The 55,984-nt window shown below is 57.8% G+C and carries 56 protein-coding genes and 3 tRNA genes (1 of these 59 cut by a window edge); 44 read left to right on the top strand and 15 right to left on the bottom strand.

The window, feature by feature from the left end; translation table 11 throughout:
• Positions 1–13: 13 nt before the first annotated feature.
• The 9 genes from ACAM27_RS12655 (at position 14) to murB (ending at position 8,878) form a co-directional block, all read left to right on the top strand.
• A complete protein-coding gene (locus ACAM27_RS12655; RefSeq protein WP_369612076.1) occupies positions 14–2,434 on the top strand; it encodes a DNA internalization-related competence protein ComEC/Rec2 in 2,421 nt (806 codons plus the stop codon).
• A gap of 72 nt (positions 2,435–2,506) precedes the next feature.
• Positions 2,507–3,133 carry a MotA/TolQ/ExbB proton channel family protein gene (locus ACAM27_RS12650; RefSeq protein WP_014421239.1) on the top strand — a complete coding sequence of 209 codons (627 nt, stop codon included), beginning with the start codon at positions 2,507–2,509 and terminating at the stop codon, positions 3,131–3,133.
• A 5-nt stretch (positions 3,134–3,138) separates the two neighbouring features.
• On the top strand, positions 3,139–3,564 hold the full coding sequence (locus ACAM27_RS12645; RefSeq protein ID WP_014421240.1) for a biopolymer transporter ExbD: 426 nt from the start codon (positions 3,139–3,141) through the stop codon (positions 3,562–3,564).
• Positions 3,564–5,333, top strand: coding sequence for a lipid A export permease/ATP-binding protein MsbA (msbA, locus tag ACAM27_RS12640; RefSeq protein ID WP_121206735.1), 1,770 nt, complete (start codon positions 3,564–3,566; stop codon positions 5,331–5,333). The genes ACAM27_RS12645 and msbA overlap by 1 nt, the downstream gene beginning before the upstream one ends.
• Positions 5,330–6,391, top strand: a complete 1,062-nt coding sequence (lpxK, locus tag ACAM27_RS12635; protein WP_369612075.1) for a tetraacyldisaccharide 4'-kinase — start codon at positions 5,330–5,332, stop codon at positions 6,389–6,391. Before msbA ends, lpxK begins: the two co-directional genes overlap by 4 nt.
• The gene (locus ACAM27_RS12630) at positions 6,384–6,572 is read left to right on the top strand and encodes a Trm112 family protein (protein WP_011785222.1); all 189 of its coding nucleotides are present in this window, start codon (positions 6,384–6,386) and stop codon (positions 6,570–6,572) included. Before lpxK ends, ACAM27_RS12630 begins: the two co-directional genes overlap by 8 nt.
• A gap of 20 nt (positions 6,573–6,592) precedes the next feature.
• On the top strand, positions 6,593–7,378 hold the full coding sequence (kdsB, locus tag ACAM27_RS12625) for a 3-deoxy-manno-octulosonate cytidylyltransferase (RefSeq protein ID WP_023010438.1): 786 nt from the start codon (positions 6,593–6,595) through the stop codon (positions 7,376–7,378).
• On the top strand, positions 7,371–7,850 hold the full coding sequence (locus tag ACAM27_RS12620) for a low molecular weight protein-tyrosine-phosphatase (protein WP_031210507.1): 480 nt from the start codon (positions 7,371–7,373) through the stop codon (positions 7,848–7,850). Before kdsB ends, ACAM27_RS12620 begins: the two co-directional genes overlap by 8 nt.
• Positions 7,847–8,878: a UDP-N-acetylmuramate dehydrogenase gene (gene murB / locus ACAM27_RS12615; RefSeq protein ID WP_014421246.1), complete on the top strand. Its 1,032-nt coding sequence runs from the start codon at positions 7,847–7,849 to the stop codon at positions 8,876–8,878. Before ACAM27_RS12620 ends, murB begins: the two co-directional genes overlap by 4 nt.
• Before the next feature lie 65 nt (positions 8,879–8,943).
• Here the strand turns inward: murB and ACAM27_RS12610 are convergent, their stop codons facing one another.
• Positions 8,944–10,677, bottom strand: a complete 1,734-nt coding sequence (locus ACAM27_RS12610; RefSeq protein WP_369612074.1) for a proline--tRNA ligase — start codon at positions 10,675–10,677, stop codon at positions 8,944–8,946.
• A gap of 126 nt (positions 10,678–10,803) precedes the next feature.
• Between ACAM27_RS12610 and ACAM27_RS12605 the strand changes: the two genes are divergently transcribed.
• A complete protein-coding gene (locus ACAM27_RS12605) occupies positions 10,804–11,427 on the top strand; it encodes a TetR/AcrR family transcriptional regulator (protein WP_023010009.1) in 624 nt (207 codons plus the stop codon).
• Here ACAM27_RS12605 and ACAM27_RS12600 read toward each other — a convergent pair.
• Positions 11,415–11,912: an Lrp/AsnC family transcriptional regulator gene (locus ACAM27_RS12600; RefSeq protein WP_011785216.1), complete on the bottom strand. Its 498-nt coding sequence runs from the start codon at positions 11,910–11,912 to the stop codon at positions 11,415–11,417. The genes ACAM27_RS12605 and ACAM27_RS12600 overlap by 13 nt on opposite strands.
• 142 nt (positions 11,913–12,054) lie before the next feature.
• Here ACAM27_RS12600 and leuA point away from each other — a divergent pair, with 142 nt between their 5' ends.
• On the top strand, positions 12,055–13,749 hold the full coding sequence (gene leuA, locus ACAM27_RS12595; protein ID WP_153740023.1) for a 2-isopropylmalate synthase: 1,695 nt from the start codon (positions 12,055–12,057) through the stop codon (positions 13,747–13,749).
• A 100-nt stretch (positions 13,750–13,849) separates the two neighbouring features.
• Here leuA and ACAM27_RS12590 read toward each other — a convergent pair whose 3' ends face one another.
• From ACAM27_RS12590 to xseA, 3 genes are all read right to left on the bottom strand, one after another.
• Entirely contained in the window at positions 13,850–14,059 is a 210-nt protein-coding gene (locus tag ACAM27_RS12590) for a cold-shock protein (RefSeq protein ID WP_011785214.1), read from the bottom strand.
• A 313-nt stretch (positions 14,060–14,372) separates the two neighbouring features.
• A complete protein-coding gene (locus ACAM27_RS12585; protein ID WP_369612073.1) occupies positions 14,373–16,298 on the bottom strand; it encodes a propionyl-CoA synthetase in 1,926 nt (641 codons plus the stop codon).
• Between the two features lie 62 nt (positions 16,299–16,360).
• Positions 16,361–17,740: an exodeoxyribonuclease VII large subunit gene (gene xseA / locus ACAM27_RS12580; protein ID WP_369612072.1), complete on the bottom strand. Its 1,380-nt coding sequence runs from the start codon at positions 17,738–17,740 to the stop codon at positions 16,361–16,363.
• A gap of 190 nt (positions 17,741–17,930) precedes the next feature.
• Between xseA and guaB the strand changes: the two genes are divergently transcribed.
• The 6 genes from guaB (at position 17,931) to ACAM27_RS12550 (ending at position 24,366) form a co-directional block, all read left to right on the top strand.
• Positions 17,931–19,394, top strand: coding sequence for an IMP dehydrogenase (gene guaB, locus ACAM27_RS12575; RefSeq protein WP_022991076.1), 1,464 nt, complete (start codon positions 17,931–17,933; stop codon positions 19,392–19,394).
• Positions 19,395–19,459: 65 nt separating this feature from the next.
• Positions 19,460–21,037, top strand: coding sequence for a glutamine-hydrolyzing GMP synthase (gene guaA, locus ACAM27_RS12570; RefSeq protein ID WP_014421253.1), 1,578 nt, complete (start codon positions 19,460–19,462; stop codon positions 21,035–21,037).
• 21 nt (positions 21,038–21,058) lie between these two features.
• The gene (tadA, locus tag ACAM27_RS12565) at positions 21,059–21,571 is read left to right on the top strand and encodes a tRNA adenosine(34) deaminase TadA (protein WP_113880232.1); all 513 of its coding nucleotides are present in this window, start codon (positions 21,059–21,061) and stop codon (positions 21,569–21,571) included.
• Positions 21,568–22,557 carry a UDP-glucose 4-epimerase GalE gene (gene galE / locus ACAM27_RS12560; RefSeq protein ID WP_369612071.1) on the top strand — a complete coding sequence of 330 codons (990 nt, stop codon included), beginning with the start codon at positions 21,568–21,570 and terminating at the stop codon, positions 22,555–22,557. Before tadA ends, galE begins: the two co-directional genes overlap by 4 nt.
• 33 nt (positions 22,558–22,590) lie before the next feature.
• Complete coding sequence (locus tag ACAM27_RS12555; RefSeq protein ID WP_023010014.1) at positions 22,591–23,937, top strand: UDP-glucose/GDP-mannose dehydrogenase family protein; 1,347 nt, start codon at positions 22,591–22,593, stop codon at positions 23,935–23,937.
• Positions 23,938–23,955: 18 nt separating this feature from the next.
• Complete coding sequence (locus ACAM27_RS12550) at positions 23,956–24,366, top strand: HIT domain-containing protein (protein ID WP_222197449.1); 411 nt, start codon at positions 23,956–23,958, stop codon at positions 24,364–24,366.
• 11 nt (positions 24,367–24,377) lie between these two features.
• On the opposite strand, the gene fabR is transcribed toward ACAM27_RS12550, so the two are convergent.
• Complete coding sequence (gene fabR, locus ACAM27_RS12545; RefSeq protein WP_014421258.1) at positions 24,378–25,004, bottom strand: HTH-type transcriptional repressor FabR; 627 nt, start codon at positions 25,002–25,004, stop codon at positions 24,378–24,380.
• Between the two features lie 204 nt (positions 25,005–25,208).
• On the opposite strand from fabR, the gene aspS reads away from it, so the two are divergent.
• The 14 genes from aspS (at position 25,209) to nadA (ending at position 36,465) form a co-directional block, all read left to right on the top strand.
• On the top strand, positions 25,209–27,008 hold the full coding sequence (gene aspS / locus ACAM27_RS12540; RefSeq protein ID WP_222197450.1) for an aspartate--tRNA ligase: 1,800 nt from the start codon (positions 25,209–25,211) through the stop codon (positions 27,006–27,008).
• A 69-nt stretch (positions 27,009–27,077) separates the two neighbouring features.
• On the top strand, positions 27,078–27,605 hold the full coding sequence (gene ruvC / locus ACAM27_RS12535; protein ID WP_011785189.1) for a crossover junction endodeoxyribonuclease RuvC: 528 nt from the start codon (positions 27,078–27,080) through the stop codon (positions 27,603–27,605).
• Positions 27,606–27,635: 30 nt separating this feature from the next.
• Positions 27,636–28,265 (top strand): Holliday junction branch migration protein RuvA, encoded by a 630-nt coding sequence (gene ruvA / locus ACAM27_RS12530; RefSeq protein WP_031210510.1) that lies wholly within the window; start codon positions 27,636–27,638, stop codon positions 28,263–28,265.
• 160 nt (positions 28,266–28,425) lie between these two features.
• Positions 28,426–29,457, top strand: coding sequence for a Holliday junction branch migration DNA helicase RuvB (gene ruvB / locus ACAM27_RS12525; RefSeq protein WP_011785187.1), 1,032 nt, complete (start codon positions 28,426–28,428; stop codon positions 29,455–29,457).
• Complete coding sequence (gene ybgC, locus ACAM27_RS12520) at positions 29,450–29,869, top strand: tol-pal system-associated acyl-CoA thioesterase (protein ID WP_011785186.1); 420 nt, start codon at positions 29,450–29,452, stop codon at positions 29,867–29,869. Before ruvB ends, ybgC begins: the two co-directional genes overlap by 8 nt.
• Before the next feature lie 38 nt (positions 29,870–29,907).
• On the top strand, positions 29,908–30,597 hold the full coding sequence (gene tolQ / locus ACAM27_RS12515) for a protein TolQ (RefSeq protein WP_011785185.1): 690 nt from the start codon (positions 29,908–29,910) through the stop codon (positions 30,595–30,597).
• Between the two features lie 33 nt (positions 30,598–30,630).
• On the top strand, positions 30,631–31,077 hold the full coding sequence (gene tolR, locus ACAM27_RS12510; protein WP_011785184.1) for a protein TolR: 447 nt from the start codon (positions 30,631–30,633) through the stop codon (positions 31,075–31,077).
• A gap of 18 nt (positions 31,078–31,095) precedes the next feature.
• The gene (gene tolA / locus ACAM27_RS12505; RefSeq protein ID WP_369612070.1) at positions 31,096–32,124 is read left to right on the top strand and encodes a cell envelope integrity protein TolA; all 1,029 of its coding nucleotides are present in this window, start codon (positions 31,096–31,098) and stop codon (positions 32,122–32,124) included.
• A gap of 14 nt (positions 32,125–32,138) precedes the next feature.
• Positions 32,139–33,461, top strand: coding sequence for a Tol-Pal system beta propeller repeat protein TolB (gene tolB, locus ACAM27_RS12500; protein WP_369612069.1), 1,323 nt, complete (start codon positions 32,139–32,141; stop codon positions 33,459–33,461).
• A gap of 54 nt (positions 33,462–33,515) precedes the next feature.
• A complete protein-coding gene (pal, locus tag ACAM27_RS12495; RefSeq protein WP_222447985.1) occupies positions 33,516–34,085 on the top strand; it encodes a peptidoglycan-associated lipoprotein Pal in 570 nt (189 codons plus the stop codon).
• Between the two features lie 23 nt (positions 34,086–34,108).
• Complete coding sequence (gene ybgF, locus ACAM27_RS12490; protein ID WP_369612068.1) at positions 34,109–34,885, top strand: tol-pal system protein YbgF; 777 nt, start codon at positions 34,109–34,111, stop codon at positions 34,883–34,885.
• Between the two features lie 113 nt (positions 34,886–34,998).
• Positions 34,999–35,074: transfer RNA gene (locus ACAM27_RS12485), tRNA-Lys, on the top strand.
• Between the two features lie 62 nt (positions 35,075–35,136).
• Positions 35,137–35,212 (top strand) — tRNA-Lys (locus tag ACAM27_RS12480).
• Between the two features lie 191 nt (positions 35,213–35,403).
• Complete coding sequence (gene nadA, locus ACAM27_RS12475) at positions 35,404–36,465, top strand: quinolinate synthase NadA (RefSeq protein ID WP_369612067.1); 1,062 nt, start codon at positions 35,404–35,406, stop codon at positions 36,463–36,465.
• 17 nt (positions 36,466–36,482) lie between these two features.
• Here the strand turns inward: nadA and ACAM27_RS12470 are convergent, their stop codons facing one another.
• Positions 36,483–37,955, bottom strand: coding sequence for a M48 family metalloprotease (locus ACAM27_RS12470; RefSeq protein WP_369612066.1), 1,473 nt, complete (start codon positions 37,953–37,955; stop codon positions 36,483–36,485).
• A 156-nt stretch (positions 37,956–38,111) separates the two neighbouring features.
• On the opposite strand from ACAM27_RS12470, the gene ACAM27_RS12465 reads away from it, so the two are divergent.
• Together ACAM27_RS12465 and ACAM27_RS12460 are read left to right on the top strand one after the other, a co-directional pair.
• Positions 38,112–38,339, top strand: a complete 228-nt coding sequence (locus tag ACAM27_RS12465; RefSeq protein ID WP_011785177.1) for a sulfurtransferase TusA family protein — start codon at positions 38,112–38,114, stop codon at positions 38,337–38,339.
• A 15-nt stretch (positions 38,340–38,354) separates the two neighbouring features.
• The gene (locus ACAM27_RS12460; RefSeq protein WP_011785176.1) at positions 38,355–39,431 is read left to right on the top strand and encodes an AI-2E family transporter; all 1,077 of its coding nucleotides are present in this window, start codon (positions 38,355–38,357) and stop codon (positions 39,429–39,431) included.
• Positions 39,432–39,435: 4 nt separating this feature from the next.
• Here ACAM27_RS12460 and ACAM27_RS12455 read toward each other — a convergent pair whose 3' ends face one another.
• Positions 39,436–39,903 (bottom strand): peroxiredoxin, encoded by a 468-nt coding sequence (locus ACAM27_RS12455; protein ID WP_011785175.1) that lies wholly within the window; start codon positions 39,901–39,903, stop codon positions 39,436–39,438.
• 74 nt (positions 39,904–39,977) lie between these two features.
• Here ACAM27_RS12455 and dapA point away from each other — a divergent pair, with 74 nt between their 5' ends.
• Genes dapA through ACAM27_RS12430 form a run of 5 tightly spaced genes read left to right on the top strand, consistent with a single transcriptional unit; the run spans position 39,978 to position 44,571 of the window.
• Complete coding sequence (dapA, locus tag ACAM27_RS12450) at positions 39,978–40,856, top strand: 4-hydroxy-tetrahydrodipicolinate synthase (protein WP_011785174.1); 879 nt, start codon at positions 39,978–39,980, stop codon at positions 40,854–40,856.
• Between the two features lie 31 nt (positions 40,857–40,887).
• Positions 40,888–41,982, top strand: coding sequence for an outer membrane protein assembly factor BamC (gene bamC / locus ACAM27_RS12445; RefSeq protein ID WP_369612065.1), 1,095 nt, complete (start codon positions 40,888–40,890; stop codon positions 41,980–41,982).
• A gap of 41 nt (positions 41,983–42,023) precedes the next feature.
• The gene (gene purC / locus ACAM27_RS12440) at positions 42,024–42,737 is read left to right on the top strand and encodes a phosphoribosylaminoimidazolesuccinocarboxamide synthase (protein ID WP_011785172.1); all 714 of its coding nucleotides are present in this window, start codon (positions 42,024–42,026) and stop codon (positions 42,735–42,737) included.
• Positions 42,738–42,770: 33 nt separating this feature from the next.
• The gene (locus tag ACAM27_RS12435; RefSeq protein ID WP_369612064.1) at positions 42,771–43,511 is read left to right on the top strand and encodes a TIGR04219 family outer membrane beta-barrel protein; all 741 of its coding nucleotides are present in this window, start codon (positions 42,771–42,773) and stop codon (positions 43,509–43,511) included.
• Positions 43,512–43,563: 52 nt separating this feature from the next.
• A complete protein-coding gene (locus ACAM27_RS12430; protein WP_011785170.1) occupies positions 43,564–44,571 on the top strand; it encodes an NAD-dependent epimerase in 1,008 nt (335 codons plus the stop codon).
• 52 nt (positions 44,572–44,623) lie between these two features.
• On the opposite strand, the gene ACAM27_RS12425 is transcribed toward ACAM27_RS12430, so the two are convergent.
• Positions 44,624–45,427 carry an RluA family pseudouridine synthase gene (locus ACAM27_RS12425; protein WP_014421275.1) on the bottom strand — a complete coding sequence of 268 codons (804 nt, stop codon included), beginning with the start codon at positions 45,425–45,427 and terminating at the stop codon, positions 44,624–44,626.
• Positions 45,428–45,584: 157 nt separating this feature from the next.
• On the opposite strand from ACAM27_RS12425, the gene ACAM27_RS12420 reads away from it, so the two are divergent.
• A complete protein-coding gene (locus ACAM27_RS12420; protein ID WP_011785168.1) occupies positions 45,585–45,758 on the top strand; it encodes a DUF2897 family protein in 174 nt (57 codons plus the stop codon).
• A 271-nt stretch (positions 45,759–46,029) separates the two neighbouring features.
• Complete coding sequence (locus ACAM27_RS12415) at positions 46,030–46,983, top strand: hypothetical protein (RefSeq protein ID WP_369612063.1); 954 nt, start codon at positions 46,030–46,032, stop codon at positions 46,981–46,983.
• Between the two features lie 108 nt (positions 46,984–47,091).
• On the opposite strand, the gene ACAM27_RS12410 is transcribed toward ACAM27_RS12415, so the two are convergent.
• The 6 genes from ACAM27_RS12410 to ACAM27_RS12385 form a co-directional block, all read right to left on the bottom strand.
• Positions 47,092–47,168: transfer RNA gene (locus ACAM27_RS12410), tRNA-Val, on the bottom strand.
• Positions 47,169–47,211: 43 nt separating this feature from the next.
• Complete coding sequence (locus ACAM27_RS12405; RefSeq protein WP_369612062.1) at positions 47,212–48,171, bottom strand: DMT family transporter; 960 nt, start codon at positions 48,169–48,171, stop codon at positions 47,212–47,214.
• A 116-nt stretch (positions 48,172–48,287) separates the two neighbouring features.
• A complete protein-coding gene (locus ACAM27_RS12400; RefSeq protein ID WP_369612061.1) occupies positions 48,288–49,376 on the bottom strand; it encodes a hypothetical protein in 1,089 nt (362 codons plus the stop codon).
• A gap of 40 nt (positions 49,377–49,416) precedes the next feature.
• Positions 49,417–50,481, bottom strand: coding sequence for a hypothetical protein (locus ACAM27_RS12395; protein ID WP_222447988.1), 1,065 nt, complete (start codon positions 50,479–50,481; stop codon positions 49,417–49,419).
• A gap of 129 nt (positions 50,482–50,610) precedes the next feature.
• Positions 50,611–51,213 (bottom strand): YceI family protein, encoded by a 603-nt coding sequence (locus ACAM27_RS12390; RefSeq protein WP_023010028.1) that lies wholly within the window; start codon positions 51,211–51,213, stop codon positions 50,611–50,613.
• The gene (locus ACAM27_RS12385) at positions 51,194–51,949 is read right to left on the bottom strand and encodes a CDP-alcohol phosphatidyltransferase family protein (protein WP_369612060.1); all 756 of its coding nucleotides are present in this window, start codon (positions 51,947–51,949) and stop codon (positions 51,194–51,196) included. Before ACAM27_RS12385 ends, ACAM27_RS12390 begins: the two co-directional genes overlap by 20 nt.
• 111 nt (positions 51,950–52,060) lie before the next feature.
• Here ACAM27_RS12385 and ACAM27_RS12380 point away from each other — a divergent pair, with 111 nt between their 5' ends.
• The 4 genes in view from ACAM27_RS12380 to ACAM27_RS12365 are tightly spaced (at most 13 nt apart) and all read left to right on the top strand, a layout consistent with a single transcriptional unit that may run on beyond the window.
• Positions 52,061–53,041, top strand: coding sequence for a zinc-binding alcohol dehydrogenase (locus tag ACAM27_RS12380; RefSeq protein WP_369612059.1), 981 nt, complete (start codon positions 52,061–52,063; stop codon positions 53,039–53,041).
• Positions 53,042–53,054: 13 nt separating this feature from the next.
• Positions 53,055–53,453, top strand: coding sequence for a 6-carboxytetrahydropterin synthase (locus ACAM27_RS12375; protein ID WP_023010031.1), 399 nt, complete (start codon positions 53,055–53,057; stop codon positions 53,451–53,453).
• Positions 53,440–55,359, top strand: coding sequence for a glycosyltransferase family 4 protein (locus ACAM27_RS12370; protein ID WP_369612058.1), 1,920 nt, complete (start codon positions 53,440–53,442; stop codon positions 55,357–55,359). Before ACAM27_RS12375 ends, ACAM27_RS12370 begins: the two co-directional genes overlap by 14 nt.
• Positions 55,341–55,984, top strand: the 5' portion of a protein-coding gene (locus tag ACAM27_RS12365) for a lysylphosphatidylglycerol synthase transmembrane domain-containing protein (protein ID WP_023010033.1). Its footprint extends 328 nt past the window's final position; 644 of the gene's 972 nt are visible here — the first part of the coding sequence; its start codon is at positions 55,341–55,343; the stop codon falls past the right edge of the window. Before ACAM27_RS12370 ends, ACAM27_RS12365 begins: the two co-directional genes overlap by 19 nt.

The following is a 55,984-nucleotide window of genomic DNA, read 5'->3' as shown; positions in this document are numbered from 1 at the left end:
CGGAGGACAAGGATTGTCCGAAAACCCAGTTTCCAACCGGGTCAGCAGGCTCGGTGTTGGACTCGCCAGCATTCTCGCCTTCTCTTGCGGCGTTATCTTACTGTATCGGCTCGCAACCTTGCCACCATATCCATGGCTGTTTGTGCTGGTTGGGTTAATGTTGATGGCTATGGCCTGTCGATGCCAGCGCATACAGAGGTTCGGGCCCGCGGTGGTTGCTGCGACGCTGGGGCTGGTCTGGGGCGGCTGGAATGCCGATATGAGACTGGCCGAACGCCTGCCTTCGGAGTGGGAAACCAAGCGCATTGTGGTTTCCGGCTACCTCTGTGATTTGCCGACACCGGGAAGCTTTGACAGTCTGAGATTTGGATTCTGTGTCCTGCACTGGCAGGTACCTGGCGTGTCGGTAGATAATAACTTGCCCCGCGTCCTGCGCCTATCCTGGTATGGCAGGGAGGGGCGCAGGCTACCCGACCATCGCCTGACACTGGAGGTTTCTCTCAAGCGTCCTCACGGCAACCTGAATCCAGTGGGGTTTCGCTACGAAGACTGGTTGTTCCGTCACGGCTATCGGGCGACCGGTTCCGTCAAACAGGTCTCTGCGGCACCGGAGCTGGCATGCGCACTGCAATGTCAGTACCACGCCTGGCACTGGCGAGCGTCAAAGAAGTTGCAGCATTGGTTTGGTGAAGCGGAATACTACCCCCTGATTGCGTCTCTGCTAATGGGTAACCGGGGTTCTCTGGAAGATCATCACTGGCAGGTACTCAAGTCGACCGGCACCATTCATCTGGTGGCTATTTCCGGTTTGCATCTCGGTCTGGTGGCGGTCGGAGTTGGTCTGTTGGCGCGCTGGGGCTTGCTGTTGCTGCCAGTTGGTGGTCTGAGTGAGCAGGGCCGGCGTTCTCTGGTTTTTCTGGTGGTTGTGCTCAGCTGCCTTGTCTATTCGTTATTGGCCGGTTTTACCGTACCAACCCGGCGGGCCCTGGTGATGGTGGTTGCCGGCGGCTGGTATTTGCTCAAGGCAAGACAACAGAGCGGCTGGCGACCCTTTGTGCTGGCTCTGGCAGTGGTGCTTCTGATGGATCCGTTTGCGCCTCTGGACCAGGGTTTCTGGTTGTCTTTTGGCGCTGTAGGGGTGCTGCTGGCGGTATTTTCAGGGCGTCTGGGTTCGTCGGGTTGGTTATCGGCTTTGTTGATAGCCCAGTTGGCGGTCTTTGTCGGGTTGTGGCCAATGTTGATGCTGGTGCATCAGGGCCAGCCCCTTGCAGGCTTCGCGGCCAACCTGTTGGCGGTGCCCTGGGTGTCGTTTGCCGTCATGCCGGTACTGTTCCTGGGGTCCATCATCGCCCTTCTTTCCGGGGGGTGGCTCCTGCCCTGGGTGTCGGCCGGGTTTGACCTTGTCCTGGGGGCACTATGGTGGTGGCTGGAGCTGGTGGCCCGGTTCCCGGCAGGACAGATGCAGCCTCTGCCGCTGCCATTGGCAGCGGGTTTGGCGTTGCTGGCGCTTTGGGGGATTCGCTGGAGGGACTGGCGATGGCGGGCATTGCTGGGCGTTACCTTCCTGTTGCTCAGTGTTCCCTGGTCAGGTCCAGGAATAGGCAATTCCGTGGCACAGGCACCTGAAGTCCGCGTGTTGGATGTGGGGCAGGGGCTGTCGGTTGTGGTTCGCGCCGGTGGCCGGGTGATGGTGTATGACACCGGGCCGGAAGTTGCGGGCGTCTATTCCGCCGCCGATTCGGTGCTGGTGCCGAATCTCCGGGCAATGGGCGTCGAGGTTATTGATCTGCTGGTCTTGAGCCATGCTGATAATGACCACGCCGGCGGTCTTGAGACGTTGTCTGAGCACTTCTCGATCAAAAGGGTGATTTCCGGAGAGCCTGCTCTTATTGCCGGGCGCGTGCCGGTGAGGGTGGAAGGTTGTCGCCCGGGGAATATCCGGTGGCCGGGTCTGGTGATGTCGCTGTGGCAAAATCCGTTGCCTGCGGACGGGAATGACGCTTCGTGCGTGATACGCGTGTACCACCCGTCCAGCAACAGCGATTTCGTATTGACCGGGGACATCAGCCGGAAGGTTGAGCAACTGATGCTCGGTGGCGCCGGCCTAGAGTGGCTTGAGAACCGCGTTGCGCAGCGGGTGGTGCTGGCGCCACACCATGGCAGCAAAACTTCATCTTCAACACGCTGGGTACAGGCGGTGGCGCCGGATCAGGTGATCTATACGGCGGGCTACCGGCACCATTTCGGGCATCCGCATGCGGAAGTAACCGGTCGGTACCGCGCCAGTGGTGCCGTGCCATTGAACACGGCCTGCTCCGGCCAGATCACACTCAGGTTCGCAGATTCAGGCCTGCTTATAAGTGAGCTCTGGCAGACACAGCCTTTCTGGATAGCGTCTCCGGGGCTTGCCAGGAGTGAATGTAAAATACCGTGACAATCCGGGTGTGGCCTGCACCGACAGCTATGCTAAAGTAGCGCGGCTTGTAACTAATCAGGGAGATCAAGCGTGTTCGAGCTGTTGAAAGCCGGTGGCATCCTGATGGTGCCCATTGTTGCCTGTTCCATCCTGGCACTTGCCATCATTCTGGAACGAATCTGGACCTTGCGGGCCTCTCGGGTCGCGCCCCCGCAGTCTATTAACGAACTCTGGCGCTGGATCAAGAAAAAAGAGCTTAACGGTCGCAAGCTGAAAGCCTTGCAGGCATCTTCGCCACTTGGCCGGATTCTCGCCGGCGGCCTGATCAACGCAAAACATGGTCGCGAGATCATGAAAGAAAGCATCGAACACGAGGCCAGCCAGGTTATCCACGAGCTGGAGCGTTTTCTGAATCCCCTGGGCACTATCGCCACAATCACGCCACTGTTGGGCCTTTTGGGTACCGTTATCGGCATGATCAAAGTGTTTGCCGAAATCCAGTTGGCCGGCGTCGGCAATGCCGGCAACCTGGCCGGAGGCATTTCCGAGGCATTGATCACCACTGCGGCTGGCCTGAGTGTCGCGATTCCTGCTCTGATCTGTCACCGCTATTTCATTCGTCGCGTAGACGAATTGGTGGTCAACATGGAGCAGGAAGCCATCAAACTGGTGGAAGTGGTCCACGGAGACCGCGAAATCGACGTTGAAGGAGCCTGAACGCCGTGAAGTTCAAGCGCCAACGAAGCCAGGAAGTCGGGGTAGATCTGACGCCACTGATTGATGTGGTGTTCCTGCTGCTGATTTTCTTCATGGTGTCGACCACATTTACCCGGGAGAGTCATCTGCAGGTGGAGCTTCCGGAAGCCAGTGCAGAGCCGGCAGCTCCGTCTGAGGTCCGGCAGATTGATGTGGTGATCAATGCCGAGGGCCAGTACTTTCTGAACGACCGACCACTGGTTAACAATCGCCGGGAAACCCTCGAACGTGGCGTCAGTGAGCTGGCCGAAGGCGACAACAGCCTGCCGTTCATCATCACTGCAGACGCCCAAACCCCCCATGAATTTGTGGTGCGGGCCATGGATGTTGCCGGTCGCCTGGGGTTTGCCAAGCTGAGCATAACCACAGAGCGGGAGGCTGAAAGCCAGTGATGCAGACAAGGCCGGAGCCGCTCAAGACGCCACCTGCCGGTAGCTGGACCACCTACAAACGCCTGCTCAAGTACGTCAAGCCTTTCTGGTTTGCGTTCTCCCTCGCCGTGTTCGGAAACATCATTTACGCCGCTGCATCCACCGGGATGGCCGCGGCGATGGAATATGTGATCACGGCGATCGAGAATCCGTCCGACCAGAACCGGATGTTGCTGACCGGGCTGATCGTGGGTGTATTTGCCTTCAGAGGCGTTGGTACGTTTTTCAGCCAGTATTTTATCAGCTACGTTGGGCGTAACGTGATCAACGCCTTACGCAACGATGTGTTTGATCGACTGATGTCTTTACCGTCCCGGTACTACGATGAAAACGCATCCGGGCGTCTGGTCTCAAAGCTCACCTTTAACGTCGAGCAGGTCGCGGATGCTGCGACCAATGCGGTGACTATCACGCTGCGGGAAGGGCTGACCATACTGGGTCTGCTCGGCTTCATGCTGTACACCAACTGGAAGTTGACCCTGATTTTTCTTACTGCCGGTCCGGTCATTGGTCTGGTCGTGAATTATGCCAGCAAACGATTTCGTCGAATCAGTAAGCGTATTCAGGGTTCCATGGGCGATATCACCCATGTGGCCTCCGAGTCGATCACTGGATACCGGGTGGTGCGCACCTTCGGAGGCGAAGATTATGAACGGGAGCGGTTTCGTGAGGTCAGTGCCCGTAACCTGAAACAGAGCCTGAAAATGGCTTCTACTCAGGCGATCAGTGTCCCGGTCATTCAGGTGCTGGTGGCTTTTGCTATCGCCGCGCTGGTGTGGACCATGCTTGCGCCGGAGATTCGGGGTGAGATGTCGACTGGTCAGTTGATTGCGTTCATCACCGCGGCGACGACGATGGCCAAGCCCATTCGCCAGGTCACTTCCGTGCACGCCAAGATTCAGAAGGGTGTGGCGGCTGCATTTGATGTGTTCGAGACCATGGATGAAAAGCCGGAAGAGGACCCAGGCTCCTACAACCCGCAGCGGGTCAAAGGCGACATCACATTTGACCAGGTGTCTTTCCGATACCGGGATCAGCTCGACAATGTGCTTGAAGGGATAACCATCGATATTCCAGCCGGCCAGAGCGTTGCACTGGTGGGCCGGTCAGGCAGTGGTAAGTCGACCATGGTTAGCCTGTTACCCCGTTTCTACGAGTACACTGGGGGAGCTATCCGCATTGATGACCATGAACTGAAGGAGTTTTCGCTTCAGTCCCTGCGTGCCCAGATTGCTCTGGTGAACCAGAACGTGGTGCTGTTCAACGATACCATCGCCGCCAACATTGCCTACGGTTCCCTGCGCGACTGCAGCCGGGAAGAAATTATGGAAGCGGCTGAAAAGGCCCACGCGCTCGAGTTTATCAACCGTATGCCGGAAGGGCTCGACACCATGATTGGCGACAATGGTGTGATGCTTTCCGGTGGCCAGCGCCAGCGTCTTGCGATTGCGCGGGCCATCCTCAAGGACGCCCCAATTCTCATTCTGGATGAGGCGACATCGGCACTGGATACGGAATCCGAACGCCATATTCAGGAAGCGCTGGAAACGGTTATGCAGGGCCGTACCACGCTGGTGATCGCACACAGGCTATCCACCATTGAGAAGGCCGACCGGATTCTGGTCATGGACAATGGCCGCATTGTTGAATCCGGAAGTCATGGTGAGCTGTTGGCTGCGGGTGGCGCATATGCCCAGCTGCATCAGATTCAGTTCAGCGAGCACGCATGAGCACCAGCCTGGTTGACCGGCTTTGGTACGGGCAGGGCAGGCCTCTTGCACTGCTCACACCATTGGCCTGGTTATATCGGGCGGTGTCTGAGTCCAGGCGCCGAAAAGCCTGGCATGCGCGAAACGAATTGCTGCCGGTCCCGGTTGTGGTGGTGGGTAATATCACCGCTGGCGGCACCGGCAAGTCACCTCTCACTGCCAGCCTGGTTCAGTGCATGAATCAACACGGCTGGAAACCGGTGATTCTCAGTCGTGGCTACGGTGGTAAAAGCTCTCAGTACCCCTTGCTGGTCGCTGACGGGACCCCGGCGGGTGTCTGTGGTGATGAACCTCTGATGCTGGCCCGGGCCACCGGATGCCCGGTGGTGGTTGACCCGGATCGCTGTCGTGGCGCTCGCTGGGCGTTGGAGAATGGCCTCGGCGATGTACTGATCTGTGACGATGGCCTGCAGCACTACCGTCTGCCCAGAGATATTGAACTGGCAGTATTTGATGCTCGGCGCGGCACTGGAAACGGTGCCATCATTCCGGTCGGTCCGCTGCGGGAGCCGGTTGAACGGTTGAACGGTGTCGACTTTGTCGTTCTTAACGGAGCGGAGTTTCCGGAGGCTGGCGAGACCATCGAGAGCTTTGCCGGCATTGATCATCCGGAGATTCATGCCATGGAGCTGGTGCCCTCGGCTCTGGTGAATCTGAATTCCGGTGAGACCTTGTCGCCGGGGCAGCTTGAAGGTAAACCGGTACGGGCGGTGGCGGGTATCGGTAATCCCGGTCGATTTTTCGAAACCCTCCGGATTCTTGGCGCTCACGTCAATGAAGTTCCCTTTCCTGACCATCATCATTTTCGCCCCGAAGACCTGGCGTCGGGCGCTCTCGAATGGTTGGTAATGACGGCCAAAGATGCAGTGAAGTGCCAAGGCTTTGCTCCGGATAACGCCTGGGTCTTGACGGTTCAGGCCCGGCTGTCGGAACCTTTTGAACAGCATTTTCTGGAACGGCTCAGAGCCTGCTCTGGCCAGTTGCAACCTGATATCAGCGAGGAATCGAACCATGGATAAAAAACTGCTGGCCATGTTGGCCTGCCCGGTGTGCAAGGGTGAGCTCAAGCTCAACGATGCCCGCACCGAGTTGATTTGTTACCAGGATGCCATGGCGTTCCCCATTCGTGAGGGGATTCCGGTTATGCTGGCGGTTGAAGCCCGCACCCTCAGCACAGACGAGCGCCTCGACAAACACTGAGTCACCCGCAGGACGCAACCATGTCATTTACCGTTGTCATTCCCGCCCGATACGCTTCCAGCCGTTTGCCCGGCAAACCTCTGGCCATGATTGCCGGCAAGCCCATGATCCAGCATGTCTGCGAGCGGGCGAATGAGAGCCGCGCCAGCCGCGTGGTGGTCGCGACCGACGATGCCCGTATCGAGGAGGCGTGTCTTGGTTTTGGTGCCGAAGTCATCATGACCTCGCCCCATCATGCCAGTGGCACAGACCGCCTTGAGGAAGTGGCAAGGAAGCTGCAGCTGGATCCGGATCATCGCGTGGTCAACGTTCAGGGGGACGAGCCTCTGATACCGCCTGAATTGATTAATCAGGTTGCCGATAACCTTGAACAGTACCAGGAGGCCGCCATCGCAACACTGTGCGAGCGGATTCACGATGCCCGCCAGGTGTTCAACCCCAATGTCGTAAAAGTGGTGTTCGATGCCCGGGGCATGGCTCATTATTTCAGTCGGGCTCCGATTCCCTGGGCCAGGGACTTCTGGCCAGCGGGGGCGGCCACCCAGGATGTGGACCTTCCGGATGGCATAGGCTATTTCAGGCACATTGGCATTTATGGTTATCGTGCCAGTGTGCTCAGTGAGTTTGTTACCTGGCTGCCGGCCCCCACCGAACGGGTGGAATCCCTGGAACAGTTGCGAGCACTCTATAATGGCGCTCTTATTCATGTGGATGTGGCGGACCGGCCACCGGCTCCGGGGGTAGATACCGAAGAGGATCTGGCCCGTCTGCGGGCGCTGATGGAAAAAGGGGGTTCCCATGGCTGATCGCGTAAGCGTGCTGTTTGTCTGCCTGGGCAATATCTGTCGTTCTCCCAGTGCTGAGGGCGTTTTTCGCCACCTCGCCCGGGAACAAGGCCTGTTCGGCAGACTGCATATTGATTCCTGCGGCACCGGCAACTGGCATATCGGTAAATCTCCGGACGAGCGGGCAACTGCCGCCGCGGCGCGCCGTGGTATCGACATCAGCGACCTTCGTGCCCGCCAGTTCCGTGCAGAAGATCTGGATCAATTTGACTATGTGCTGGTGATGGATCGGTCTAATCTCGCGGATGTTCGAGAGGTCTGGCACCAGAATGGGGGCACGGAGCCGCGCTTGTTTCTGGATTACGGTGACTCCCGGTTGGCCGAGGTGCCCGATCCTTACTACGGCGGAGAGGATGGATTTGAGCACGTGCTTGATCTGATTCATGACGCCAGTTCCGGCCTCCTGGACGAAATTCGGGGGCGGCTGGCTTGAGTCAGGATCTGCAGATTCAGGAGTGGGCCAGCCTTCAGGGATTGAATACCCTGGCTGTGCCGGTAACGGCCCGATACCTGGTGGAAGTCGAAAATCCGGATCAGCTCAAACAGGCGCTTTCCTGGGCCTGTAACCACGAACAGTCCATTCTGGTACTGGGCGGTGGCAGTAATCTGGTGTTTGCCGGCGATTATCCCGGCCTGGTCATCCGGATGGCACTGCGTGGCCGAAGCTGGGAGCAGGTAGACGATCACGGCGCGGTACTGGTGTTAAAAGCCGGTGAGAACTGGCACGAGGCTGTGCTTTACGCCGCTCGTTCCGGTTATCGCGGGATCGAGAACCTGGCGTTGATCCCGGGCACCGCCGGTGCCGCCCCGGTACAGAACATCGGGGCTTATGGCACCGAATTGGGTGACTGTCTTGACAGTGTCACGGTACTGAACCGCCAGACTCTGAAGGTTGAAACCCTGCCTGCAAGCGCCTGCGAATTCGGTTATCGCGACAGCCTGTTCAAGCACCGGCCGGGCCTCTACATCATCCTTGAAATCCGGCTCCGGTTGTCCCGTAATGCGCCTTTGAAGATTGGTTATCGGGATCTTCAGGATTACTTTGGCGACGTTAACGAGGCTGAGTTAACACCCCTGGCGGTGGCCGAGGGCGTGATGGCTGTCCGTCATCGCAAACTGCCGGACCCTGCGGTATTGCCGAATGTGGGCAGTTTCTTCAAGAACCCGGTTATAGGATTGGCTCAGTTTCGGGAGCTTCAGGCCCGGTTTCCGGATGTTGTGTCCTATCCCGCGGATAGTCAGGTCAAACTGGCGGCTGCATGGCTTATTGACCAGGCGGGATGGAAGGGGTTTCGTAACAGCCGGGTCGGGGTTCACAACCGCCAGGCGCTGGTGCTGATCAATCATTCCGGTGGAACTGGCCAGGATGTACTGTCCCTGGCTGATGACGTGCGCCAGTCTGTGCTTGAGAAATTCGGCGTTGAGCTGGAGATGGAGCCGGGGATTGTGGGCAACGCCTGATCTGCGGAGACGTCGTTAACACACCGGAAGGCTGGGGGCAGCCTTCCGGTGTGTATGGTTCAGGGTTACAAGCCGCCTTTGGGCGATGCCTTCACCAGGAACGACAGAGCCTCATCCACAGGAATGTCCTGTTTTTCCTCGTCCCGCCGACCCTTGTATTCCAGGGTTCCGGCGCTCAGGCCGCGTTCTGAGACCACGAAGCGGTGGGGGATGCCAATCAGCTCCATATCTGCGAATTTCACACCCGGGCGTTCGTTGCGGTCATCCAGCAGAACATCGTAGCCAGCTAGGCGAAGCTGTTCGTAAAGCTTGTCGCCAGCCTCGGCCACCACCGGAGATTTGTGACCATTCAGGGTAACAATGGCCACCTCGAACGGTGCGATGGCATCCGGCCAGATGATGCCCTTCTCGTCGTGGTTCTGCTCGATGGATGCCGCGACGATGCGGGAAACGCCAATACCATAACAGCCCATTTCCATAATCGAAGTCTTGCCGTGTTCATCCAGAACCGAGGCGTTCATGGCCTTGCTGTACTTATTGCCCAGCTTGAAAATGTGGCCAACTTCAATACCGCGACGGATCTCCAGTGTGCCGTTCCCATCCGGGCTGGCATCGCCCTCGACCACATTGCGAAGATCTTCCACACGGCTGATTTCGGCATCGCGTTCCCAGTTTACGCCAGTCAGGTGATAATCATCCTTGTTGGCGCCGCAGACAAAATCTGCCAGGTGTGCTGCGCTGCGATCCACGATAACCGGCACCGGCAGCTTGACCGGGCCGATGGAGCCTGGCTTGCAGCCGATTGCTTTTTCGATTTCCTCGTCGGTTGCCATGGTCAGCGGCTCGGCAATGCCGGGGAGGTTCTCAGCCTTGATCTCATTCAGGGTGTGATCGCCGCGCAGAATCAGGGCCACCAGGCCGGATTCACCATTCTCATCCGCCTCTGCCTTTACCAGCAGTGTTTTCACACTGCGCTCAGCCGGTATGCCCAGGAACTGGGAAACTGCGTCGATGGTGCGTTGACCCGGTGTGTGAACCTCTTTCAGTTCCTCGCCGGGGGCAGGGCGCTCGCCGGCAGGTGCTACCGCTTCGGCTTTTTCGATGTTGGCGGCGTAGTCACCGCTGGTGCTGAATACGATGGCATCTTCGCCAGAGGAGGCTAGCACGTGGAATTCATGGGAGGAGCTGCCACCAATGGAACCGGAGTCCGCCTGTACCGGACGGTAGTCGAGCCCCAGCCGGTCGAAAATGTTGCAGTAGGTCTGGTGCATCACCTTATAGGTTTCATCCAGGGATTCCGCGTTCAGATGGAATGAGTAAGCATCCTTCATGATGAACTCGCGGGCGCGCATCACGCCAAACCGCGGGCGGCGCTCATCGCGGAACTTGGTCTGGATCTGGTAGAAGTTGGCCGGCAGCTCTTTGTAGCTTTTCAGTTCGTTCCGGATCAGATCAGTGATAACTTCTTCATGAGTGGGGCCAAAGCAGAAATCGCGGCCATGGCGGTCGTTCAGGCGCAGCAGTTCTCCACCGTACTGTTCCCAGCGGCCGGATTCCTGCCACAGCTCGGCGGGTTGTACCGCCGGCATGAGAACTTCCTGGGCGCCGCTCTTGTCCATTTCTTCACGGACGATTCGCTCCACCTTACGCAGGGTGCGCAACCCTAACGGCAACCAGGTGTAAAGGCCGGCGGCCAGTTTACGGATCATGCCCGCCCGCAGCATCAGCTGATGGCTGATAATCTCGGCGTCGGAAGGGGTCTCTTTCTGGGTAGCTATCAGGTAACGGCTCGCTCGCATCGTGTCTTCCGCTGTCATCAGAAAAGTGGGAGTCAGACTAATTGGCAAGGCGGGATGCCCGCCACAGCCTTTCATTGTCGTAGAGTGGGCGTTATTGTACGGAGCCTGCATCACAAGGTACAGATAATGACTGACGAATCCATCGATGTGTCACCCCGCCGGCGCCCGGTTCAGGCCCGCAGCCGGGAACGGGTGAACACCATACTGCAGCATGCTGCCGGGATCTTTCACGAGCAGGGCGTCGACAGCACCAGTATGTCGGCCATCGCCCGGCAGTCCGGCATGTCTCTGGCATCGCTTTACCGCTATTTCCCGAATAAAGCGGCGATTGTCAACGCTATTGCGGAGCGACATGTTGAGAAGATGGAGCAGGCGCTGAGGGTCAAGCTCCCGCAGCTGAGCCTGAGCGACGCGGTGGATGTCCTGATTGATCTGTTTTACGACTTCTACCGCACCGAGCCCGCCTATTCCGCGATCTGGAGCGGTGTGGAAGCCATGCCGGAACTGAGGCAGCTGGATCTTCGCGAACTCTACAGCAACGCCCGGGACCTGGATGCCCGTCTGCAGGAGGAGTATCCCGATTTGCCGGCAGATCGCCGCTGGACAGCCAGTTTGCTGTTACCCCGTTCTGCCGGCACGATTCTTCGGCTGGCGGCCACCCTGCCGGATGAGCAGGGCGTATTGTTGGTACAGGAAATGAAAACCATGGCCCGCGCTTATCTGGACAACCTGGTGGCTCAGGACAAATAGCCCAGCGGCAGTGCGGTGCTGTCGATGACGCGCCGGAGAACAAAGCTGGAGTGAACACCGCTAACACCGGGAATACGGGTTATCCTGTTCAACAAAAAGTGGTGGTAGTGGTCCATATCCGGCACGACCACTTTGAGCATGTAATCCGCACTCTGACCAGTGATCAGATAACACTCCTGAACCTCCGGGTATTCCCCCACCTGTTCCTCAAACGCGGCAAAGCGCTCTGGTGTATGCCGGTCCATGCCAATGAGAATAATGGCGGTGAGCGACAGCCCCAGTTTTTTGTGATCCAGAATGGTGACCGTTCGCACGATAATGCCCGCCTCCTCGAGGGCGCGAACTCGCCGAAGGCAGGGGGAAGGGGATAGGCCGACCTTCTCGGCCAGTTGCTGATTGGTCAGTGAGCCGTCTTTTTGCAATTGTTCGAGGATTTTTCGGTCGAGCTTGTCAATTTTGACAAGCGTTTTCTCGGTATCGGGCATTTTCTGTCTCTTATTAAAGATTTTATGAAATTATATGGCATTATCTGGTTGTGCGGCCAGAAAATGGCAACCAAATAGCTCGCTCCAGCCTTTACACTGTGTGTGCTCCAATCACTGTTTGATATCGGAAGGAATTTTCATCATGGCTTTTGACCATCGCAAATACGTTGCTTTCCAGCCGGTCGCCAAGAAAGACCGTCGCTGGCCCGATCAGGTTATCCAGAAAGCCCCGGCCTGGTGCGCTGTAGATCTTCGGGACGGCAACCAGGCCCTGGTCAAACCCATGTCTGTTGCCCAGAAGCAGCGCTTATTCGATTTGCTGGTCAAGCTGGGTTTCAAAGAGATCGAAATCGGTTTCCCGGCAGCCAGCCAGCCGGACTTTGATTTCTGTCGCAAGCTGATCGAAGAAAACCGGATTCCGGATGATGTAAAGATCCAGGTGCTGACCCAGGCTCGCCCTGAATTGATCGAGCGGACTTACCAGGCCCTTGAGGGCGCCAAACGGGCGATTGTTCACGTTTACAATTCCACCTCGACCGTGCAGAGGGAGCAGGTGTTCGGTCTGGACCGGGACGGTATCCGCGATATCGCGGTCCACGGCGCCACCATCGTGCGGGATATCGCCGCCCGCTATCCGGACACGGAGTGGACCTTCCAGTATTCGCCAGAGAGTTTTACCGGTACGGAGCTGGACTTTGCGGCCAGTGTGATTGATGCCGTCAACGATGTCTGGCGCCCGGACCAGGGGCAACCGGTTATCATTAACCTGCCGGCGACTGTTGAAATGGCAACGCCCAATGTCTTCGCAGATCAGGTGGAGTGGATCTGTGACAACATTCGCTATCGGGAGCACATCAGCATCAGTCTGCATACCCACAATGACCGTGGCTGCGCGGTGGCCGCTGCCGAACTTGGCGTGATGGCGGGGGCAGACCGGGTGGAAGGTACCTTGATGGGCAACGGCGAGCGCACCGGTAACATGGACCTCGTCACCATGGCCATGAACCTGTATTCCCAGGGGATTGATCCTGCCCTGGATCTGTCCGGTATGGCCGAAATCACCGAAGTGGTGGAAGCGTGCACCGAGATTTCCACCCATCCGCGTCATCCCTATGCCGGTGAGCTGGTCTTTACTGCATTCTCCGGCAGCCACCAGGACGCCATTCGCAAATGTCTCTCTCGTCGGAAAGAAGGCGATGCCTGGAACGTGGCCTATTTGCCCATCGATCCGTTCGATGTCGGCCGCCGGTACGAGGAAGTGGTTCGTATCAACAGTCAGTCCGGCAAAGGCGGTGTCGCTTACGTACTCGAGCGGGACTACGATATTACCCTGCCGCGGTGGCTGCAGATCGAGTTCAGCAAGGTGGTCCAGCGCGAAGCTGAAACCAATGGTGGAGAGATCGATTCACATACTATCCACCGTCTGTTTGAAGAGCGTTATCTGAAAGTACACAGCGACTGGGCTCTTCGCTCCTACGACCTGCATCGGGATGACAATGGTGTGCGGGCCGAAGTGGTTGTCGGTGGCGATGCGGCTCCGGCTACCCTGGAAGGTCGAGGGCTGGGAGCCGTTGAGGCGGTTTCCGACGCACTGTCCAGGCAGTTTGGGGTCTCGGTGGCGGTTGAAGCCTATGATGAATACGCGCTGGGCGAAGGTACCAATGCCAATGCTCTGGCGTGTATCCGGCTGACAGCTAATGGCAGGCACTGCAGCGCGGCAGCCCTGGCGGAAGATACTACCTCGGCGACATTGCAGGCCCTGTTCTCGGCTGTAGCTCAGGTGCTCGATGGTAGCCGGTCCGAGTCTGTTTCTGCAGAAGCGGCAGAAACTGTCTGAGCGGATAATCCCTTCTACCAACAGAAAGGCCGGCAATCCAGGGACTGCCGGCCTTTCTTGTTTCTGCCCGTGAGGGGCATCAGGACGCTGACATAACAGCTTAAAGCGGTGTTACGTTTTCGGCCTGCGGGCCTTTCGGGCCCTGGGTTACGGTGAACTGCACCTGCTGACCTTCGGCCAGAGTACGGAAACCGTTTGCGTTGATTGCACTGTAGTGAACGAAAACGTCACTGCCGCCTTCCTGGGCGATGAAGCCAAAGCCCTTGGATTCGTTGAACCACTTCACGTGGCCGGTTTTGGTATCGGACATCGATCTTTCCTGTCTTACTGATAATTTTCCCTCACGGGACCTTCTTTCGAGCTGGGACATCCGGAGCGTACTGAGGAAGGGGCAACGAAAAGCCAAGGGCAGGACGTTGTAACGCATTCGCCAAATAACGCTGCAGAAGTACACAGCAATTTTCAGTATAGACCGACTTTGAAAGGCGTCAATTGTTTTTTTTATGATCAGTAAGTGTTTTTTAATTGATAAAAAACAATAAGTTGTAATCGAAGTGAAACCCGGGGCTGCCCTTGATCAAGAGCGCCCCGGGTGTTCTGTGGCTCAGCGGATGGAGGTTTGATCAGCGACCGAATTTCTCGCTGATTTCTTCCAGAATGGCCGGGTCGTCGATGGTGCTGGGTACCGTGTACTCCTCCCCATCGGCAATCTGGCGAATAATACGTCGCAGGATCTTGCCGGAGCGGGTTTTGGGTAAACGGTCAACAACGATGGCCCGGCGGAAACAGGCAATAGCCCCGATCTTCTCGCGAACCATCTCTACCAGTTCCTCCTCCAGTTCATCCTGGTCGATGGTGGCGCCATCTTTGATCAGCACCAGGCCAACCGGAATCTGACCCTTCATATCGTCATGGGTGCCCACTACGCAGCATTCCGCGATCGCCGGATGGGATGCAACGACTTCTTCCATCTCGCCGGTAGAGAGCCGGTGCCCGGCGACATTAATTACATCATCCGTCCGCCCCATGATAAAGACATAGCCGTCATCATCGATAAAACCACCGTCGCCGGAGCTGTAGAAGCCAGGGATTGGCTTGAGGTAGCTGTTCTGGAAGCGCTGGTCGTCGCCCCATACGGTCATCAGGCAGCCCGGCGGTAATGGCAGTTTGACTGCAACCTGGCCCTGTTCGCCCGCGGGTACCTGGCTGCCTTCCATGTCCACTACCTGAACGTTGAAGCCGGGTGAGGGCACGGTTGCAGAGCCGGGTTTCGTAGTCATCATTTCAATGCCGACCGGGTTGCAGCATATGGCCCAGCCCGTTTCGGTCTGCCACCAGTGATCGAGGATGGGCAGCCCGGTATGCTCCTTCAGCCATTCATAGGTGGGTGGATCCAGGCGCTCGCCGGCCAGGAAAATCCGTTTGAGGGAGGAAACATCGTAGCGGCTCAACTGATCTGCTTCCGGGTCTTCCTTGCGCACTGCACGGAATGCGGTGGGCGCGGTAAACAGCATATTGACCTTGTGGTCCTGAACCACGCGCCAGAATGCGCCGGCATCCGGGGTTTTAACCGGTTTGCCCTCGTAAAAAATGGTGGTGCAGCCGGTAAAGAGCGGTGCATAAACAATGTAACTATGGCCTACCACCCAGCCAACATCTGAGGCCGCCCAGTAAACGTCTCCGGGTTTGGCGTCGTAGACCAGCTTCATGCTGTAAGTGAGGGCAACGGCGTGGCCCCCGTTGTCACGGACGACGCCTTTGGGTTTCCCGGTGGTACCGGAGGTGTAGAGAATATAAAGCGGGTCGTTGGCTTTGACGGGTACCGGTTCGGCCGGGGTGGCGTTGGCCACGATCTCGTTCCAGTCAAAGTCTCGGCCTTCCTGCATGGTTGCCTTGACCTGTGGCCGCTGGAATACCACGCACGCGTCCGGTTTGTGGCTGGATTGCTCTATGGCCTTGTCTACCAGCGGTTTGTATTCGATCACCTTGGTAACTTCGATGCCGCAGGAGGCGGTAATCAGTGCCTTGGGTTTGGCATCTTCAATGCGAACGGCCAGTTCGTGTGCTGCAAAACCGCCGAAGACCACCGAATGGACTGCGCCCAGCCTGGCGCAGGCCAGCATGGCGATGGCTGCCTGAGGAATCATCGGCATATAGATGATTACGCGGTCACCTTTTTCTACTCCGCGGGCACGCAGGGCGCCGGCGAACAGGGCAACTTCATCACGCAGTTCGTTGTAGGTAAATGACTGTTTGGTGTTGGTGACCGGGGAGTCATAAATCAGGGCTTTCTGGTCGCCGCGGCCGGCACGGATATTGGCATCCAGGGCTACGTCGCTGGTGTTCAGCTCACCGTCCGGAAACCACTCGCCATGGCCGTTATCGAGGGCGCGCCAGATCGTATTCGGGGCTTTGATCCAGTCGATGTGCTGCGCCTGCTCACGCCAGAAATCATCCCGCTGGTCAATGGACCGGCGAAATTCGGAGTTGTAGCTCATTGTGCTCCACCTCGGTTGTCCGTGTTGTTGTTTTTTCGTTGTTATCGACAACTTTAGGAGCTTTGAAATCCGGGGCTAGTAGACCATAGGCGTAGTTGCCAGGCTCTGCGGCGCTATTCGCTCGAAGAATTGATCTCTGTCACCCGGGCGGACACCGAGCCATGACCAAGTCTTGCGGTAATCTGACTGCCAGTTTCCAGATCACCAGCCTTGCGAACGATCCGGTCATTGTCGTCTTTGACGATGGCGTAGCCTCTTCCGAGGGTGGCCAGGGGGCTGACAACATGAAGGGTTTGTGCAATGTGCTGTAATCGCTCGTCTTTTTGGCGCAGCTGGTGACGGGTCGCGAGTGTCAGGCGTTCCTCGAGACGTTGGGTCTGTTCTCTTACCGTTTTTAGGGTTCGGCGTGGGGATTGTGCGCTCATCCTTCGAAGCAGGTAATCGGTTTTCTGCTTCTGCTGGTCCAGTCTGTCACGGATCGCCTTGTTCAGCCGCAGCTCAAGCTCATCCATGCGTTGCGCCTTTTCCAGTAGTTCCCGTCGAGGATCCCGGAGCCGGGCAGACAGGTGCCCCAACTGGTTATCCAGCCTTTGCAATAAGCGGCGTGCAGACTGGCCAAGACGCCCCTGCTGCTCGGTCAGTCGACGGAGCCAGTCCTGCTGGTCGGGCGAGATCTTCTCAGCGGCGGCCGACGGCGTGGGGGCTCTCAAGTCCGCGACAAAATCAGCAATGGTGACGTCGACCTCATGGCCAACGGCGCTGACGGTCGGGATGGGGCAGGCGGCAATGGCCCGCGCGACGGCTTCTTCGTTGAAGCACCACAAGTCTTCCAGGGAGCCGCCACCCCGGCCGATGATCAGGACATCGGCCAGACCATGCTGCTGCGCCCGGTCAATGGCCTGGACAATATCTGCGGTGGCCGGCTGGCCCTGAACGGCGGTGGGATAGAGCGTGACCGGAATAGCCGGGCAGCGCCGTTTGAGTACCGTCAGAATATCGTGGATGGCGGCGCCAGTTGGCGAGGTAACCACGCCAATATGTCTGGGCGTGGCGGGAATCGGTTTCTTTCGGGCCGGGTCAAACAGGCCTTCGCCCTGGAGTCTTGCTTTGAGGGCCTCGAAAGCCTGCTGCAGGGCGCCCAGCCCGGCGGGTTCGAGGTGTTCCACGATGATCTGGAAATCCCCGCGGTTCTCGTACAGGGTCACCTTGCCGCGAATCCGGATCTGGTCACCTTCCCGGGGCAGGGTGCGTATGCGCTGGTTAGCGCCACGGAACATGGCACAGCGGATCTGGCATTTCTGATCCTTGAGTGAGAAATACCAGTGCCCTGACGAGGGTCTGGAAAAGCCTGAGAGTTCTCCCTCCACCCAGACCTGCATAAAGCTTGATTCCAGCAGGTGGCGCGCCTGGTGGTTGAGTTGACTGACTGTGAGTGCTCGTGGGCGGGTGTCCGGATAGGGGGTGCTCACAGGGCGGGCTCCAGGATTATTCATAAGCAATAGCCGAAAGAGATGGCCAAAAATAACGGAAATTCAAAAAGATGCAACCAAATGGCAAAAACCGCGCGGTTTACTGTCTTTACGCACCACTTTATAATAGATCGATTAAGGATTTTGCTTTGTCGCACCGCCGCGGGTGCGGCACGGAAATTCCCAACTTAGCATGTTCAAAAGGCGGATCCCAATGCTGCGTATTGCCGAAGAAGCCCTCACGTTTGACGACGTTCTGCTCGTGCCCGGATATTCTGAAGTTCTCCCTCACCAGGTCGACCTGAAAACCCAGCTGACCAAGGGTATTACCCTGAATATTCCGCTGGTCTCGGCGGCCATGGATACGGTAACCGAGGCGGAGCTGGCCATCGCCATGGCCCAGGAAGGCGGTATCGGTATCATGCACAAGAACATGACGGTGGAGCAGCAGGCGGCTGCTGTCCGCAAGGTCAAGAAGTTCGAAAGTGGTGTGGTCAAGGATCCGATCACGGTATCTCCGGGTACCACCGTGCGTGAGCTGGTCGATATCACCATGGCCAACAATATCTCCGGCCTCCCGGTTGTCGATGGCAATGACCTTGTCGGTATTGTGACTGGTCGTGATATCCGTTTTGAAAGCCGCATGGATACCCCCGTCCGGGATATCATGACGCCGAAGGACAAGCTTGTTACCGTCAAGGAAGGCGCCGATCTGGAAGAAGTAAAAGAGCTTCTGCATCGTCACCGCATTGAAAAGGTTCTGGTGGTGAACGATGAGTTCCAGCTCCGTGGCCTGATCACGGTAAAAGACATCCAGAAAGCCAAGGACTATCCGCTGGCGTGCAAGGACGAGCAGGGGCGCCTGCGAGTTGGCGCCGCGGTCAGCACCGGTGGCGACACCGAAGCTCGCGTAGCCGCACTGGCAGAAGCCGGGGTGGATGTGATCGTGGTGGATACCGCCCATGGCCATTCCAGGGGCGTGATCGATCGGGTTCGCTGGGTGAAACAAAACTACCCGGATGTTCAGGTCATTGGCGGCAATATCGCCACCAGTGATGCTGCCATCGCCCTGGCCGAAGCTGGCGCAGACGCCGTGAAGGTAGGTATTGGCCCCGGTTCCATTTGTACCACCCGGATCGTCGCCGGCATTGGTGTGCCCCAGATTTCTGCCGTTTCCAATGTCGCCGCTGCCCTGAAGGACCGCGGTGTGCCACTGATTGCAGACGGCGGTATCCGCTTCTCCGGAGACATCGCCAAGGCCATTGCTGCTGGCGCTCACTGCGTCATGATCGGCAGCCTGCTGGCAGGCACCGATGAGGCTCCGGGTGAAGTCGAACTGTTCCAGGGCCGCAGCTACAAAGCGTATCGCGGCATGGGCTCTATCGGCGCCATGGGGCAGGGTTCCAGCGACCGTTATTTCCAGGATGCCAGCAAAGGCATCGAGAAACTGGTGCCGGAGGGCATTGAAGGCCGCGTGGCCTGTAAAGGCCCGATGCGTAATATCGTGCACCAACTGGTTGGCGGTATCCGGGCCTCCATGGGCTATACCGGTAGCGCCACCATGGACGAAATGCGTACCAAGCCCGAGTTTGTTCGCATTACCAATGCCGGTATGCGTGAGAGTCACGTCCACGATGTGACCATCACCAAAGAAGCGCCCAACTACCGAATCGGTTAATCTTTGCCTGATCAGACGCGGCCCGGTTTCCGGGCCGCGTTGTTTCTTTACAGCCCGAGGACTCCATGGCCCAGAACATTCACGACCACCGTATCCTGATTCTCGATTTCGGTTCCCAGTACACCCAGTTGATCGCTCGTCGCGTTCGTGAAATCGGGGTTTACTGCGAGATCAAGGCATTCGATATCACCGATGACGAACTTAACGAGTTCAATCCCAAGGGTATTATTCTGGCGGGCGGCCCGGAATCGGTCACCCAGCTCGGTGGCCCGCGTGCCCCGGAAGGTCTGTTCGATCGTGGTATTCCGGTGCTGGGTATCTGCTACGGCATGCAAACCATGGCAGAGCAGCTTGGCGGTCGGGTAGCCAGTTCCGAGAAGCGGGAGTTTGGTTACGCCCAGGTGAAAGTGCGGGCGAAGGGACCACTGCTGGCGGATATTACAGACCACCTCACACCGGCCGGTGAGTCCCTGCTGGATGTGTGGATGAGCCACGGTGACAAAGTGGTGGCCATGCCGGAAGGTTTTGAACTGCTGGCTTCCACTGAAAGTGCGCCGATTGCAGCCATGCAGGATCTGAGTCGCGGCCTGTTCGGTGTTCAGTTTCACCCCGAAGTGACGCATACGCTGCAAGGCAAGCGTATTCTGGAACATTTCGTGATGACCATCTGTGGCTGCGAAGCACTCTGGACGCCGGCGAAAATCGTGGATGACGCGGTTCGTCAGATCCGCGAGCAGGTCGGCAGCGACAAGGTGTTGCTGGGCCTGTCCGGTGGTGTGGATTCTTCGGTTACGGCGGCGTTGTTGCATAAAGCCATCGGTGACCAGCTTACCTGCGTGTTCGTGGACAACGGCCTGCTGCGCCTGCACGAAGGCGATCAGGTGATGGACATGTTTGCCAGTAACATGGGCGTTAAGGTTATCCGTGTAGACGCTGAAGACTTGTTCCTGTCCAAGCTCAAGGGCGTGAACGATCCGGAGCAGAAGCGCAAGATCATCGGTAATACCTTCATTGACGTGTTCGACGACGAAGCGGCCAATATCAAAGACGTGAACTGGCTTGCCCAGGGCACAATTTACCCGGACGTGATTGAATCTGCGGCGTCCAAGACCGGTAAAGCTCACGTCATCAAGTCCCATCATAATGTGGGTGGCCTGCCGGAAACCATGAAAATGAAGCTGGTCGAGCCCCTGCGTGAGCTGTTTAAAGACGAAGTGCGCCGGATCGGCCTTGAGCTGGGCCTGCCATATGACATGGTGTATCGCCATCCATTCCCGGGGCCTGGGCTGGGCGTTCGTATCCTCGGCGAGGTCAAGAAAGAGTATGCGGACATTCTGCGTCGTGCCGACGCGATCTTCCTGGAAGAACTGCATCGTGCTGACCTGTACCACAAGACCAGTCAGGCGTTTGCCGTCTTCCTGCCGGTGAAATCGGTGGGTGTAGTTGGTGATGCCCGTCGCTATGAATATGTCATTGCGATTCGCGCGGTTGAAACTGTCGACTTCATGACGGCTCGCTGGGCGCGCCTGCCATATGAATTGCTTGAAACGGTGTCAAACCGGATTATCAACGAAATCTCCGGTGTTTCGCGGGTAACCTACGACATCTCCTCCAAGCCGCCTGCAACCATTGAGTGGGAATAATCGGCTGGGAGCTGTTTGACGGTGACGACAGCCGCTGAGGATGAATTGTGGATGGCCCGGGCGCTGGCTCTGGCCAGTCAGGCGGATGCTGTCGGTGAAGTGCCGGTAGGGGCCGTGGTTGTGCTTGACGGCAAGGAAGTGGGTGCGGGCTTCAATGCACCGATTTCCGGCTGTGATCCTACGGCCCATGCGGAAATCCGGGCGTTACGGGATGCGGCGGCCCGGGTCGGCAATTATCGATTGGCCGGTGCCACCTTGTACGTGACACTGGAGCCCTGCACCATGTGTGTCGGCGCGATCGTTCACAGCCGCGTCAGCCGGTTGGTATTTGGCGCTCTGGAGCCCAAGGCCGGCGCTGTGGAATCAGCCAGGCGAACCCTGGAAGAGCCGCACCTGAACTGGCGGGTAGAGGTTTCCGCCGGGGTGATGGCAGAGCAGTGTGGTCAGGTGATATCTGAATTTTTCAGCCGGCGTCGCCGTGAAATCCGGCAACGTCGCAAACAACACTCAGGGAAGGGAAGCGAAGCTCCATGAAAGTATTGGTAACGGGTGGCGCCGGGTATATTGGCAGTCACGTTGTGCGTCAACTGGCGGCGGCAGGTCACGACATTGTCGTTTTTGATAACTTGTCTACCGGTTATCGCTGGGCCGTGACCGCCGGCGAGTTGGTGGTGGGTGATCTCGCCGATGAGCAGGCGCTTGAAGCGGTGTTCTCCGAACACGGATTCGAGGCGGTGCTGCATTTTGCCGCCAATATTGTGGTGCCGGAATCGGTTGCCAACCCCCTCAAGTATTACAGCAATAACACCCGTAACACCCTGAATCTTCTCAAGATGGTTGAGCGCTATCAGGTTCCCTACATGGTGTTTTCCTCCACCGCAGCGGTTTACGGTATGCCCGAACAAACCGTACTGACGGAAGACCTTCCGCTGGCGCCCATCAACCCCTACGGTGCCTCGAAAATGATGAGCGAGCGCATGATGATGGACCTCGCCGCTGCCAGCAGTCTGAATTATGTGATTCTGCGCTATTTCAATGTGGCCGGCGCCAACCCGGACGGCTTGTTGGGGCAGGCAACGCCGGAGGCAACGCACCTGATCAAGGTAGCCTGCGAGTGCGTGACCGGGCAGAGAGATGGTATGAGCGTGTTTGGCACCGACTACGAGACCCGTGACGGCACCTGTGTCCGCGACTACATCCATGTGGAAGATCTGGCCAAGGCCCATGTTATGGCGCTGGATTATATGGCCAAAGGCGGTGAGTCTCAGGTGCTTAATTGTGGCTATGGCCGTGGCTTCACTGTGCGTGAAGTGATTGATGTGGTGAAAACCGAGTCCGGTGTTGACTTCCCGGTACAGGAAACCAGACGCCGAGCCGGCGACCCGGCTGCGCTGATGGCCGATAACACTCGGATCAAGAGTGTCCTGGGCTGGCAGCCGGATTTTGATGATCTGAATACCATTGTGCGGACCGCGCTGGCCTGGGAAAAGATCTGGCAGCAAAAGAAAGCAGGCCACTGACAGTTTTCATTCTAAATTTTCAGGAAGAGTTGCATGAAGATTACGATTTTCGGAACCGGTTATGTCGGCCTTGTGACCGGCGCCTGTCTGGCGGATGTCGGGCACCACGTGCTGTGCATGGATGTGGACCAGGGCAAGATCGAAAAACTGAAGAACGGCCAGATTCCTATTTACGAGCCAGGCCTGGACAACATCGTCAAGCACACCGTTGAGGCTGGTCGCCTGGCATTTACCACGGACACCGAGGAAGCGGTCAAGCACGGTACCCTTCAGTTTATCGCCGTTGGCACGCCACCGGATGAAGATGGTTCTGCGGACCTTCAGTATGTTCTGGCAGTGGCGAAATCCATTGGGCAGCACATGGAGGATTACAAGGTGGTGGTGGACAAGTCCACCGTACCGGTCGGGACTGGCGACAAAGTAAAGGCGGCGGTTCGTGCCCAGCTGGACAAGCGGGGGTTGGAACTGGATTTTGATGTGGTGTCCAATCCGGAATTCCTGAAAGAAGGTGCTGCAATCAACGATTTCATGAAGCCGGACAGGATTGTGGTCGGCACCGAGAGCGAAAAGGCGGCGGATTTGTTGCGGGAAGTGTACTACCCGTTCAACCGCAACCACGATCGCATGATCTTCATGGACATCCGTTCTGCTGAGCTGACCAAGTACGCGGCCAATGCCATGCTGGCCACCAAGATCAGCTTCATGAACGAAGTGGCAAACCTGGCCGAGCGGCTGGGCGCGGATATTGAAGAAGTGCGCCGGGGTATCGGTTCTGATCCGCGTATCGGTTACCACTTTATCTACCCGGGTTGCGGTTACGGCGGTTCCTGCTTCCCGAAAGATGTGCAGGCCCTGGCTCGCACCGCCCGCGACTGCGACTACGAGTCCAAGCTGCTGAACGCGGTGGAAGCAGTGAACTATGCCCAGAAGCATGTGCTGTTCGACAAGGTCTCGCACTACTTTCAGGGTGATCTGAAGGGCAAGACCGTGGCGCTCTGGGGTCTGGCGTTCAAGCCCAACACAGATGACATGCGCGAAGCATCTTCCCGCACCCTGATGGAAGATCTCTGGAAAGCCGGTGCGAAGGTGCAGGCTTTCGATCCGGAAGCCATGGAGGAAACCCAGCGCATCTACGGGGATCACGACGGACTGACTTTGTGCGGTACCAAAGAACAGGCGTTGAAGGGTGCTGACGTACTGGTGATCTGCACCGAGTGGAAAGAGTTCCGCTCACCGGACTTTGATGTGATTGCCTCCACCTTGAGTGAGCCGGTGGTGTTTGACGGCCGCAACCTGTACGAGCCGGAAATGCTGGAGCGTCATGGCCTGATCTACTACGCCATTGGCCGCGGCCGTAACCAGTTCCATTCAGCGGTCTGATGGTCGGGGAGGGTGTTGATGTTCCAGCTTCATGAGCGTTTGGCGGCGGATACCCACAAGCTGGGAGAGAGCCGTCTTTGCGATGTCTTGCTGATGAACGACAGCACCTGGCCCTGGATCATTCTGGTGCCCCGGGTATCCGGCATCCGGGAAATCTACCAGTTGGCGAGCGAACAGCAGCAACAATTGCTGGCGGAGTCCTCGGTGCTGAGTGAGGGGATGATGGAACTGTTCGGTGGCGACAAAATGAATGTGGCAGCGCTGGGCAATATGGTGCCCCAGTTGCACTTGCATCATATTGTCCGCTATCAGGGCGACCCGGCCTGGCCGGGCCCTGTGTGGGGCAAGCAGCCTCCTGTACCTTACACAGAAGAGCAGCTAGCCAGTGTGAAAGCAAAGCTGCAGCCGCTACTTGAGCAACTTGCCTAAGATTTAGTCGCTCAATCCAGACCCTGCTGCCACTGGGCCAGGGTCTGGGAACCCACCAGAATCATTCTCAGCTCGGTTTTCAGTTTCTGCTTGAGTTCTTCTCGCTCTTTCGGGGTTGCATCCAGCGCCTCAGCGCCTTGATTGAACACCAGTGTCACCATGGCTTCGGCGACAATCCTGGCTTCCGCCAGGGGTTTGTTCTGTTCGTCGGCAAACCGGCCAAGATCGTCGGCCAGCTCCGTTACGAAATGGTCGATTTCTGCTTTCACCGCCGTCCGGAAAGGCTTGGATACGCCGGTGCGCTCCCTCAGCATCAGGCGGAACAGGTTGGCGTTGTTGCCCAGGTACTCCATGAAGGTGTCCACCGAAGTGGAAATCGCACTGCCGTCCCGGGCAATACGCTTGCGGGCCTGGCGCATCAGCTGCCGCAGGGCCACGCCGCCTTCGTCCACCAGGGCCAGGCCAAGCTCGTCCAGCTCGGCGAAGTGCCGATAAAAGGATGTGGGGGCAATGCCGGCCTCCCGGGCGACTTCCCGCAAACTCAGGCTGCCAAAGCCCCGGTCTGCGCTCAGTTGGGCGAGGGCAGCGTCCATCAGTGCTCGACGGGTTTTCAGTTTCTGTTCCGCGCGGGTGGCCAACGTCTTACTCCATGGTCCGGTCAAACCATGCATTCTAGCCCCCGGTTTTTTGATAGTCATCCCGCTGCCGGATATCCGGTGTCAATTCTGTTTCCGGACGCCTGATTTTCAAAGTCATTGTGTTTATAATGGGCGGCTTTTCGGCTATAGCCGCCCAAATTCTTTGATTCAACGCGAACACATTCAGAACGAACGGGAACCGATATGCGCAGCCATTATTGCGGTGGGATTAACGAATCTCACATCGATCAGGAAGTCACACTCTGCGGATGGGTACACCGCCGCCGTGACCACGGTGGGGTCATCTTTCTGGATCTGCGAGATCGGGATGGCATGTCTCAGGTTGTGGTCGATCCGGACACCCCTGAAAGTTTTGCTCTGGCGGAGAAAGTCCGCAGCGAATTTGTTATCAAGGTGACCGGCCGCGTTCGTCGTCGCCCCGCGGGTACCGAGAACAACAACATGCCCACTGGCCAGGTCGAGCTGTTGGGCAAAGAGCTGGTCATTCTGAACGCAGCCGCCACCCCGCCGTTCCCGCTGGATGAGCACGTCGACGTGGGCGAGGATGTTCGCCTCCGCTACCGGTTCGTAGATCTGCGTCGTCCAGAGATGATCAACCGTCTGCGGTTCCGCTCCCGTGTGACCAGCTACATCCGGAACTTCCTGGACAGCCGCGGATTCATGGATGTGGAAACCCCGATCCTGACCCGTGCCACCCCGGAAGGTGCCCGTGACTACCTGGTACCGAGCCGTACCCACGAAGGTTCCTTCTTCGCTCTGCCACAGTCGCCGCAGCTGTTCAAGCAGTTGCTGATGGTGTCTGGTGTAGATCGCTACTACCAGATTGCCAAGTGTTTCCGCGATGAGGATCTGCGCGCCGATCGTCAGCCCGAGTTTACCCAGGTGGACATCGAGGCTTCTTTCATCGATGAAGAAACCCTGATGGGCCTGAACGAGGAAATGATTCGTTCCCTGTTCAAGGATGTGCTGGATGTTGAGCTGCCGGAGTTTCCGCGCATGCCGTATTCTGAAGCCATGCAGCGTTACGGCAGCGACAAGCCGGATCTGCGTATTCCTCTGGAACTTCAGGATGTGGGTGATCTGGTGGAAAGCGTGGACTTCAAGGTGTTCGCAGGTCCCGCCAAAGATCCGAAAGGCCGTGTCGCTGCCCTTCGCGTGCCCAAGGGTGCCGAGCTGACCCGTAAACAGATTGATGACTACACCAGGTTTGTTGGTATCTACGGTGCCAAGGGCCTGGCCTACATCAAGGTAAACGAACTGGCCAAGGGTGCCGAAGGCCTGCAGTCGCCAATCGTGAAATTCCTGGGTGACGACGTTGCGCTGGCCATCATGGAGCGCGTAGGTGCGGAAGATGGCGATATCGTCTTCTTCGGCGCCGATAAGGCTACCGTCGTGAATGAAGCCCTGGGCGCCCTGCGCATCAAGGTAGGTCACGACCTCAACATGCTTACCTGCGAGTGGGCACCAATGTGGGTTGTGGACTTCCCGATGTTCGAGGAGCTGCCGGATGGCAATCTGACCGCTATCCACCACCCGTTCACGGCGCCGTCCTGCAGCCCGGAAGATCTGGCAGCAGACCCGGCGAACGCCTTGTCCCGTGCCTATGACATGGTGCTCAATGGTACCGAGCTGGGCGGTGGTTCTATCCGTATCCACGACGAGAAAATGCAGGAAGCGGTGTTCCGTATCCTGGGTATCGGAGAGGAAGAGGCTCGTGCCAAGTTTGGCTTCCTGCTGGATGCCCTGAAATTTGGTTGCCCGCCTCACGGTGGTCTGGCCTTTGGTCTGGATCGTCTGGTGATGCTGATGACCGGTTCTTCGTCAATCCGCGACGTCATCGCTTTCCCGAAAACCCAGAGCGCCACCTGTCTGATGACTCAGGCGCCGGGCGAGGTAGACGAGAAGCAGCTGAAGGAGCTGCATATTCGTCTGCGCCGTTCTGCTAAAGCCGTTGAAGGCAACAAGGCAGAAGATAAAGAGTAAAGGCACGATGCCGGAGGTGGCGCGCCATCTCCGGCACGGCCAGACTCTCTCACTTCCGAGGGCAGGCGGATGGCAATCATCCTGGGGGTAGACCCCGGCTCCCGCATCACCGGCTACGGTCTTATTCGTTCTGAAGGCCGGCTTCTTGAGTACCTCGACAGTGGCTGCATCCGAGTAGGTGAAAAGCCAATGGCGGAGAGGCTGCAGACTATTTTCCACAGTCTCGCCGTGCTGATTGGCGAATATCGCCCGGAGGAGTTCGCTATTGAGCAGGTGTTCATGGCGCGCAACCCGGACTCGGCCCTGAAGCTCGGTCAGGCAAGGGGAGCTGCAATCGTCAGTGCCGCCAACAGCGGCCTGGCAGTCCATGAGTATTCTGCCCGGCAGGTGAAGCAGGCGGTGGTGGGTACTGGTGGAGCGGATAAATCCCAGGTGCAGCACATGGTGCAGGCGCTTCTGGGGCTGTCCCGAAAGCCACAGGCGGATGCCGCCGATGCCCTGGCCATAGCCCTGTGCCATGCCCATATGAACCAGAGTGTATTACGTATGGCCAGGACCGGAGGTAAGGTCAGAAGCGGCCGCGTACGCCAACCATAAGCGGCGGTTTGCCGCGACAGGAGAGCCCGTTTGATTGGTCGAATCCGAGGAATGCTGATTGAAAAGTCTCCCGGGCAGGCGCTGGTGGAATGTTCCGGCCTGGGTTACGAAATTGACATTCCCTACACCACGTTTTTTCATCTGCCCGAGACCGGGCAGGAAGTGACCCTTCATACCCATTTCGCCGTTCGTGAAGACGCCCAGAGCCTTTATGGTTTTGCCTCCCGTCTGGATCGAAATCTGTTCCGGCTGCTGATCAAGGTTAACGGTGTTGGCCCCAAACTTGCGGTGGGCATTCTGTCGGGCCTGGATGCACAGCAATTCATCCGCTGTGTCGAGGCTCGGGACGCGAATTCGCTGGTCAAACTGCCCGGTGTCGGCAAAAAAACGGCCGAGAGGCTGTTGATTGAAATGGCCGACAGGATAGGGCAGCTGGAAGGGCAGTTTGTCCCGTCTCAGCTCGATGTGCCGACTGGAGCCGGGGCGGCTACCGCGAATCAGGCTGGGCCTGACCCTCGGGAGGAGGCTGAGGCCGCATTGATTGCCCTTGGCTACAAGCCCCAGGAGGCGGCCAAGGCGATCAGCAAGGTGGCCGGCCCGGATATGAACAGCGAAACGCTGATACGTCTGGCCCTGAAGAATATGATTCCCGCCGGGTAACAACCCGGCGTTTTTGTGTCGGCTATGGCCACAGAACCATGACACCAATGTGTATAGAGCGTAACGTGACTCACAAGCGCCCCTTTGTACAATTGGTGCAACCTGACTTACAGGGTGAGCCAGCGGGCATGTTGTTTATTCCCAGCAAGCGGATAATGCCATGATTGAATCGGACCGATTGATATCGGCCAAGGCCGGAGAATATGAGGAAGTGCATGATCGGGCGATCCGTCCGACGTTGCTTTCCGAGTATGTGGGCCAGCCTACGGTACGCGAACAGATGGAGATTTTTATCTCCGCTGCCCGGGGCCGCCAGGAAGCGCTGGATCATGTGCTGATTTTCGGCCCTCCCGGGCTTGGTAAAACCACTCTGGCCAACATCATTGCCAATGAGATGGGTGTCTCGATCAAGACGACGTCCGGCCCGGTACTGGAAAAGGCCGGAGACCTGGCTGCCATGCTCACCAACCTCGAGGAAGGTGACGTCCTGTTTATCGACGAGATCCATCGCCTGAGTGCGGCGGTGGAGGAAGTGCTCTATCCGGCCATGGAAGACTATCAGCTGGATATCATGATTGGTGAAGGGCCGGCTGCACGGTCTATCAAGCTGGATCTGCCGCCCTTTACGCTGGTTGGGGCAACCACCCGTGCTGGTCTGCTGACGTCGCCGCTGAGAGACCGGTTCGGCATTGTCCAGCGCCTGGAGTTCTACAATCACCAGGACCTCACCCATATTATTACCCGTTCGGCCCGGCTGTCGTCGGTGGAAATCGACGAGGCAGGGGCGTTCGAGATTGCCCGCCGGTCCCGGGGAACCCCGAGGATTGCCAACCGGCTGCTGCGCCGGGTCAGGGATTTTGCCGAAGTGCGCTCCAATGGCCATATCACGGCGGATATTGCCGACCAGGCACTGAACATGCTGAAGGTGGACAGCCAGGGCTTCGACCACATGGACCGTCGCCTGTTGCTGGCCATGATCGAGAAATTTGATGGTGGCCCGGTGGGTGTGGAGAGTCTGGCGGCCGCAATCAGTGAGGAGCGGGGTACCATTGAGGACGTACTGGAGCCGTTCCTGATTCAGCAGGGGTACATGGTGCGTACACCGAGAGGGCGTATGGTAACGTCGAATGCCTACCAGCATTTCGGAGTGGTGCCGCCCAGATCCGGCCGGGAGGACGACCTGTTTGAGTGATCCCTCTGCCAGCTTTGAATTGCCGGTTCGGGTCTACATAGAAGATACAGATGCCGGTGGCATTGTTTTTCATGCCAAATACCTGCACTACATGGAGCGTGCCAGAACGGAGTGGGTCCGTAGCCAGGGTGTCGGGCTTCGTGCAGGGCTGGAGCACAACATCAGCTACGTGGTGCAAAAGATGAATCTGCACTTCCGGATGCCCGCGAAGCTGGACGATCAGTTGCTGGTTACGGCTGAGCTGAAAGCGGCATCCCGGGTCTGGATGGGCTTTCGGCAATGCGTGTATCGCGCGGATGATCGGCAGTTGCTGTGTGATGCAGACGTTCGTGTGGCCTGTGTTGCACTGGATACCGGCAAACCCCGGCGTCTTCCGGAAAATATGCAGGAAATTCTTAAGAATTTCGTATAATTTGTTGAAAGATTTACAAAACTACTTGGGAGTGAACAGTGGAAACGGAACTGTCAGTCTGGCATCTGATTGCGAATGCAGGGATTTTGGTGCAGTTGGTCATGCTGTTGCTGATGCTGGCATCGGTCGTCTCCTGGGCACTGATTTTCCAGCGCCTGCAGGTCTTCCGGAAAGCCCGTCAGGCTCAGCTGGAATTTGAGGACCGGTTCTGGTCCGGCATGGATCTGGGCCAGCTCTACAAAGAAGTGAGTGCGGAGCCAACGCCGTTTTCCGGTATGGAGTCTGTGTTCCGGGCAGGGTTCAAAGAGTTCTCCCGCCTTCGTCAGCAGAGCAGGGATGCCGACGCCGTGATGGAAGGTACCCAAAGAGCCATGCGCGTGGCTTTTTCCCGGGAGCAGGAGCGCCTGGAAACCCATCTGCCGTTCCTGGCGACGGTCGGTTCCACCAGTCCCTACGTTGGCCTGTTCGGTACCGTGTGGGGCATCATGAACTCCTTCCGCGGGCTGGCCCAGGTGCAGCAAGCCACGCTGGCCACGGTGGCGCCGGGTATCTCTGAGGCGTTGATTGCCACGGCGATGGGCCTGTTCGCGGCCATCCCTGCGGTCATTGCCTATAACCGGTTCTCGGCCATGTCAGACGCCTTGCTGAAGAACTATGAAACCTTTGCGGAAGAGTTTTCCAGCATTCTGCATCGCCGGGTCCACAACAGCGATCAGGCCGCAGCATAAGTTGCCATCTGGCGGTAACAGGAGTGTAGCGAGATGAAAGGTATGGGAATGATGCCTCAGCAGCGGCGCAAGCCGATGTCTGAGATCAACGTAGTCCCCTACATCGATGTGATGCTGGTGCTTCTGGTGATCTTCATGGTGACGGCACCGATGCTCACCCAGGGCGTGAAGGTGGATCTGCCGGAGACAACCTCCGATCCGATTCAGCAGGACAAAGACGTGGAATCCATCACCGTATCTGTGGATAGCAATGGGGCCTACTACCTGGAAGTGGGTGACGACGCCAGCGAGCCGATGGCGCTGGACGAGGTGCGCAACCAGGTGGCAAAGATTCTGTCCCAACGGAGCAACGGTGAAGTGCTCGTCCGGGGCGATGAGTACGTGGACTACGGTGTGGTGGTGCGCCTGATGGCTGAGCTTCAGGCTGCCGGGGCCACCGGGATTGGCCTGATTACCGACGCGCCCAATGATAATCAGTAATTGGATGATGGTGACATTTTGAAGGGCCACAAGCGGGACATCGTCAGTACCGGAAAAGCACCTCTGAAATCGCCGGTGGCGGTCTCGGTAGGGCTGCACCTGCTGGTGTTCGGTATTGCTCTGGCCGGGTGGTCGTGGAATACGCCACCAGAACCGGAGCCCAGAAGTATTTCGGCCCGGCTGATCAGTCCTGAACCAAGGCCGACACCGGTGGTGGAAGAGCAGGACGAGGCGGATAAAGAGCAGGAGCGCAAGCAGGCACAGGCGCGCGAGCAGGAAGAAGCTGAACGCCAGCGCCAGGCTAAAGAAAAAGCCCGGCAGGAGGCGGAACGGAAGGCTCAGGAAGAAGCTCGCAGGCGCGAAGAAGAGCGTCGTCAGCAAGAGGCGCAGGCTAAGGAGCTGGCAGAGAAGCAAGCCAGAGAGCGTGAAGCGGCGCGCCAGAAAGCGGAAGCCGAAGCCAAAGAGCGGGAACGGCAGAAAGCTGAGGAAGAGCGCAAGCGGCAAGAAGAGGCCAAACGCCGGGCCGAGGAAGAAAAGCGCCGCCAGGAAGAGCAGCGAAAGAAAGAAGAGGCTGAACGCCAGCGCCGCGAAGAGGAAGCTCGCAAAGAGGCAGAGCGGAAACGTCTTGAGGCTGAGAGGCGCCTGCGTGAACAGCAGCTGGAAGCGCTGGCGGATCAGGCCAGGCAGGAGCGTGAAGCGGAAGCCCGCCGCCAGCAGGAAGCCGCGGCAGCGCGTGCAAGAGAAGCGCAGATGCAGAGCGAGAGTGATAAATACCAGGCGTTGATTCGCGAGCGGTTAAAGCAGGCGTGGTATCCGCCGTCCTCAGCGAATGAAAACATGACGGCGAGGTTGCAGATCACACTGTTGCCCACTGGTGAACTGGCCAGTGTGAAGTTGGTCGGTAGCAGTGGCAACACTGCGTTTGATAACTCGGCCCTGAGTGCGGTCCGATCATTGAACCGCTATCCCATTCCGGATAATCGTGACACGTTTGAGCGTTATTTCCGCCAGTTCATGATTGAATTCAACCCGCAAAGACTGCGGTGAGGTTGATAATGTTTATGAAAAGCAGATCCCGTTGCTCTGGTAGCTTTCTGAAGACACCGGTTATTGCCTGCCTGGTGCTGTTTTTGACGGCATCCCTGGGCGCCCGGGCGGAACTGTTGATCCGCATTACCGAAGGTGCGGGGTCGGCCATTCCGATTGCCGTTGTACCGTTCGCTGAGAGTGGCAGTATGCCCGCCGGGGACAAGGTGGGCGGTATCGTGCAGGCAGATCTGACCATGAGTGGTGAGTTTCGTCCGCTAGAACCATCAAAAATGCTGAGCCTTCCCTCTGAGCGCTCCGAGGTTTATTTCCGGGACTGGCGCATGCTGGGGCAGCGCTATGTGCTGGTGGGGCAATTGGCCCGCAATGGTGATCGGATTCAGGCACGCTACGAGTTGTTTGATGTTAACCAGGAGAAGCGGATTCTTGGTGAAACGGCGGCAGTTCCTGCCTCTAACCTGCGGTCGCTGGGCCACCACATCAGTGACCGGGTGTATGAGGCTATTACCGGAGCTCCCGGTGTATTCTCCACCAAGCTGGCGTACATCACCGTGTCTGGTGAGGGCGAGCAGACCCGTTACCGGCTTCAGGTCAGCGATGTGGATGGTAAGCGCTCCAAAGTCCGGCTGGAAAGCCGGGAGCCCATTCTGTCACCGGCCTGGTCGCCGGATGGAAAGAAACTGGCCTATGTTTCCTTCGAGACTGGCAAGCCGGTCATTTTTGTCCACGAACTGGCTACCGGTGAGCGCCAGAAGGTCGCAGACTTCCCGGGGCTGAACTCGGCACCGGCCTGGTCGGCCGATGGCCGTTCGCTGTTGATGACGCTTTCCCGTGACGGTAACGCCGAGATTTACCGGATGGACCTTGCCAGCCGCAATCTGACGCGTTTGACAGACCATTGGGCGATTGATACCGAAGCCGCATGGGACCATGCCGACCGGGGTATCTACTTTACCTCTGATCGCTCCGGTGGGCCGCAGCTCTATCACATGGAACGCCCGGGGGCTGAGCCGCGTCGAATTACCTTTGGCAGTCGCTACAACGCAAGGCCGCGACCGAGCCCCACGGGTGACTATGTCTATTACGTTCATCAGCGCGACAGTGCCTTCCATATTGCCAGAACGAACCTGGAGACCGGCGAAGAGACGGTTATTACCCGAACCGGCTCCGATGAATCACCCAGTGTGGCTCCCAATGGCAGGTTGCTGATCTACGCAACCCGTCAGAATGGGGAAGGCGTACTGACCGTGGTATCCGCAGACGGAGGCGCGGCGTATAGCCTGCCGGCCTCTGAGGGCGAAGTGCGGGAGCCGGCCTGGGGGCCGGTTACCCGCTGAAAATGCACTGAACTGAATTAATTCAACGAAGACCTGAAAAGAGGAAATAACGTGATGAAGATGTCTTTCTCTGCAAAAGCGTTTGCCATGCTCCTGTCCGCCGGCCTGGTTGCTGGTTGTAGCTCCACCGGTGAAAACATGGAAGAGGGTACTTACGGTTCTGACGTGGCCGCGATTGATCAGGATGGCGGTTCTACCGTTTACGGTGGTGCGGATGGCTCCGGCGTTTCCGCCTCCGAGCTGACTGATGACGAGCGTCGGGCCGCTCAGGAGCAAGCCGAGCAGGAAGCCCTGCGTGACATTACCACCTTCTACTTCGATTTCGATACGTCCGAAATCAAGCCGGACGCCCGTGACGTGCTGGTTGCCCACGCTCGCTACCTGGCGGACAACCCGCGTCAGCAGGTACGCCTGGAAGGTCATGCTGACGAGCGTGGTACCAAGGAATACAACCTGGCTCTGGGTGAGCGCCGCGCGAACGCCGTACAGCGCTTCCTGATTGTAAACGGCGCTTCCCGTGGCCAGATTGAAACCGTAAGCTATGGTGAAGAAAAGCCGGCCGTGCGTGGTTCCTCTGAAAGTGCCTGGGCACAGAACCGTCGCGTAGAGCTGGTATTCCAGTAAAACCGACCTAGACGGACGTATCCATGAGAAAACAGCTCATGGCGGCCGTGCTGATCCCGCTGGGCCTTGGCCTGGCGGGAGTCACCCATGCACAGTCGTCCACACCCGCATTCCAGAACAACAGCTCCGAGGCCCAGCGTAAGGCCGGCAACAACCAGGCCACGGCAGAGCTGTTCTACATGATTCAGCAACTGCAGCGCGAAGTGCGAGACCTGCGTGGCCAGGTTGAAGAACATCAGCACCAGATTGGTCGCCTGCAACAGCAGGGCAGGGACCGCTATGTGGATCTGGATCAGCGGATACTGGAGCTGTCCAAGGCCGTCGAGTCCGGGGCCAGTGCTGCACAGCAGCCGACTGCAGCGGGAGCTTCAGCAGACAGTGGAAGACTGAAGCCGACCCGGGTGTATCGCTCGCCGGAACCGGAAGAGCAGAAAACCTATAACGACATTATCGACCTTATCCGCAACAAGAAAGACTACGACACGGCGATAACCCGCCTGTACGAGTTTGTGGATACCTACCCCGAGGGCGACCTCACCGTTAATGCCTATTACTGGCTTGGAGAAGTCTATCTGGCGAAACCTCAGCTGGAGCAGGCCCGTCAGGCTTTTACCATTGTTGCGACGCGCTATAGTGATCATCGCAAGGCACCGGACGCTGTGTACAAGCTGGGGGTGACCCTGGATCGTCTGGGCGAAAAAGACGAGGCGCGGCGCCGGATGAACTCCGTGGTCGAACAGTACCCGGATTCAGGAGCGGCAGAGTTGGCGAAGAAGTATCTTGATTCCGCCCAGGGTTGATCGGTATCTGGTCAACTTGCACGGATCTTGATCGGTCATTGAAAAAAGTTGGTCGACCGTGAAAAAAAGGGGTTGATCACCAAAAAAATATCAGTAATATGTGCGCCTCGTTTGGGTCGTTAGCTCAGTTGGTAGAGCAGTTGGCTTTTAACCAATTGGTCGAAGGTTCGAATCCTTCACGACCCACCAAATTCAAAGCGCGAGGTTTTGGCCGCGCGTTCGCTGGATGAAAAGCCAGCACAGCCAGTCAGGGGTCGTTAGCTCAGTTGGTAGAGCAGTTGGCTTTTAACCAATTGGTCGAAGGTTCGAATCCTTCACGACCCACCAACAAGGCAAACCGTCAACACGGGGTTTGCGGAAAAAAGAGCCGAAAGGCTCTTTTTTTTTGCCCGCAAGAACCCACCTATACCCACAGGACGGACGCTATCCTGCAGCCTGGCATACCCACATTGCAGGATCATGAAACCAAAGGCAGAAGTGATATACTCTGGCCGTTAACGTCAATCAGAGAATAAGTGATGACTAAAGCGCAAGACCGCATTCTGGTTCAGGAACATCTCGCCCATCAGGCGGAGCCCAAGCCCCTGAGCGCCTCAGAGAAAGCTGATCTCGAGGCCAGGATCAAGGTGGCTCTGAAGGAGAAGGATGCCGTTCTGGTTGCGCATTATTACACCGATCCGGACATCCAGCGGCTGGCAGAAGAGACCGGTGGTTGTGTGGCGGATTCCCTGGAAATGGCGCGCTTCGGTAACCAGCACCCGGCATCCACCGTTGTCGTTGCCGGCGTTCGTTTTATGGGAGAGACGGCAAAGATTCTGAATCCGGAGAAAAAGGTTCTGATGCCGACTTTGGAGGCAACTTGCTCGCTTGATGTTGGTTGCCCGGCAGACGAGTTCTCCGAGTTCTGTGATCAGCACCCGGATCGCACCGTCGTGGTTTATGCCAACACCTCGGCTGCGGTGAAAGCCCGGGCCGATTGGGTGGTCACCTCCAGTTGCGCCCAGGCCATTGTTGAGCATCTGGACGCCAAAGGTGAAAAAATCCTGTGGGCGCCAGACAAACACCTGGGCGGCTATGTACGGAAAACCACAGGCGCAGACGTTCTGCTGTGGGACGGCTCCTGCATCGTGCACGAGGAATTCAAGTACCGTGGCCTGGAAGACCTCAAGGCTCTGTACCCGGATGCAGCAATCCTGGTGCACCCGGAGTCACCCGATGCGGTGGTACAGATGGCGGATGTGGTCGGTTCAACCTCGCAACTGATTCATGCGGTGCAAACGCTTCCGAACGAAGAGTTTATCGTTGCAACCGACAACGGCATTTTCTACAAGATGCAACAGCTGGCGCCCAACAAAACGTTGATTGAAGCGCCCACCGCGGGCAACGGCGCAACCTGCCGAAGCTGTGCCCATTGTCCCTGGATGGCCATGAACGGTCTGGAGAATCTGCTGCACGTGCTTGAGCATGGCGACCAGGAAGTGCATGTGGATGACGCGCTGCGAGAAGACGCGCTGCGGCCGCTGCGCCGGATGCTGGACTTCACCGCCAACATGAACCTCAAGGCTGCCGGCAACGCCTGAAGGTTCCGGGGTTAGTCCTAACCGGCTTCGCGCGCCTGGAGCCGGTTAGTCAGCTCACCAAGGCGCTCACTCACCACCTGGCGTTCGGCGGAGCCGGCCGGCAGTTTCTCCTGAGCCTGGCGCAATTGCCGCTGTGCTGATTTCAGATCGCCCATCAGTACATCGTATTCCGCTCTCGCCCGGTGCACCCCGACAATATTCCGAGCCATACCTTCGGCTTCGGCCAGTCTCAGCCACAGTTGCTCCTGGCTGGGAAGGCGGCGAGTCAGCTCCCTCAGGTAGTCGGCAGCAGCGGCCCCGTTACCATCGGCAATCTCTATGGCCGCCAGCGTGGATGTTATTGGATAGTTTCCGGGGTTGCGCGCCAGTGCCTCCTGCATAAGCGCTCTGGCGTCGGCATATCGTTTCTGGCTGAGCAGCACCTCCGCCAGTGACACCTGGAACGTGATGCGCCCGGGGTTGGCTTTCAGTAATTCCTGCATTAATGGTTCGGCCTTGTCGTAGCGTCGGCTTTCCTGATAAGCCACCGCCAGGCCGTAGCGGATGGCATCGTTGCGCTGGGCGTCTTCCCGAGCCAGGTAGGCCTCGAAGGTTTCTATCGCCGTTTCCGGGGATTCGCTGTAGTGCACCTGCAGGCGACTGCGCACCAGGTGGTATTCCTGGCCATCCTGCACCCGGGTATCAGGGTACTGCTCGGCCCGGTTGCGGGTGTCGGCAACCCGGTTCTGGGTCAGGGGGTGAGTGGAAAGGTATTCCGGCAGGCGATTCCCCTGCAGGCGGTTCTGGCGCATCATGATTTCGAACATCTCGGGCATGCCTCGCGGGTCCATGCCGGCACTGGCCAGGATGTCCATGCCAACCCGGTCGGCTTCCTGTTCGTGAGAGCGGCTGTAGGCCAGCATGTTCTGTACCGCCATGGCCTGGGTGCCGGCAATGGCGGCAATGCCAATGTCTGACTGGGTAACTGCAGATAGCACGATACCGGCGATCATGCCTGCCAGCGTCAGCGGAGCGCTGGTTTCCTGTTGCTGCATTCGGCGGGCAAAGTGGCGCTGGCTGAGGTGGGCCAGTTCGTGGGCCAGGACCGAGGCAAACTGTTGTTCGGTGGCTGCGTTCAGAAACAGGCCCCCATTTACGCCCACGACACCGCCGGGCACCGCGAAGGCGTTGATGGCCGGGCTGTCAATCAGAACCAGCTTCAGGTCGCGGTTATCCAGCGGTGCAGACGGCACCAGACGATAGATGATCGCGCTCAGGTAGTCGTAGACCAGTGGGTCCTGCAGTTGCGGGGCGGAGCGGCGAATGGAGGCCATAACCTGTTGGCCAATATCGGCTTCCATCTGTCCGGAGATCAGGCCGCCGCTACCGCCGATGCTTGGCAGGTCTGACGACTGCGCGCGTGTGGCCGGGCTGGTGACCGCCATGCTGAGGGCCAGAAAAACGATCAGGGCCCAGGGGGAGCGGTGTTGGCCTTCGTTCTGGTACTTCATATGTCTGAGGATGCCTCGAATTCGTGTTGCCGGTTTGACAAGGCGGCAGCCGGCAAGTTCTCCGGAGTATTACCAACTCTTGTGATGCAATAGAGTAACACCAGCGGCATAATGCCTGCCTGATTACTGTATGAAACGTAATGGTAAATGCTGATTATGGCTGACAGAACCCTGGATGCCAGCGGCCTGCGTTGTCCCATGCCGCTGCTGAAAACCAAGCTGGAACTCAACTCCATGACGCCCGGGGAGGAATTGGTGGTTGTCGCCACGGATACCGGCTCACTGAGGGACATACCTGCCTGGCTGGCGTTGTCGGCCCATACGCTTGTCAGCCAATCGGAGAGTAATGGGGAATACCGTTTCGTGATAAAGTGCGGCGGTTAATTTCCGGAGTCATTCATGGTCAGAATTCTGCGCGGTCTAGCCCACAAGTATTTTTCAGACGAAGAAGCCGTCATCCTGTTTTTGCTGCTGGTGACAGGCACTGTCTTTATCATCTGGTTCGGGGCCATGCTGGCACCGGCCATTGCTTCCCTGATTGTCGCGTTCATTCTGCAGGGTCTGGTGTCAAAACTGAACCGGATGGGTGTGCCTGAGCTGATCGCCGTGATTGGCGTGTTTGTGGTGTTCCTGGGCGTGCTGGTGGGTTTTATTTTCGGCCTGTTGCCGTTGATCTGGACCCAGCTGAGTACCCTTGCCGGCGAAGCGCCACGGATCATCCGCGAGCTGCAGTCCTATCTGGAGGTTCTGCCGCAACAATATCCGCATCTGGTTTCTGCTGAATCTGTGAATACCATGTATCAGCAGATCTCGGCCGAAGTAGGGCACCTGACTCAATGGCTGGTGTCTTTCTCGCTGTCCAGCATTCCGGATCTTGTGGCCTTGCTGATCTACATGGTTCTGGTGCCTATCCTGGTGTTTTTCTTCCTGAAAGACCGCCGGGTTCTGGTGAACTCTTTCGCCCGTCTGCTGCCTCCGCAGCGGCCGATGATGGTTCGCATCTGGCATGAAGTAAACCTGCAGTGCGCCAACTATGTCCGTGGCAAGGCGGTGGAGATCCTGATAGTGGGTGGCGTCACCTATGTCGCCTTCAAGTTTCTCGGCATGCCCTATGCGGCATTGCTTTCCCTGTTGGTGGGGCTGAGCGTGGTGATTCCCTACATTGGCGCTGCGGTGGTCACCATTCCGGTGGCCGTAATCGGCCTGTTTGCGTTCGGCTGGGGCAGCCATTTTATCTGGGTCATGGTCATCTACGGCATTATTCAGGCGCTTGATGGCAATGTCCTGGTACCGATTCTGTTCTCGGAAGTGAACAACCTGCACCCGGTGGCGATTATTGTTGCCGTGTTGTTCTTTGGCGGAATCTGGGGCTTGTGGGGCGTGTTTTTTGCGATTCCGCTGGCGACGATGCTGAAAGCGGTCTTCGCCGCCTGGCCGGTGAAAGAGTCGCCTCCGCCACCAGCCATTGCGGAATAGGGCGTTAAAGGGCCTTGACGGCTTCCAGCACCTCGTCGGCGTGCCCTTTTACCTTGACGCCGCGCCATTCCCTGCGCAGCACGCCTTCCTTGTCGATCAGGAAGGTGCTGCGTTCAATGCCAAGGTGCTCCTTGCCATAAAGCTTCTTGAGCTTGATGACGTCGAACAGCTTGCACAGGGATTCGTCCTTGTCGGAAATCAGGTGGAACGGAAAGTCGTATTTTGCCCGGAAGTTATCATGGGCTTTCAGGCCATCCCGCGAGACGCCGAAAATCTCGGTGTCCTCGGCAGCAAAGGCTTCCATTCTGTCCCGGAAGTCCTGGCCCTCGGTGGTGCAGCCCGGTGTATTGTCTTTCGGATAGAAATAAATAACGATGTTCCGGCCTTTCAGGTCGCTCAGGCGAACGGTCTGGTCGCCAGTGGCCTCAGCCTGAAATTCTGGCACGGGTTGATTCAATGCTACGGATGACATGACATCTCCTTTAATTCCCTTGTGTCAGTTCGAGCCCAACATTACCATATCGGTTTTATTCGGACGGAGCTTTTATGATTACGGGTAGCCTTGTCGCACTGGTCACGCCCATGTATCCAAACGGTGATATTCACTGGGAGGATCTGGACAAGCTGGTGGACTTTCATATCGAAAACGGCACCCATGGCATTGTTGCTGTGGGCACCACTGGCGAATCCGCAACCCTGGATCCGGAGGAACATATCCGGACGATCGGGCACATCATAAAACGTGTAAACGGCCGGATTCCCGTTATTGCAGGTACCGGTGGTAACAGTACGCGCGAAGCCATCGAATTGACCACCGAAGCCCACAAACTCGGTGCCGATGCCTGTCTGCTCGTAGTGCCTTACTACAACAAGCCGACCCAGGAAGGCCTGTATCAGCACTTCAAGGCCATCGCGGAAGCGGTACCGGGCATGAGCCAGATTCTCTACAACGTACCGGGGCGCACTGCCTGCGATATGCTCAACGAGACGGTCGTCCGCCTGGCCGATATCCCCAATATCGTTGGTATCAAGGACGCGACCGGGAACATTCCCCGTGGCGCCGAGCTGATCGAAGCCCTGGATGGACGCCTTGCGGTTTACTCCGGTGACGACGCCACGGCGGCAGATCTGATGCTGGCGGGTGCGAAAGGTAATGTTTCGGTAACGGCCAACGTCGCTCCGAAGGCCATGGCTGAGCTTTGTGAAGCCGCCATTGCGGGCAACGAAGACGAAACCCGCCGCTTGAACGAACTGCTGATGCCGCTTAATCGCAAGCTGTTTCTGGAGGCCAACCCGATTCCGGTAAAATGGGCGCTTTACCGCATGGGCATGATCGGTGAGGGTATTCGTCTGCCTCTGACGCCGCTCAGCGAAAAGTTCCACGGCGAGGTGGAAGACGCGCTCAAGGCCTCAGGTGTTCTCTGAGGCCACCGTTACCGTTAACCGGAGTAACCCGATGCAGGTTCCTGCAAGAGCCCGTAAGAAAACCGTTTTGTTCGCTCGACCTGTTTCGGCATTGGTGCTTGCCAGTGCCCTGGCCGGTTGCAGCCTGATCGATGATCGTTCCGAAGGCTATGTCAACGCACCGGAAGGCGAGCCGATTCAGGTGCCTGAAGGCCTCGACAGCTCCCGGCTGAGCGAGACCATGCCGATACGGTCAATCAACACCGCCGATTCCCGCAATCTTTACCCGTCGTCGATTCCCCGTCCGCCGGATATGACATCCGAGATTCTGGACGAAAACTATGTGATTGAAGAGTTGGACGGCCGTATCTGGCTGCTGGTCAATGAGGTGCCAGGACGACTCTGGCCCGTGGTCAGTGCCTGGATGAATGAGAGCGGCCTGGGCATTGCCCATGACAGTCCTCAACTTGGGATTATTCAGAGTGAACTGGCGAACTTCAGCAAGCGCAGCCGTACGCTGCTGGGGCTCGCCGATAATCCGACCGCCACAGAACCCAAGGTGGTGATGCAGGCCCGCCTGGCCCCTGGCATTCGGCGTAAAACCACCGAAATCCGCGTGCGTATTCTGGAGCTGGAGCAAGCTCCGGAAGAGCTTCTGCCCTGGGACAGTAGCACGGTGACCAATGCAACCTTCGAGCAACAACAACGGGTGCTGTTGGCCGAGCTGGGGGATTTCCTCAAACAGCGTGAGGACAACAAATCCTTCTCGCGGGCGGCCTCAGGCATGGTGTCCGAGCCGCTGGTGCGCCTGCAGTCGGAACAGGATGAAGCGGTTGCCATTCGGGTGGAACTGGATTTCGGCCGCACCTGGGCAGAGGTCAATCGGTCCCTGGAGGAAATGGGGCTGCCGGTACTGGATCTGAATCGCAGTGAAGGCTGGTTGCAGGTGGATTTCCGCACGGAAGACGAGCGCAGTCCGGGCTGGTTCTCGTGGTTCAGCGATGCTGAAAAGCCGGTCCACACCCACACAATCCGGATTCAGCCGGGTGCCGACGCCATGAGCGTTACCGCCGAGCAGCACGACAGCTACGAGGGTGAACGCAGTTCAGCAGATCTGCTCACCCAACTCTTTGAACATCTGTATTGATTAACGGGGTGGCCGTGGCCACCGGCCGTTTGGAGAAAGTAATGGAAAAGCGCGAAGAGCTTTATGCCGGCAAGGCAAAATCGGTTTACCGCACGGACGACCCCGAACGGTTTGTTCTGGTATTCCGCGACGATACCTCTGCTTTTGACGGAGAGAAAAAAGAACAGCTGAACCGCAAGGGCATGGTGAACAACAAGTTCAATGCCTTCATCATGGAAAAGCTGGAAGCGGCCGGCGTACCTACCCACTTCGAAGGGCTGCTGTCTGATACCGAGTCCCTGGTCAAGAAGCTCGAGATGATCCCGGTTGAGTGTGTGGTGCGCAACGTGTCTGCGGGCAGTCTGTGCCGTCGCCTTGGCGTGGAAGAGGGTCTGGAGCTGAACCCGCCCACCTTTGAGCTCTTTCTGAAAAACGACGCGCTGCACGATCCGATGGTGAACGAATCCCTGGCAGTCAGCTTTGGCTGGGCCAAGGCCGATGAGCTGGCCCGGATGAAAGAGCTGACCTATAAGGTCAACGACGTACTGAAAAAACTGTTTGACGACGCCGGCATGCTGCTGGTGGACTATAAGCTGGAATTCGGCCGCAGTGGTGGCCAGATCGTTCTGGGTGACGAATTCAGCCCCGATGGCTGTCGTATCTGGGACAAGGAAACCCGCAAGAAGATGGACAAGGATCGCTTCCGCCAGGGCCTTGGTGAAGTGATCGAAACCTATGAAGAAGTCGGTCGTCGTCTCGGCATAAAGTTTGACTGACCGGGCAATACAACCACAAGAAACGGGTGCGTTATGCGTAAACTGATGATTGTTGTAGGTGGCTCACTGGCTTTGGCCGCTCCGCTGGCCAATGCTGATGTACTGGGCGTTGGCGCCAACGTTAGCTATTGGGATTCCGATTTCTCTGGCGAAGTGGTCAACAAGGATTCGGCCGTTGATATTGAAAAGGATCTCAACCTCGACAGCGACAGCAACGCGAACTTCACGGCGTTTTTCGAGCATCCGATTCCGGTGCTGCCGAACGTAAGGTTGAATTACACCAGCATTTCCCAGAGTGGGCGTGGTGAGATCGGGCTGGAAGCGTTTGATGACATACCGGTTGGTGCGGAAGTTAAGTCCGATCTGGATATCGATCAATTGGATGTGACCCTGTATTACGAAGTACTTGATAACTGGGTGAATCTGGATCTGGGCCTGACTGCACGCCGATTTGATGGTGAGCTTGTGCTTCGCGATCAGACTCCGCTTTCCACAAAAGTAAGTGAAACCTCCGTCGACGCCCTCGTCCCTATGGGCTACCTCGCCGCCCGTTTTGACCTGCCGTTAACTGGCGTGTCCGTAGGTGCAGAGGGCAATTTCATCAGCTACAGCGGCGACTCTCTGCACGACTTCAACGCTTATGGCCAGTACGAATTCGCCATGCTGCAGCTGCGGGCGGGCTATCGTCAGATGGCCATCGACTATGAAGATGATGACGACAAACTGGATGTCGAAATGTCCGGACCCTTCGCCAGTGTTGGCGTGGCGTTCTGACCAGGACCGCTAAAAGGCGCCTTCGGGCGCCATTTTTCATGGAGAACAGATCTTGAAAATCCTCGTTACGGGAACCGCCGGCTTTATCGGCTCGCATCTTGCTCACCGTTTGCTCGATCGTGGCGATGAAGTGATTGGCGTGGACAACGTCAACGACTATTACGACGTCAATCTCAAGGAAGCACGCCTGGCCCGGCTGCTGAACAAGCCCGGTTTCACCGAAGTACGACAGGACGTGGCCGACCGCGAGGCCATGGAAGCGGTTTTTCGTGAACACAAGCCCGAGCGGGTAGTGCACCTGGCAGCCCAGGCCGGAGTCCGGTATTCCCTGGAGAACCCTCATGCCTATGTGGATGCCAATCTGGTCGGCTTCATGAACATCCTTGAGGGTTGCCGTCATAACGAGGTCAAGCACCTGGTGTATGCCTCCAGCAGCTCCGTGTACGGGGCCAATGAGACCATGCCATTCTCCGTGCACGATAACGTGGATCATCCGCTGAGCCTGTACGCGGCGTCCAAGAAAGCCAACGAGCTGATGGCCCATACATACAGCCATCTGTACAACCTGCCCACCACCGGGCTGCGGTTCTTTACTGTTTACGGCCCCTGGGGCCGGCCGGATATGGCGCTGTTTATCTTTACCAAAAAGATCCTGGCCGGTGAGCCCATCGACGTGTTTAACCACGGGCATCACAAGCGGGACTTCACCTACATCGACGACATCGTCGAAGGCGTTATCCGCACTCTGGACAACGTAGCCCAGCCGAACCAGGACTGGAGCGGTGCCCAGCCGGATCCGGGCACCAGCAAGGGGCCTTACCGAATCTACAATATCGGCAGTAATAACCCGGTGGAGTTGTCCCGTTTTATCGAGATTATTGAGGAGCGGGTGGGCAAGAAAGCTGAGAAGAATCTGCTGCCGTTGCAACCGGGTGACGTGCCGGCCACCTACGCCAATGTCGATGACCTGATCAACGATGTGGGGTACAAGCCGTCTACCACGGTGGAAGAGGGCATTGCCAACTTCGTGGACTGGTATCGGGATTTTTACAACGCCTGAGCGTCCATCATCGCTTATGAATAAGGCCAGCCGAGACGCTGGCCTTATTTGTTTATGGTCGCTGTTCCGGAAGCCTGAATACCTGTGCTTTCCGGGTAACAGGACATTGGAAAGCCAATTCAACGGCGGTGAGTTGCAGGCCACCCGCAGATGCCGCGCCATACAGCCGGTCTCCCACAATCGGGTGGCCAATGCCGGCCAGGTGTCGACGGATCTGGTGTTTACGGCCGGTTTCGATTCGTACCTGCACGTCCGTTGTGTCTGATTCCTCATCCCGGCTCAGTGTCGTCACGCGGCTGATTGAGTCCTTGCCATCCAGTGGTGTGTCGAGGCGAAGATCATCCGCCATCAGGTTGCCGGCGACCCGCGCCCGGTAGATCTTGGTCATGGCTCGCCCGGCAAACAATTCTGAAAGGGCCGCCGCAGCCTTGCCGTCATGGGCAATCAGCATCAGACCTGCAGCGTCGGCGTCCAGGCGGTGTACCAGAAAGCAGGGTGTGTTCAGTTCAATTTCCGCCAGGCGCAGCAGGCTGCAGTGGTCGCCCCATTGAGACCCTTGTGATAAAAGCCCGTGGGGCTTGAACCAGACACTGTAACGTCCTTTGTTCTCCAGCAGCGTCGGTGTTTCCGGCTTGCGCGCCAACACCTGATCATCGTAGAACAGCTGGATACGGGTGCCGGGTTTCAGTTCCCGCTTGGCCTTGCGTAAACGTACCTGCTTTCCCTTCTGTGTCCACCAGCACGCGCCCTTGGCCATGGCATCCTTGATGCGCTGCTTGGGCAGGCCCGAGGCGCCTGCAAGCGCATCCACAGCCGTCGTGCTCTGGTCTACGGTGACATCAAACTGTTTGCGCATCGGCGTTTTTATCCGGAAGGAGAAGATCCAAGATGATTGCCGGCAATGATACGGAGCGGGAAAAGTATCGACAAGGCGCTTGTACCTCAAGGCACATTGATGACAGTGAGCTCTGAGGGTGTACACTGATGAAAAGCCACCTCAAGGAGATATCGACATGCCAATGATTGGCTGGCTGTTTATACTCGCCGCATTTGCGATGATTGTGGGAAGCCTACTGTTACTCAGAGATGGGGCCAATATGAAAATCCCCAAAGAAAAGCTTGAGAAGATTCGTCAGCGCAAAGCAGAACAGGACGCGAAAGATAAAAAAGAGGGGGATAGCTGGTAGCGCCAGAACCATGAACCAGTCCACGACTTTTGAGTCTGCCCCCGCCTGAACCTTTCGCGACCTAACGATATGTCGCATGATTAGACATCACTGCCCGGATATGGACTAGACGACACCGGATGTCGCCGCTACGAGTGCGCAATTCCTGCAAGAGTTATCCCGTCTTTTTCATCAATGCCGCAACCAGAAGCGCACAGACTGTATCGCCTCGGGAATGGCAGTGATCGCGCCTGAAGAATAAGCCTGAAATCATAAGAAAAAAGGAAAGAACATGATCCAGTTGAGCCGTATTGGATGGGGGCCCGTGTTGCCCATGGTGCTTGTATTATCTGCCTGCGGTGGCGGAAGCGGGGGTGGAGGTAATGATCAGCCTGAAGAGCAGACTGGGCCTCAGTTGAGCTACGACAACAAGAACTTTGCCCAAAAATCAGTATCGATAACCAGAGATAGCGGTGCTGAAGGCTTGATACGCCTCCGCGACGATCTTGCGTTGGGGTGGTCAATTATTGATGAGTACACGTCGGCTATTCAAGATATGTCGGTCCTGGAGCAGGGCACTTACCCATGTGCGGGTGGTGGTAACCTGGAAATCCGCTGGACAGAGACTGAGAACTCCCTGGAGGAGACCACCCGATTCAGCAGATGCGTACTGGATACCCCGACCCATGGCCCTATTATGATCAGTGGCAGCACCATCTACGAAAGCGTCCTGATCGCCGAATCGGAAACCGCTGCCAGTTGGAATAGTTCTTACATGGACGATCTGTCCGGAACAATCCAGCGCACGGGTGAGTCGCTTCGTTTCAGTGGCGCACTTCGTATGAGCGATTATCTGAATGAGAATGGTGGAGTCACGAGCTGGCGCTACGTTCGGGATATCAAACGATACGAGATGATGCTGGGTAAGCGCTACGTCGCCATTGCCGACGCTCAGAACCGGGATTCGGGAACGGATGCAGACTCGGAGTATTCGGTTCGCGCCACCATTGTCGGCTCGGCGATTGGTGGTTACATGAAGCTGGAGACCCCGGATCCGGTGGAGTTTTCCTCCAACCTGGAGTGCCCGGTGTCCGGAATCGTAAAACTGTCCAGCAACGGTGAGGCCGAGGTTCGCTTTGGTAGCAGCGCAGGCGGTACCGCCAAGGCAGTTGCGGTCTGGGTTGATGGTGCCGTTGTCGAGAGTTATGACGATTGCAGTGAAATAGGTGTGGTTCTGTACTTCTGACCGGAGGAGGGCAGGCTTCTCTGGTCTGCCCTCTACGACTGCTAACAGCAAATGCGAGGCACAAAAAAAGCCGCCCAGCAAAGCTGTAAGCGACTTCTTCTGCAGGATTGGTAGGACCACGCGGATTCGAACCGCGGACCTCTACCATGTCAAGGTAGCGCTCTAACCAACTGAGCTATGGTCCTGTCCTGCAACGGGGTGGAAATATACGGATTTCGGGTGCCCTGGTCAACCTCTTTGCCGCGGATTTTTCGCTTTCATCAGGGCCTTGATGGCGCGGCTCAGGGCGTTCCAGCGATTGACCAGAAGCGCGGCAAAAATCAGCGCGCAGCCGGCTATTTGCAGCAGGGTCATGGTTTCGCCGAACCAGGCAACCGCGAAGACAGCAACCCACACCGGTTCCAATACCAGTATCACTACACCGTGGCTGTTCACCGACAGGCTCTGGGCATAGGTCTGCAACAGGAAACGTCCCGCTGTGGCAATCAAGGCACTGGCCAGTACCCAGACATAGAGCATGGGTTCGGGGTTGGTCAGTATGTGAGTCCAACGCTCGCTGATGGCGGACTCCGCCAAGGTCACGGTCCCAACGGTAAGCAGGGCAATGGCCGTCAGCGGCAGTGCCGGTACTTTCTTTTTCTCCACCGTTTTGCCTTGCTTGTCGACCACGATGCGTTGGTTGGCGGCGCGCGTATTGAGCGTGAAGTACAGGGCAAAGATGGTTGCCGCCAGAACGAAATAGAGCTGCCCCGGGTCTGGCCTGAAGCCGTTTTCGAGGGACAAAAGCGCCAGACCGGCCACCGCAATCGGTATCGCCAGCCAGGTGCTCAAAGGCTGCTGTTCGCCAAATACTATGCGGGCAATGATCGGGACAATCACCACGCCCAGGCTGGTCAGAAACGCGCCCTCGCCCATGCTGTCGGTGTGATACAGCCCCATGATCCAGCAGGTCATGGCAATGCCGAACACAAAGCCCACGCCCAGGCTTCGGAGTATCTGGTCCCGGGTAAGCCTTAACAGTGAGGGTAAGGCCAGCAGGGCGAGAAAGGCGCCGGCAATCAGAAAGCGAGCCGCCATGAACATCAGGGGCGGCATCATTAAAACCGCCTCTTTAGACAGCATCCAGCCAATCGCCGCCAGCAGGGTAACGAGTACCAGGTAAAGATCAGATTTGTGGGCGTCAGACATGATTGAACCGGCATCAATAGAAATCAGAGGGCTCAATCTATAGTTTGCGAACTAAAAAAGATAGCAGCGAAAACCGAGGGAGTGGCTCATCCCTGAGCCTTTGCAACAACGATCGATCAGTTGTTGAGTGTGGTGTAGACAAGATTGGACAGACTGGTCTGGCTGGAGTTCGGCACTTCAATGTACTGATCGCCAGAGCCCCAGAACTGCCACCACGCACGCTGATTGTAGGTGCGGCTGGCGAAGTCCACACGCAGGCCGTTCAGGGTGGTGTTGTTCACCACGGGGACAGCGGTGTTGCCGGTCTGGGTATTGATCACGTCGCCATGGTTGGCGCCCTCGCTCATCAGCACCGGGTAGTGGTTGTAATACAACCCGGACGGGCCGTTCTGTCCGCTGACTTTACCGGCCAGGCTGATGCTGTTGGAGCAGGAATCAATACCGCTGGCACTGGTTGCTCCGCAGGCTGAATGGGTGGGAACCACGCCATCGTCGGTGCCATCAATAAAGGGTTTGGTGATACCTCCGTAGGATGAGCCACCGCCAACGAACCGCAGGCGCGGAATGCTGTTGGGGCTGACGGCCAGGTTGCGGGCAACGTTGGTCTGCAGGTCGTTGACCACACCCAGATTATCCGGCTCCGGGTCAATGCCGGTAAAGGCTTTGACTGCCTGTTTCACCGGCCAGTTGTACCAGCTGTCGTTGTAGGCAATGCTCACGGCCAGGTCGGCCAGTTCCGTGCCACCACCGGCACCGGCCATGTCCAGTACTGCCAGGATTTTCAGCGGTTGCAGGCCTTCCGATTGCAGCCAGCGCGCCTGGTTTTCCAGCAGATGGCGGGTTACCAGATCGCCGGTGGAGTGGGTAACAACAACGCAGTAGTCATTACACAGCCCTTGCTGACTGATCTGCCGCAGTTGCTGAAAAGCCTGCTGGGCGATCTGGCCTTCTACCCGGCCATTGCTGGCCCAGTCGATACGGGCTTCGGCCCGGTTCAGCCAGTATTCCCGCCAGTTATCTTCGCCGGCCTGCTGGACTTCCTGGAAGTTGGCCGGTGGATTGGAAAGATCATCCATCATGAAGCCGTGAACCAGAATCACATTGTGGCCGGCCAACTGCGCACTTGCGCCAGTGGCAAACAGGCCGCCAGCCAGCGCTGTCGCGAGGGCGGTTTGCGTCAGGCATCCTCTTCTTTTCATTGTCATTGGTTGCTCCGTTTCTTTCCGATTTATTGTTGTGGTGTTATCAGAACTTGTCCGCCAGCTGCCGTAGCAGGGCAGCCCGTTGTTCTGATTCGGGATTCATCGCCGGCTGGTTTTGGAGGCCGTCCAGATCCGGCGGTGAAAATTCATAGCCTTCCTCGGGACCGAAGGCGTAGTCGGTGCGGTCGCCCGGGGCGGCGGGTAACCGGCGTATCTGCAAATGCCTAAGTTGCAGGGTGCCCTGAATGTCGCGATTGGCTAACACGCTGCCATGGGCTTTCAGGCGAATGACGGCCGAGCTGCTGCCCAGAGACGTTTCCTGTTGCAATTGGGCAAGCGGGGTTTCGCCGCTGTAGAGCTGTGCAGAGAGGGCGTAATAGCCAGACTGTTCCGGGTCGAAGCGCACAGGGATGACGAGGTCGTTCCCAGACACATAGGCGGTTTCCAGACCCTCGAAGCTGCCCAGATCGGGTTCGATGGTCAGTGAAGACACATGTCGAACGGGCTTGCCGTCTACCCGGGCCTCCACAATCAACCGGTACTCGCCGGGGGGATGATCGGAACTGACGGTGCCCTGGTAATAACCGGGGTCTGCATTCTCAAGCTCGGCAGAGGCTACCCGGCCCCGCTCTCCGGCCGTCTCCAGGGTGGCGGACAGAGACTGGCCGAACACCTGACGACCATTCAGTGACGCCACCACCAGAATCGGCTCACCCTGGCTGAAGCGGAATTTGTCCAGCGTCACCACAAAGCGGCCATCACCCTCGAGCGGGAGCACGACCGGGTGGTAGCGGTTGCCCTGGTAAGCCTCTGCCTGAGCTTTGGTCAGCGGCACCGAATAATCCGGGTACCGAATGGTCTGTTGGTATTCCTCTGCAACACTTGCCAGCATGAAGCCCAGCGCATTTTCAGAGGGTGGCTCGGGAACAGGCCCGGCAGGTGTGGCCGGAGCTACGGTATCCTGGTTAGCAACCATTTGGGGCGCGGAAGAGTTGGTGTCTTGCAGCAGGCCCCGGAAGCTGCCCTCGTTCTCGGCAGAGAGCAGCCACACGGTGCCGGCCACACCGGCGGTGATGGCCAGGGTTAGGCTTAATGCCCGGTACGGCATTGTCAGACCCCGTTATTGTTGTTGATGGTTGGGTTAACTTTTAACCATAGGGTCGGATTGTCCTAAACGGCAAAAATTTAGGCCGGAATTGCGGAGGTTTTGTGTCGTTTTGAGAGGCGGTTCTCAAAGTCAGAACCAGCCGCTGTCTTTGATGGCCTCAAAGCCGAAGCGCAGCTGTACCTCATCTCCCACCAGCCCATTTTCCAGGCCGTAGGTCATGCCCCAATCGCTGCGGTTGATGACAGCCTCCGCGCTTATGCCCAGGGTGTAGTCTTCATGGCCGATGGGATACTCCGCGGCCTTGTTCAGGGTGACATTCACATCGACCGGTCGGGTCTGCCCCAGCAAGGTCAGGTCGCCGGTCACTACGCCAGTATTGTCACCGGTTTTTTCAAAGTCACTCACCACAAAGGTAATCTCCGGGTATTTGCTGGCGTCCAGAAAATCGGGCTTGCGGAGGTGGTCGTCCCGTTTATCGTGGTTGGTAAAGACACTGCTGGCTTTGAAAACCAGCTTCCCGGAATTCAGTTCTCCGGTTTCTTCGTTGTATTCAAACTGGCCTTCAATATCCCGGAACATGCCCATCACCGGGGCATAACCGATATGCATGATTTCGAAGCTCATGGAAAAGTGCTCTTCGTCCACTTCGAACTTAGCCGGCTCTGCAGACACGCTGGTAGCGGTGGCCAGCAGGATTGAGGTTGTCAGAGCTTCAGGAAATGACAGTTTCATGATTTTGTCTCCTTTGGTAGAGCCAGCGCACGTCCAGATAAAAGGACCAGGCAAGCAACGCCAGAGCGAGCCCGAGCGTCAGGCTGGCGAACAATGCAGGGGTAATGGGCACAACGGCGACCATCAGTGTGACCACCTGCCAGACACAGATGGTCTTCCGTCGGAAGCTGTCTGGCAGCGGGTTATTCAGCCAGGGCAGCGGCCAACTGGCCAATATGAACAGATAGCGCATCAGGCCCAGGGCAAGTACCCAGCTACCGGCTTTCTCCAGAGCCAGTGTGGCAACGCACAGCCCGAGGATAAAGAGCGCGTCCAGCTCCATATCGAAACGGGCACCGAAGGCGCTATGGCTTCCTGTTGCCCGGGCGATTTTGCCGTCGACACCGTCCAACAACAGAGCGATCAGGCTGATAACCGCATAACTCCAGAGCGCGGGTGAGGCTGCTGAAGAGGAGTGGTCACCGAAGAACGGAGCCCAGCCAACCAGTGCCAGCACCAGAACCGAGCGCAGCAGCGTGGCGCGGTTGGCCCAGCCGAAGTCGGCTCTCCAACGCCAGTGCCGGAGGACAAGGACACTTTGCCCGAGATAGAACGCAAAGGTGATTAACCAGAAGCCGGTTGGCAGATCAAAGGCTTTGGCCAGAAAAAACGAAACGCCAGCCAGGCCCAGCATTCCCAGGATCAGATCACTGATGGGGCTGAAACTTCCTTTCATTGAGGTGCTGGTGGAATCCATACGCCATTGCGTCCGTATAGCCTGTGAGTGGCGTTAGCAAGCTCCCATTCTATGACTATAGTTTGGAGAGACTGCTTTTGCGTACGCGGCCATTCATCAAATGGACTATTCATGGACGTTGAGAACAACACTGCCTTTTGGATTACCGGGTATCAGGAGGCCAGGTTAGGGCCAGTGCCCGAGCCGACATTTCCCGCTGCTGAAACACCGTATGTGATCGTTCGTTCCCGCTATTCCGGCATCAGCCGGGGGACGGAATCCCTCGTCTATAACAACCAGGTTCCTGAAAACGAATACCAGAGAATGCGGGCACCGTTTCAGGAAGGCGAATTTCCGTTTCCGGTGAAATACGGCTATGCCAGTGTAGGAGAGGTTGTGGACGGGCCGGAAGCCCTGCTGGGGCAGAACGTATTCTGCCTCTATCCTCACCAGCAGCGATACGCGGTGCCCGCATCCGCGGTTCTGCCTTTGCCAGCCAAGGTTCCAGCCGAGCGAGCAGTGCTGGCGGCCAACATGGAGACCGCCGTTAATGGAGTCTGGGATGGGCAGCCTGCGGTTGGTGACCGGGTCGCGGTGATTGGTCTTGGCGTAGTGGGCTTGTTGGTGGCCTGGCTGGTCAATCGCATTCCCGGCGTGGAATTGATTGCGGTTGATACCAATGAAGGGCGAAGATCGGTGGCTCAAGCCCTTGGCGTACGGTTCACTACCGAGCCGGACATCCAGAACTGTGACCTGGTATTTCATGCTTCCGGGCACCCCTCGGGGTTGGCCAAAGCCTTGTCGCTGGCGGGGCCGGATGCCCGGGTGGTTGAATTGAGCTGGTATGGAGACACGCCTGTTTCCGTGCCGCTGGGCCACGCGTTTCACCCGAACCGGCTGACTCTGAAATCAAGCCAGGTGGGCCAGCTATCGCCGGAGCGCAGACCGCGCTGGCACCATCGCCGACGCCTGGAACTGGCGCTTTCCCTGCTGTCAGAGCCGGTTCTGGATGCGCTGATCAGTGGAGAGTCGAGCTTTGACCAGCTTCCGAAAGTCGCCAGAGATATCCTGATGCCGGGCGCCGATGCGCTTTGCCACCGAATCGTTTACTAACCAGGGAGAGACTATGTTCAGCCTGACCGTTCGTGATCACATGATGATCGCCCACAGCTTTAACGGTGAGATCTTCGGGCCTGCCCAGGGCGTTCACGGCGCAACCTATGTGGTGGATGTTACTTTCGAGCGCCACGTGCTCGACAACAACGACCTGATTGTCGACATCGGGCAGGCTTCGGCGTTGCTCAAGGACGTGTTGTCGGAATTCAACATGAAGAACCTGGACGATATTCCCCAGTTTGCGGGACGAAACACCACCACAGAGTTCATGGCCAAGGTGGTGTTCGACCGCATGGCGGCGGCCATTCACGCCGGCCGGCTGGGTGAGGACGGAAAAGGCGTAGTCAGCTTGAAAGTGACCCTCAGCGAGTCGCACATCGCATGGGCCAGCTACCATGCCGGCATCTGAACTCTGGTTCGTGGTGCCGGGAGACCCTGGCCAGAACACCGGCGGTTACCGTTATGTTCGGCGCCTGGTCGAGGCATTGGCCAAGGCGGGCATTCCGGTACAGTTAACCGGCCTGGAGGGAATGTTTCCCAAACCGGATGATATTGCCCGGCAGTCGCTGAATCGGTTCCTTGCGGACTTGCCGGACGGAACCCGGGTCGTGCTGGATGGCCTGGCGATGGGCGGCCTGCCTGAGGTTTTACAGCGACACCAGAGCCGGTTGAACCTGATGGCGCTGGTGCATCACCCGCTGGCGGATGAGAACGGCCTGAGTGAGCAGGAGCAAGCCTGGTTCAAGCACTCGGAATCGACGGCATTGACCTGTGTCGGCGCCGTTTTTACCACCAGTCACTACACTGCGGAACGGCTGCAGGCATTCGGGGTGACGCCGGCGCGGGTGACCACTGCCTTGCCCGCTGTCGACGACGCTTTTTTTCAGCAGTCGCCCCGGATTAACCGGCATGATGCCACCAGGCCGATTCACCTGTTGTGTGTCGGTCATCTGTCGCCACGAAAAGCGCAGCATCAGTTGATTCAGGCGCTTGCTCAACTCAAACATCTGGACTGGCGCTTGAGGCTGGTTGGCAGTGCCGGGCGAGCCACGGATTATGCCTCGGGGGTTCGTGCCCTGGTCCGTGAATCCGGGCTGGAAAGCCGCGTTGAGTTTGCTGGCGAGTTGGGAGAAGCAGATGTGCTGAAGGCTTATCAGCAAGCCGATCTGTTTGTGTTTCCCTCGCTTTACGAGGGCTATGGCATGGTCATCGATGAGGCCCTCGCAGCCGGTCTGCCGGTGTTGAGTTCCGACGGTGGCGCGCTGGCTTTGACTGGTGCCAAACCAGGGGTTGAGTTGTATGAAGCGGGCAATGTAGCGGCTCTGGCCACCAGATTGACCCGGCTGATTGCGGAACCGGATGCCGTTGAAGCACTGGTCGCCGGCGTCATGCAGGCCCGGTGCGAGATCCGTCGCTGGTCTGAAACCGCGCAAGATTTCATTGCCGGGCTGGAAAAGGGCAGGCCGCGTAATCCGGTTCAATTTGCCGCGGATTGGCTGGAAGCAAGGGAGCCCGCCGATCACCAGGCCCGTGATGATGGGCTGACGGCCCGACTCGCCGAATGGCTTACCGAACGATATGACTGTCGGGCGTCGGGTAGTAAACCGGGGGCGCCCCTTCACCTTGTGGATCTCGGTACCGGTCGGGGCTCCAATCCCGTCTACCTTAGCCCGAAACTACCGGTACCCCAGCGTTGGACTCTGGTTGAGCCGGACCAAACCCTGGCCGGGATCGCCCTTCAGCGGGTTGAAAAGCTGGATGCACCGGCTGTGCTGGAAACAATGGTCTTGACGAAAGATAACCTCAGTACGGCGTTGCCCGCAGACGCCGACCTGGTGACGTCTTCGGCCTTGGTCGACCTGGTTTCCGAACCCTGGTTGAGCGCCTTGTCTGCAGCGGTGGCCAAACGTCAGTCGGCATTGTTGGTCGTCATCACTTACAGCGGCTATTTTACCCTGGAACCTGCACATCCCTTCGATGACGAACTGCGCGCTCTGGTCAATGCCCATCAACATCGGGAGAAGGGCAGTGGCGCTGCGCTCGGCCCGGACGCCACGGCCTGTTTGAGCCGTCTGATGTCTAACAAGGGCTATCACATCCAAACGGCAGATAGTCCCTGGGTATTGACGGGTGAGCAGGCCAGCCTCGCCGCAATGTTGCTTGAGGGCTGGGCGGAGGCTGCCACAGAACAGCAGCCGGAACAGGCGAACGATATCCAATCCTGGCTCGAAACCCGTCGGCAACAGCTGGATACCGGCGCCCTCGTCATTACCGTGAGCCATACGGATCTGCTGGCATGGCCGAAGCAGGTCTGAACCCGGAGAGGCCGGTCCCCGGCTTTGGGCGAGGGGTGTTTCGCTGGTGCGTCACCTTGCTGCTCCTGGGGATTGTTTTTGTTTTCGTCGACATCGATAGGCTAGCCCAGAGGCTGGCGATGGTTCCGCCAACGATCGTCCTTGCGGTATTGGTGGTCTCGCTGATTCAGATCGCACTGTCGGCCTGGCGCTGGCGGTATACCGCGAACCGGCTCGGTGTAGTCATGGGCTTTGGCTTTGCCTTTCGGGAGTATTACCTGGCCGGGTTTCTGAATCAGGTGCTTCCCGGGGGCGTGATGGGGGACGTAAATCGAGCCTGGCGCCACAGCCGTTCGGCGAAGCGTTTGCAGCAATTAGCGATTGTCCATGCGGTTGTGCTGGAGCGCCTGTCAGGCCAGTTGGTGCTGGTACCGGTTGTACTGATTGCGGTGTCCGGGCTTTGGTGGACCGGGCAGTTAAATAGCCAGGTCGGTGACGCAGGCGTATCCCTGAACCTGGGCTATTGGCTGATTCTGCCCGCGTTGGCCGTGCTCGGGGTTTTGCTGGTCTCTATGACGGGGTTCGGGGCCCGGTTCAGGCGTTATGTCCGACGATTAAGCGGGGATGTGCGTCGGGCTTTTCTGGG

Origin of the sequence: Marinobacter sp. RI1 (assembly GCF_041155085.1) — a bacterium.
Classification (GTDB): Bacteria; Pseudomonadota; Gammaproteobacteria; order Pseudomonadales; family Oleiphilaceae; genus Marinobacter; species Marinobacter nauticus.
The sequence above is the reverse complement of the archived record's forward strand: the minus strand, read 5'-3'. Positions and strand labels throughout refer to the sequence as shown.

Coding starts and splice junctions, on each gene's coding strand:
- msbA (WP_121206735.1), top strand. CDS start 3,564: ATGCAGACAAGGCCGGAGCCGCTCAAGACGCCACCTGCCGGTAGCTGG.
- lpxK (WP_369612075.1), top strand. CDS start 5,330: ATGAGCACCAGCCTGGTTGACCGGCTTTGGTACGGGCAGGGCAGGCCT.
- ACAM27_RS12630 (WP_011785222.1), top strand. CDS start 6,384: ATGGATAAAAAACTGCTGGCCATGTTGGCCTGCCCGGTGTGCAAGGGT.
- kdsB (WP_023010438.1), top strand. CDS start 6,593: ATGTCATTTACCGTTGTCATTCCCGCCCGATACGCTTCCAGCCGTTTG.
- ACAM27_RS12620 (WP_031210507.1), top strand. CDS start 7,371: ATGGCTGATCGCGTAAGCGTGCTGTTTGTCTGCCTGGGCAATATCTGT.
- ACAM27_RS12610 (WP_369612074.1), bottom strand. CDS start 10,677: ATGCGAGCGAGCCGTTACCTGATAGCTACCCAGAAAGAGACCCCTTCC.
- ACAM27_RS12605 (WP_023010009.1), top strand. CDS start 10,804: ATGACTGACGAATCCATCGATGTGTCACCCCGCCGGCGCCCGGTTCAG.
- ACAM27_RS12600 (WP_011785216.1), bottom strand. CDS start 11,912: ATGCCCGATACCGAGAAAACGCTTGTCAAAATTGACAAGCTCGACCGA.
- leuA (WP_153740023.1), top strand. CDS start 12,055: ATGGCTTTTGACCATCGCAAATACGTTGCTTTCCAGCCGGTCGCCAAG.
- ACAM27_RS12590 (WP_011785214.1), bottom strand. CDS start 14,059: ATGTCCGATACCAAAACCGGCCACGTGAAGTGGTTCAACGAATCCAAG.
- xseA (WP_369612072.1), bottom strand. CDS start 17,740: ATGAATAATCCTGGAGCCCGCCCTGTGAGCACCCCCTATCCGGACACC.
- guaB (WP_022991076.1), top strand. CDS start 17,931: ATGCTGCGTATTGCCGAAGAAGCCCTCACGTTTGACGACGTTCTGCTC.
- guaA (WP_014421253.1), top strand. CDS start 19,460: ATGGCCCAGAACATTCACGACCACCGTATCCTGATTCTCGATTTCGGT.
- galE (WP_369612071.1), top strand. CDS start 21,568: ATGAAAGTATTGGTAACGGGTGGCGCCGGGTATATTGGCAGTCACGTT.
- ACAM27_RS12555 (WP_023010014.1), top strand. CDS start 22,591: ATGAAGATTACGATTTTCGGAACCGGTTATGTCGGCCTTGTGACCGGC.
- ACAM27_RS12550 (WP_222197449.1), top strand. CDS start 23,956: ATGTTCCAGCTTCATGAGCGTTTGGCGGCGGATACCCACAAGCTGGGA.
- aspS (WP_222197450.1), top strand. CDS start 25,209: ATGCGCAGCCATTATTGCGGTGGGATTAACGAATCTCACATCGATCAG.
- ruvC (WP_011785189.1), top strand. CDS start 27,078: ATGGCAATCATCCTGGGGGTAGACCCCGGCTCCCGCATCACCGGCTAC.
- ruvB (WP_011785187.1), top strand. CDS start 28,426: ATGATTGAATCGGACCGATTGATATCGGCCAAGGCCGGAGAATATGAG.
- tolR (WP_011785184.1), top strand. CDS start 30,631: ATGAAAGGTATGGGAATGATGCCTCAGCAGCGGCGCAAGCCGATGTCT.
- tolB (WP_369612069.1), top strand. CDS start 32,139: ATGAAAAGCAGATCCCGTTGCTCTGGTAGCTTTCTGAAGACACCGGTT.
- pal (WP_222447985.1), top strand. CDS start 33,516: ATGAAGATGTCTTTCTCTGCAAAAGCGTTTGCCATGCTCCTGTCCGCC.
- ybgF (WP_369612068.1), top strand. CDS start 34,109: ATGAGAAAACAGCTCATGGCGGCCGTGCTGATCCCGCTGGGCCTTGGC.
- nadA (WP_369612067.1), top strand. CDS start 35,404: ATGACTAAAGCGCAAGACCGCATTCTGGTTCAGGAACATCTCGCCCAT.
- ACAM27_RS12470 (WP_369612066.1), bottom strand. CDS start 37,955: ATGAAGTACCAGAACGAAGGCCAACACCGCTCCCCCTGGGCCCTGATC.
- ACAM27_RS12465 (WP_011785177.1), top strand. CDS start 38,112: ATGGCTGACAGAACCCTGGATGCCAGCGGCCTGCGTTGTCCCATGCCG.
- ACAM27_RS12460 (WP_011785176.1), top strand. CDS start 38,355: ATGGTCAGAATTCTGCGCGGTCTAGCCCACAAGTATTTTTCAGACGAA.
- ACAM27_RS12455 (WP_011785175.1), bottom strand. CDS start 39,903: ATGTCATCCGTAGCATTGAATCAACCCGTGCCAGAATTTCAGGCTGAG.
- dapA (WP_011785174.1), top strand. CDS start 39,978: ATGATTACGGGTAGCCTTGTCGCACTGGTCACGCCCATGTATCCAAAC.
- bamC (WP_369612065.1), top strand. CDS start 40,888: ATGCAGGTTCCTGCAAGAGCCCGTAAGAAAACCGTTTTGTTCGCTCGA.
- purC (WP_011785172.1), top strand. CDS start 42,024: ATGGAAAAGCGCGAAGAGCTTTATGCCGGCAAGGCAAAATCGGTTTAC.
- ACAM27_RS12435 (WP_369612064.1), top strand. CDS start 42,771: ATGCGTAAACTGATGATTGTTGTAGGTGGCTCACTGGCTTTGGCCGCT.
- ACAM27_RS12425 (WP_014421275.1), bottom strand. CDS start 45,427: ATGCGCAAACAGTTTGATGTCACCGTAGACCAGAGCACGACGGCTGTG.
- ACAM27_RS12420 (WP_011785168.1), top strand. CDS start 45,585: ATGCCAATGATTGGCTGGCTGTTTATACTCGCCGCATTTGCGATGATT.
- ACAM27_RS12415 (WP_369612063.1), top strand. CDS start 46,030: ATGATCCAGTTGAGCCGTATTGGATGGGGGCCCGTGTTGCCCATGGTG.
- ACAM27_RS12405 (WP_369612062.1), bottom strand. CDS start 48,171: ATGTCTGACGCCCACAAATCTGATCTTTACCTGGTACTCGTTACCCTG.
- ACAM27_RS12400 (WP_369612061.1), bottom strand. CDS start 49,376: ATGACAATGAAAAGAAGAGGATGCCTGACGCAAACCGCCCTCGCGACA.
- ACAM27_RS12395 (WP_222447988.1), bottom strand. CDS start 50,481: ATGCCGTACCGGGCATTAAGCCTAACCCTGGCCATCACCGCCGGTGTG.
- ACAM27_RS12390 (WP_023010028.1), bottom strand. CDS start 51,213: ATGAAACTGTCATTTCCTGAAGCTCTGACAACCTCAATCCTGCTGGCC.
- ACAM27_RS12385 (WP_369612060.1), bottom strand. CDS start 51,949: ATGGATTCCACCAGCACCTCAATGAAAGGAAGTTTCAGCCCCATCAGT.
- ACAM27_RS12380 (WP_369612059.1), top strand. CDS start 52,061: ATGGACGTTGAGAACAACACTGCCTTTTGGATTACCGGGTATCAGGAG.
- ACAM27_RS12375 (WP_023010031.1), top strand. CDS start 53,055: ATGTTCAGCCTGACCGTTCGTGATCACATGATGATCGCCCACAGCTTT.
- ACAM27_RS12370 (WP_369612058.1), top strand. CDS start 53,440: ATGCCGGCATCTGAACTCTGGTTCGTGGTGCCGGGAGACCCTGGCCAG.